The sequence below is a fragment of the Streptomyces sp. NPDC102279 genome (assembly GCF_044766365.1).
Classification (GTDB): domain Bacteria; phylum Actinomycetota; class Actinomycetes; order Streptomycetales; family Streptomycetaceae; genus Streptomyces.
In genome coordinates, this window is the sequence record NZ_JBIWLU010000004.1 from 1 (window position 1) to 56,588 (window position 56,588).

Below are 56,588 nucleotides of genomic sequence, written 5' to 3' on the forward strand. Positions count from 1 at the left end.
CCCGCCCCCGGGACCCCCCCCCCGCCCCCGCCCACGGGGGGGGGCCCCCCCCGGCGGGGGGGGGGGGCCCGCGCCCCGCGCCCCCCGCCCCTCGGCCATGACAGCCCTCAGCGCCGCCGCGCCTCCGGTTCGGGGTGCGCCTGGGTCAGTTCGGGCTCCAGGCCCTCGCTCACGTCGGCATGACCGCGGCCCGCGTCGGCCCGCCAGGCCTCGAAAGCCCAGGCGGTGAGCGCGACCACGGCGAGTCCGAGGAGCCAGCCGCCCACCACGTCGCTGAACCAGTGCACGCCCAGGGCGACGCGGGTGAAGCCGACCCCCACCACCGACAGCCCGGCGACGTACCAGCAGACCATCCGCCAGGAGCGCGGCACCATCGGCAGCAGGACCAGCAGGAAGATGGCGAAGGAGGTGGTGGCGGTCATCGCGTGGCCGGACGGGAAGGAGAAGCCCGGGGCCTGGGCCACCGGATCCTCCAGGGACGGGCGCGCCCGCTCCACGACCGTTTTGACCAGCAGTCCGATGACGCCGCCGGCCACCGCCGTGACGGCGGACCAGGCGGCCAGCCGCCACGCCCGCCGGTACAGCAGCCACACGGTCAGTACGGCGACGGCGGTGCGCAGCGTGGTCGGATCCCATACCCAGTCGGACAGGAACCGCAGGGTGCTCGTCCACGCGGGGTGGTCCAGGGCGGTGGTGTGCAGCGAGTGCGCCGCGCCGGAGTCCAGCCGGCGCAGCGGCTGCCACTGCCCCTCCACGAGCACGAGGAGCAGCCCGAAGGGCACGGCGGCGACGGCGGCGACGGCGGCCGAGGCGAGAAGCCGGGCGCCGAACCTGCGGTCCGCCTCGCGGCGGCGGCGCTCTCGAAGGGTGCGGACGGCGACACGCACGGGCATCAGACTCCCGGGTCGGGGTGGATCGGACCGGGGCGGCGGGCCCGCGAGGCCTCCAGCTGCGCGGCGAAGGACAGTCCGAGGAACAGGGCGATGGACGTCAGATAGGCCCAGAGGGTCAGCGACATGAAGGCACTGAGCGGTCCGTAGATGGTGTCGAACGAGCCACTGATGTCCAGGTAGAGGCTGAGTACCCAGGTGAGCGCGGTCCACAGCACCAGGTACACGGCGGCGCCGAAGGCCAGCCAGGTGTATCCGGGTTGCTTACGACGCGGGGAGCGGCGGAAGATCGCGCTCGCCGAGAGGAGGGCGAGCAGCAGGCCGACCGGCCAGCGCATGACCTCCCAGGCGGTCTTGGCACCTCCGTCGAGGTGGTAGACGGTCACGACGGAGGACGCCAGGTCACCGCCGGCCACCATGATGATGAAGCCGAGGCCGAGCGGTATCCCGGCGCTCACCGACATCACCAGACCCCGCAGGTACTTCTGGTAGAAGACACGGTCGCGTTCGTTGCCGTAGATCCGGTTGGCGCCGCGCTCTATCTGGCACATCGCGGTGGTCACGTTGACCATCGAGAACACCAGGCCGAACCACAGGGCGACCTGCGCGCCGTCGCCCGCCTTGTGCCGGCTGCGGCGCAGCGCGTCGTCGACCACCTCGGCGCTGGGACCCGCGGCGAGCTGGTGGATCGTCAGTTCCGCCACCTTGCCGATGTTCTCGGTGTGCACGGCGCTGGAGAGTCCGACGAAGGCGATGGCGAGGGGAATGACGGCCAGCACCATCTGCAGGGCGAGCGCCCGGGAGTGGCTGAACCCGTCGGCGTAGCGGAACCGGACGAACGAGTCCCGCAGCAGCCGCCAGCTGCCGTAGCGGCGCAGGGACACCAGCGCGTCGTCGGCGGAAAGTTCCTCGCCGGTCATGTCCCGTGTCTCGGGGACCTTGGTGGCCGTACCCATCACTTCTCCCGCGACGGCAGCAGAACGGTCAACGCGCCCGGTCGGACCTCGGCGGTGATGCGCCGGCCGGGGCCCACCGGATCCCCGTCGAGCTCCCGGGACTCCGGGGTGTCGAACGTGATGTCGGCGCGCTTGAACGTGAAGAACTCCACCGGCACCGCCTTGCCCGAGTCGTCGTCGGCCGGAAGGGTCCGCGCGGGGGTCCCGGAGGATGTGCCGGGGCGCCGCATCAGGGTGCGTACGGCGCGAACCCAGCCGCCGGGACCACGCGGGTCGAGGACGAGGAGGTCGAGCAGTCCGTCGTCGGGCAGGGCATCGGGGAGCAGCGTCATCCCACCCTGCACCGTTCCGACGTTGCCGACGAGCACCATGCGGGCCGTACGGCTGAAGGCGGGCGCGTCGTCGAGCCGGACCGTCAGGCGCATCCGGGGCGTCCGCAGCGTGCCGACACCGGCCAGCACGTAGGCGGGCCAGCCCAGGCGGGCCTTGGCGCGCGGGTCGGTGTGTTCCATCATCGCGGCGTCGAGACCGGCTCCGGCCATCGCGGCGAAGTGGGTGGCGTCGAGGTCGTCGCCCTCGATGTGGCCCAGGTCGAGCCGGTGCGGCCGGCCGGTCAGCGCTGCCTTGAGCGCCGCCGTGGCGGCGAGCGGCAGACCCAGGTTGCGGGCCAGCAGGTTGCCCGTGCCGCTGGGGACGATGGCCAGCGGGACGTCGCTGCCGGCCATCGCGTCGGCGACCGCGCGGACGGTTCCGTCGCCGCCGCAGACCACGACGACGGTCGCGCCGTCGCGGATCGCGCGGATGGCCTGTCCGGCGCCCGGATCGTCGGCGGTGGTCTCCAGGAAGACGGGTTCGCGGTGGCCGTGCCGCTCCAAGGTCTCCCGCAGCTCCTCGCGTGCGGCGGCGTCGGTGACGGTGGGATTGACGATCACGGCGGTGGTGCCGGCCGGGCGCTCCTCGTGAACCTCGTCGGCCGTACGCGCGGCCGGGACGGCCGCCTTGGCGGGCGGCGCCGCCACGGACTTGTCGACGAACAGGGCACGGCCGACGATCAGTAGGGAAAGACCGCCGTTGGCCATGCCGCCCAGGACGTCCGTGGGGTGGTGCATGCCCCGGTAGAGCCGGGCGACGGCCACGATCAGCGGCAGGAGCAGCAGGAGTCCGCCCACGACCTTGCGCCAGGGTCCCCGCATGCGGGACAGCGCGAGCACGGCGAGACCCGCGTACAGGGCGGTCGCCGCGCCGGTGTGCCCGGAGGTGTAGCTGGACGTGGGCGGCGAAGCGTCGAGGCGGTCCACCGTCGGCCGGTGGCGGTCCACCGACATGGTGATCGCCAGGAACACCAGCGACTGGAGCGAGACGGCGACGGCGAGGAAGACGGCCTGACGCCACATCGGCAGCCGCGGTATCAGGATCAGGCACAGGCAGGCCAGGAGCGTGCCGATGACCACCGTCAGGGTGTTGCCCGCCTCCGAGGCGATGAACGACAGCGTGTTGAAGGTGCCCGTGCGGACATCCTCGAAGCCCTCGTTGACGTTGTCCTCGACCGTCAGCGGCCACAGGCCCTTGGCGGGGCCGGTGATGAGCAGGCCGATCCCCACCATCAAGGCCGCCTGGCAGACGGTCAGCACACCAATGCGCGCGGCTGTCTTGCCGGTGCCCCGGGGCAGGCTGAACGAGCGGGTGGAGCGCGCGTCCTCCGCTCGGGCGCCGGTGGTTCCGGCGGATCTGTCCGGCACGGTCGTAGGCATCAGGGGCTCCCAGGGTCAGCGCTGAGCGGCTGGCTCCGACCCGGGTCGCGCTTTCTCCCGGGTCCACCGCCGTTTGCCCCGGAACCTCTGGAACAGGCCTGTCACCGCGCGGAAATACGCCAACCCCCAGATTTCGACCGCGGACACACGTCAGGGACGGCCCCGGACGCACCGCTGTGCGGCACACCCGAGGCCGTCCCTGTCGTGGCTTCCCGGAGCCCGGTCCCGTACGCGCACGGGCCGGGGAACTCCGGCGGCCGGCTCAGCCGTGGTACGTGATGTACCCGTTGCCGTCACGGTCGTTGGCCGACGCGCTGTACGCGTGCACGTCGGCGCGGGCACCGGACGGCTTGTACAGGTTGAACGTGTCCTTGTCGTTGTTCCAGAGGAAGTTGCAGTTCTGGCGGTAGACGACGTTGTTCGCGTCCGAGTCGGTGCCGTGCCCGCCGCGGAGCTTGATGTAGTCCCCCGGCTGGAGGTAGTGGTTCGACGGGAACGTGAAGGTGGTGCCCACGGCGTCCTTGACGACGTAGCCCTTCAGGTTCACCGTCGCGCTGGACGAGTAGTTCTTGATCGTCAGGTACTCGTCCCGGGTGTTGCCCGTGGAGCAGCTGTTGGAGTCCCGGCCCGGAGCGTCGTACTGCACGCCCTTGACCTTCAGCGCGGACGAGTACTCGGTGGCGGCCTGCGCCGGAGTGGCGGCGACGGCCGCGAACGCCCCGGCAACGGCGGCGGTGACTGCCAGGGCAGCACGAATACGCATGAGGATTCCCCCCTCAGTGGTGCGGATGAAGCTCCAGGAGCATACCGAGCGTGTGGCCACGAGGTGACAGGAATGTGTGGGCTACGTAAAGGAGATCTCCGGCCCGGTGGGTGCGGCCCGACGTGCCATGCCTCCTGACCTGCTGTGACTTCCCCCACCTCCCCTTGTCCCCACAAGGAAGGCATACCTAAGTTGTGCCCCATGGATCCCCATACCTCCCCCACGCCCCACGATCCCGACGGAACGCTCCCGAGCGGCGCCGGACGGCCGGACGCCCCCGAGCTGGTCGACTTCACCGTCGACCTGACCGCCCACGAGGTCCTGCGCCAGGCCCAGGCGCTGGCCGCGCTCGGCCCCGACTGGGACCCGATCGAGGCGATGCGAGGCGAAGAGGCGGCAACGGCCCTCCTCTACTCCCGTCTCGACGAGGAACAACAGCGCGTGTACGACGACCTCGTCGCGTCCGGAGTGCTGCCGCGGCGCGGAGACGGCAGTGCTGCCGCTTGATCCGCAGGCGGACGTCGGGCGCCGTGCCTGGGTGACCTGCCCGAACTGCGCCGACAGCCGCGGGTGCGCCTCGTGCGAGCAGCGGCGCTCGTGCTCCGTGCACTGGCGCTACCTGCTCTCCACCACCGGAAGCCTGCTCCATCTGCAGTGCCCGTCGTGCACACACGTCTGGGCCCACGAGACCGGCTTCGGCGCCACCCGCTCCTGGCGGGACCGGATCGCGCGCGGCCGGCCGAAGCGCTGACGGCGTCGGGAGATATCCTCCGAAGGCCCCAGGCGGGTCGAACATCTCCGATGTGCCGCTGTGGGAAGATCGCAGCCCCGCACGAGAGAAGTCCGGGCCCCCGCACGCCATCGTTCACATATTCGATGACGTTCGTGGCCCACCGGTGGATGACGGACCGGTCCGCGCGGGTAAAAGAACCTGTGCGCACCTGCGCGAAGACCCTCACTGCCGAAGGACGCCGGTCTTGGACCTCCCACACTCCGAAAGCCCTGCCGCACGCCGTCCGGGACGGACATGGACCGTCCGCATCTCCGGCCACAGTGACCGCACGGCCTCCGTCACCTGCTCCTCTCCCTGCGTCATGCCGCCGCGCTCCCGCGACCTCACCGCCCTGCGCCGCTTCGCCGAGGCTCATGTCGGCGCGCACGCCCGGGCCGCCACCGTGCACCCCGACGCCGCCTGTGCCTGCCGGCAGACTCAGTGCGCCTCCCACGAGGGCAGCCAGGTCCACTGCGCGGGCAGCGTGCTGCTCGTGCTGCGGCACGACCCGGCCGTCGGTCAGGTGTGGACCCTGATGGAGGTCTGCGCCGGCTGCGCCCCCTTGATGAACCACACCCGCGTCCTCGGCCGGGCCCTCCCTCGCACCCGAACCCCCGTCGCGCCGGCCCCGGAGACCCCCGCCGCCGGCACGTCGGCGGCCGTACCCGCGGTCGCCGGTGGCTTCAGCGCCCCGAGCGGCCCCGGCTTCAACAGCAGTGACGCACCCGCGGCGCCGTCACGGTCCCGCTCCGGCGGTCGTGGCCGGCCTCAGCCCCGGCAGGGCCGCAGGGATCAGGGCAGGTCCTCCCGCGGCTGACCACGGCGCGCCGCGGCCACGCGGGGCGCCACCGGTTCTCGTCACGCGGGACCCCGGGTCAGCAGGACCCGCGTGCATGCGTCGGCGCCCGTCGGCGGACGGCCCTCACGCGGCCGGACTGTCCAGCGGGCGCAGTTCGTCGGCGTACGACACGGACACGCGGCGCATCAGTCCGTCCCCGGTGATGTCGTACTGGCCCAGGCGCCACAGAGGCGGCGAGTAGGCGTGCAGCGAGACCGCGTCGTCCGTGGCGCCGGTGAGCCGGTGGATGTGCTCCGGACCGAAGCAGAACGACTCGCCCGCACCGACCCCCACCGACAGATGACGGCCGCCGATCCGGGGGTTGGACTCGTTCAGCACCCCTTGCACGACCCGGACCGCGCCCGCCGAGATGTCGTGGTCGTGCCAGCCGGTGTCGCTCTGCCGGGTCCAGCACAGCAGCCAGACGTCGACGTACTCGTCGCGGTGCAGCGACGCGTAGTGCCGCTCCGCGTGCGAGAAGGCGACCTGGTCGCGCCAGAGTTCGGGCCGGGCTGCCAGGCCGTCGACGAGCCGCTGGAGTTCGTGCTTGTCGAGCGTGCGGTCCGGCAGGGACGAGTACGTCACGGCGGTGTTCCCTTCCAGGATGGGCCCGCCGCACGGATCAGGCGCGGCCGTGCAGCAGGCGGGCGGGGTTGACGGTGCGCAGGGCGTGGACGGCAGCGTCCGCGCCCAGATCGGGGACGACGGGAGGGGCGTAGGGCCGGTCGCTCCCGCTCACGACGACGTCGATGCCGGCGGCCCGGACCAGGGCGTCCACGGCGCGGGTGCCGTAGGAGGAGGTGTCGTAGAAGACGTCGAAGTCGACCTCGCCGCGCCCGCCGCCCCGCGCCGCGAGCCGTTCGCCGTGCAGGGGCGCCAGACCCGCGAGCGCCGCGAAGCAGACCCGCAGCCCCGGATGGCGGGCGCGGCCGAAGGCCCGGAACGCGAACCACGCGCTGTGCAGCTGCTGTTGGTAGGGGACGAGCGCCGCCCACCAGGACGGGGCCCCGGGCGCGGAGGGCGCCGCGCCCGGATGGACGAACAGTGGTCTGTCGAGGCGGCCGAGAAGGTCGAGCAGCGGGGCGCACACGCGCCAGCCCGCCGCGTCGAGCAGTGCGGTGGCCGGGAGTTGCAGTCCCACGCAGCCCTGCCGGAGCGCCTGCTCCACCGCGTCGGGGTCCGGCGCGCTCAGGCAGGCGGAGGCCCAGACGCCGAACGGCGCCGGCAGCGCCAGCGCACCCGCGTGGAAGGCGTCGAGCAGCGGCAGGGACTCGGCCGGCGGCAGGTACTCGATGCCCAGCGGGCTGGACAGTGACACAAGGGCCAGGTCGAGGCCGTCGGCGACGGCCAGCCGCACACGGGCCTCGACGTCGTGGTCGCCCGGATCCACAGCGAAGGGCGGTTCGCCGGCCAGGTGCAGCGTCCAGCCGTCGAGCCGCGGAGGCGCGGTGCGCGCCCTCAGCAGCTCGACGAAGGCGGGCGGCCAGATGTGCTGGTGGACGTCGATGGGCACCCTGAAGTCCTCGGAGGTCCGTGCGGTGTCGCGGGAGCGGTGCTCGGTCGTCGGGCATTGGTTAAGCGCTTCACTGATGCGCTTAACTTAAGCGATTAACAACCCGGCGTGTCAAGCACATGCCCGCGATCCGGACGCGGCCCGGTAGGCTTCCCGGCATGGTCAGGCCCGCGAAGCGCACCACCCTCAGAGAGGTGGCCGAGGCCACCGGCCTCTCCACCGCCGCTGTCTCCTACGCCCTGCGCGGCAAACACGTCTCCAAGGAGACCGAGGAACGCGTGCGCAAGGCGGCGGCCGAACTCGGCTACGAGGCCGACCCCATCGCCCGGGCCCTCGCCAGCGGACGCACCAGCATGGTCGGTGTCCTCGCGGGCGACCTGCAGGACCTGTGGCAGCAGCAGCTGATGGCGGCCATCGGCCGCGAACTCCTCGCCGGCGACCGCTACGCGCTGATCCTCGACGCGGGCGGCGACCCCGACCGGGAGCTCGTCCTCGCCAAGCAACTGCGCGACCAGCGCGTCGACGCCCTCCTCGTGTCCCCAGTCAACCCGGCGGCCGAGGGGTGGGCGGCGATCGCCGACGCCCTGCCCGTCGTCGCGGTCGGGGACTCACTGAGCCGGGCGCGCACGGTCGGGCAGGTCATCTTCGACAACCGGGCCGGCATCGACGCCGTACTGGAGTACCTCCACGGCCTCGGCCACCGGCGGGTGACCGTCCTGACCCCCACCCGCCCGAGCACCCCCGACCGCCCCGCCGACGTGTACGTGCGCGAGGCCGCCGACCGGATAGGGCTGCGCGCCGAACTCGTGCCCTGTCCACAGGAGTTGGGGGCGGCGACCGTCGTCGCCAGAGGCGTCCTCGAAGGGGACCGGCGGGCCACCGCCGTCTTCTGCTTCTCCGACTCCCTCGCCTACGGGGTGTACGCGGCGGCGGCCGAGGCCTCGCTCGTCGTGGGACGGGACGTCTCCGTGGTCGGCTTCGACGACCACCCGGTCTCCCGCGTCCTCACACCCCCGCTGACCACGGTGGGCTGGGGGCTGACGCAGATCGCCGCCGAGGCCGCCCGGCTGACCGCCTCGGCGATCGAGGGGAAGCGGGCGCGCAAGAAGCGGATCCTGTGCGCCCCGATGATGTGCGCCCGCGGCTCCGCCGTAGCCGTCTGACCATCCCGCGGGGTCTGCGGGTCCGGCGGTTCCTGCGCGTCATGGGCAGTGGTAGGTGAGCCGCGTTCCGACGCTGCGCCGCACCGGTGACATCAGGCGCAGCTCGGCGCGCGCCGTGTACCTGCCCTCGCCCTGGAAGGTCCACAAAAGATGCAGGTGCGCTCGCTTCTGACCTTGCGTCACCTCTTCGTGCAGGACCTTCGAGGAGGTGCCGTCGCTGCGCACCCAGCGGTAGGAGAGTTCGCCCGGCCGCCCGTCGGTGGTGACGGTGGCGACGATGTCCGCCGTCGCGTCGCATCCGGGCGAGGACGACGTGGCGGAGACCGCGACGCCGTCGACGCCCACGGAGGGTTCGGAGCGGTGCCAGAGGAGGAAGGCGAGGACTGCCAGGAGGGCCATGGCCGGCAGAACGTGCCGCCGCCAGGTCCGGCGGGGAGCCTGGGCCGGGACGGGCACCGCGGCCGATCGGCGTACGGTGTCGGCGTTCACCCCGGGCCCGAAGCGCAGCAGGGTGCCCTCGACCCGGTCGGGCGGTGTGTCCAGGACCGTGGGCTCCGACAGTGCCCGGGTCGTCGAACTCCCGTCGAGGGCAAGGGTGTCGGAGGCCCCTGAAGCGACTCCCTCGGTGTCGGGGGAGTCGGGCCGCTGGATCCAGTGACTGGCCAGGACGGTCGCACTGTAGTCGTCGTCGGAAGGGGCGCCCGGAGCGCCGGGTTGTTCGTTCATCGGAGGGTGCACCGCCGGGTCAGGAGCTGCTGCGAGGCACCGCCGTCAGCGGAGACGGGCTGCGTCCCGGCCCGGACACCCCAGTAGCAGCCCGCCCCTTGGAAGGTGTGGTCGAGGGCGATGGTGTACTCGGTCGAGCCGCTGCGCCGGTAGCTGTCGGCCGCACCGTCCTGGGCACCGGCCTGCCTGCTGGTGTCACCGGTGGACCATGTGACCGTGATGTCGACGGGCCCGGTTCCGTCCGTGGTGACGGTGACCGACGCCGTGGCGGTCGCCGTGCCGGTCTGCCGGAAGCCGCCGAACACCACCGACTTGACGCCGACTTCGGGCGACGGCGAGGTCGTCGTGGGTGCGGTGGTCGTGGGGGCCGAGGTGGTCGGCGGCGCGACGATGGCGGTCGTGGAGGCCGAGGAAGGCGTCGGTGTCGTGATGTCGTCCGTCGAGGTGGCCGACGCGGACACCGTCGGGACGGCCGAGTCGGACGACGACGCGGACGGTGTCGGAGAATCCGGGTCCGCCGTCACGGGTAGCCCGCCGGTCCCGTCCGGACCGGCACTCGTGGTGGCCAAAGCCTGTGCGGCCTGTCCCGGTGTGCCGAAGCCGGGCGCCTGCCGGTCGATGCCGTACGTCAGGAGGAGGGCCGCGACGATCGCGGCGGCTGCGACGAGCAGCGAACGGCCGCCGGGACGCCACGCGCGCAGGACGTCCGGGGTCCTGCCGAGGACGGTACGCGCCGTGTCCGTGACGCTGTTGCGCGGCTTGGCGGGGGCATGGGGCAGAAGCAGCAGCGAGAGCGCGGCGAGCGCGGCGAGGCGTCCACGTCCGCGCTCCTCCCAGTCCGGTCCGTACGCGGCGCCCGCGGTGGCCTCCAGCTCCGCCACGAAGTCCTCGGCGTCGGCGGGCCGTTGCCCGGGCGCCTTCGCCAGACCGCGACGTACGAGGGCCCGCACGGGCTCGGGCGCCTCGTCGGCGGGGATAGGGCCGTCCACGTGCTGGAGCGCGAGTTCGGCCAGGTTCTCGCCCGTGTAGGGCTTCCGGCCGGTGAGGCACTCGAAGAACGTGGCGGTCGCGGCGTACACGTCGGCGGCCGGGGACGCCGGGGCGCCGGTCCACTGCTCCGGCGCCATGTACGACGGAGTGCCCGCGATGCCCGCGGTGGTGCCGTCGGCGGCGGCGATCCCGAAGTCCACGAGCTTGGAGGTGCCGTCGGGGCGGACGAGGACGTTCTCCGGCTTGTAGTCGCGGTGCACCACGCCGATCCGGTGGGCGTCCGCGAGGCCGAGCAGGGAGCCCTTGAGCAGGACGAGCGCGGCCTCGGGAGCCAGGGGCGCCTCCCTACCGAGCAGGGTCCGCAGACTGACCCCGTCGACCAGTTCCATGACGATCGCCGCGCCGTCCGGGCTCTCCACGTACTCGTACAGCCCCGCCACGTACGCACTGCGCAGGCCGCCGAGCAGCCGGGCCTCCGCCCTGAACTCCCGCACGAACCCCGGGCGGGTGCGCAACGACTCACTCAGGTACTTGACCGCGACAGGCAGCCCCGTCCCCTCGTGCACGGCCAGCGCGACGCGTCCGCTCGCGCCCGACCCGAGTTCCCGTGACTCGGCGTACCCCGGTACCGCCCATGTGCTCATGCCCCCACCCCCCGAGACCTGCGGCGCGTGAGGCGTTCCTGCCCCCACGCGCTCCCAGCCGTGTGCTGTGAGACACGATTCCGGCCGGATCGGTTCCGGCCGTCACGAAGCGGAGCGCCAGGCATGCCACGCCTCCTAGGCGCGGCGTCCCCCACCGGCGGGATGATCCGGGCACGAGCAGATCCGGTCATGACGGTCCACCCTCGAAGTCCTCCTGCTCCATCCGTAGGTGGCGGTACTCGTGCAGTCCTCAGCCCGTGCCGCGTCCTGCGTCCTGCGTCCTGCGTCCTGCGTCCTGCGTCCTGCGTCCTGCGAGGACGGTGTGCCGACCGAGCGGCGCGAGGGCCCGGACCGGCTCGGTCGGGTCTCGGCTTGCTGCCTGTTCAGGGAGAGGGGTGAACCAGGCCGCCCTCGTAGGCGGCGATGACCAGGTGCGCCCTGTCTCTGGCTCCCAGCTTCACCATGGCCCGGTTCACATGTGTCTTGGCCGTGAGGACGGAGATGCCGAGGTGATCCGCGATCTCGTCGTTCGACAGTCCCATGGCCGCCAGCGTCACCACCTCGCGCTCTCGGGCGGTCAGACTCTCCAGCGTCGGCGCGGCCTGCCGTGCGGGGCGCCTGCGGGCGATGAAGCGCTGGATCAGCGATCGTGTCGCTGTGGGCGACAGCAGCGCGTCACCGGCGGCGATCGTCCTGATCGCGTCGATCAGTTCCTGCGGGTTGATGCCTTTGCCGATGAATCCACTGGCTCCCGCCTGCAGGGCACCTGCTACGTGTTCGTCGGTCTCGAACGTGGTCAGGATGAGCACCTTCACCCCGGTCAGAGCCTTGTCACCGGTGATGATCCGTGTCGCCTCGATCCCGTCGAGACCAGGCATGCGAATGTCCATCACCACCACATCCGTCGGCCGGCTCCTGACGTGGTCCACGGCCTCCGAACCGTCGGATGCCTCACCGACCACCTCGATGCCCGACGTGGCCTCCAGCAGGATGCGGAAGGTCCCTCTGAGCAGCGCCTGGTCATCGACCAGAAGGACGCGAATGCTCATTCGCTCTCCCCGGAACTTGCCGACGGAAGGCCGTCGGAACCGATGGGCAGGAGCGCGTGGACGCGGTAACCGCCCGACGTCCGGAGGCCGGCCCGGAGGGTTCCGCCCGCCGCGTGCACGCGTTCAGCGAGGCTGATCAATCCCAGGCCCGTGCCGGAACCGTGACCCGGTCCGGCACCCCCGTCGTCGGTGACGGAGACTTCCAGGTGGGTCCGGTGATCCGCGATGACCACGGTCACATGGGCGTCGGCAACATGCTTTCGCGCGTTGGTCATCGCCTCCTGGACCACCCTGTAGGCGGCCAGGTCCGTCAGGGCCGGAAGAGCGGCGGGTGGCCCGTCGCATCGGACTTCCACGCGGAGGCCGGCATGGCGGAACGAGTCCAGCAACGCCGGCAGATCACCCAGTCCTGGCGCCGGGGCAAGGGGCTGGTCGGAGTCGTCGGCCTGGCGCAGCAGGCCGACGGTGGCGCGCAGCTCGTCAAGCGCTGCCCGGCTGGTGTCGCGGATCTGCCCGAGGGCCAGATGGGCGCGCTCGGCATCCTGGCGAACCAGATGGTGGGCCACTCCCGCCTGCGCGTTGACCAGGGTGAGGTGGTGTGTCACCACGTCGTGCAGTTCCCGGGCGAGACGCATGCGCTCGGCCACGACCTGTCGGCGCGCTTCCTCCTCCCTGGTCGCCTCGGCGTGTTCCGCGCGCTCCTGATAGGAGACCAGCAGTTCGCGCCGGCTCCGTACGGCGGCCCCGACGGCAGTGGGCAGTTGGGTCCATGCCAGCAGCGCGAGGTTCGACTCCACGGCCGACAGTTCGGGGCGTACGACGAACGCGGCAGCAGTCATCACGAGTCCCACGGCCACGCCGGTGCGTACCGCGGTTCGACGGTCCGTCCGGGCCGCGAGGAGGAAGAGCGCCGCGACTGCCGGCGCGGGAGGCGGCGACGCATCGGGAACGAGGGCGAGAAGTACCACGCTGGTGGCGGCCGTTGCCCATGTCGTCGCTTGCGGCCATCGGTGGGCGCCCAGGACCAGCAGACTGCAGAGCGCGGATATCGCCCCGGCCGGACGAAGATCGGCCTGGCCCTGGTGCGACACCAGCATCATGATCGGTCCGGTGATGAGCACACAGCAGACAGCGGCCAGGGCGTCCACGGCGAATGGCCGCCGTGCCGGACGGTCGGCGAGGTTCCGCACCGCCGCCCGGAGGCCTGTGACTGGTGCCATATCCCTTCCTCCGTGGTTTACGCATGAGGCCCCAGCGAGCGCCGGAGTGACCCCGGTGCGACAGCGATCTCCCGTCACCGTGGCTGCCGGCAGTGATGTCGGAGCGGAAGCCCTCGGCGGTCTTCGTCTCGAACTGATCCGGTGCCCGCGGTCTTTCGGGACGAGCCTCTGATGTCACGGTTGCGGTGGGCACAGGATGACACCCACCGCGACGACGGGTTGCGTCAGGGCTCCTGGGCTGCTGCGGACGCCGGGTTCTCCTCCTCCCACAGCGGGTGGTGGTGACGCGCCCAGCCCCGCGGGACCTGCCCGGTGCGCAGCCCACGACGGGACTGCGCGTCGCGGACGGCCATCCGTATGTGGCCGAGTACCAGAGCCGCGATGAGCAGGGCCAGCCAGTCGTGGACGAAGGTCGCTCCCGTACGCCACACGATGGGCGCGAGACGAGGGAACCACAACACCAGCCCGGTGCCGATCATCACGAGCAAGGCTCCGGCCAGGACGTTCGCGTACAGCTTCTGCCCGGCGTTGAACTTTCCGGCCGTTCGGGGCCGCCCGTGAAAGGTGGCACGCACCCAGCCGCGGTCGTGCGGGCCGAAGCGGTTCAGACGGCTCAGGTCGGCACGGAACGCGCGGGAGACCAGGCCTGCCAGAAGGGGGACCGGCATGGCGATGCCAGCCCACTCGTGCACGGTCACCAACAGCCGTCGTCGCCCGACGAGTTCGGCCAGCACCGGCAGGTAGAGGAAGGCGGCGGTGACGAGGGCGGTTCCCACCAGAGCGGCTGTGCCCCGGTGTATCCAGCGTTCGGCGGTGGTGAAGCGCTGGACCAAGTCCGGGTGTTCAGCTGGTCGGGTCATCATCGCGTCCGTTCGACTTGCCGACCCAGCCGTCCACCTCGTAGCCGCGACGCTCCCAGTAGCCCGGCTGGACGCGGTCGGTGACGGTGATGCCGGACAGCCACTTGGCCGACTTGTAGAAGTACATCGGGGCGGCGTACAGACGTACCGGGCCACCATGGGCAGCGCTCAGCGACTCGTCTCGCATCTTGTAGGAGACCAGCATGTCGTGGCGTCGCGCCTGCTCCAGGGTGAGGCTCTCGGTGTAGATCCCGTCGAAGCAGGTGAAGGTCACCGCGGCAGCGTTGGAACGCACTCCGGCGAGGTCGAGGAGATGAGACAGCCGTACGCCGGTGAAGGCGGTCTGGGGAACGCGCCAGCCCGTGACGCACTGTACGTCCCGCACCAGGCGGGTGCTCGGCATGGCCGTCAGTTCGTCCAGTCTGTACGAGGCGGGGCGGTCCACCAGACCGTCTACGGTCAGCCGGTAGTCGTCGGTGGAGAGGTGCGGGACCTTGTCGGCGACGGAGTAGAAGCGGAAGCCGCCGCCACCGGGCAGCAGTGAGACAAGGCCGGTGGGGTCCTTGCTGGCTATCCCGGCGAGTGTGCCGTCAAGCCTGCGTTGCGCGGGCGCGCCCACCGCCACTCCCAGGGCGCCGAGCCCCAGCGCACCGAGGATGATCCGTCGTCCGACGGGCCTGTCCTCGCCGTGCCCTCGGCCGGGGGCGTCGGCACTGTTCGTGCTCACCGTCGATCTGCCCGTAGCTTCCTGACACCGCTGACCAGGAGTGCCACGCCCACGACCGCAACGACCAGGCCGATGCCCAGCCATTGCGATTCGCCTGACATCACTTCGCTGTTGTCGACAACGCCGGCGCCCTGCAGCGACCACACCACGCCTATGAAGAGCAAAAATGCCCCGACGAGTGGCCGTACCCACTTCTTCATCCGCTGCTCCCTGGATTCTGCGTGCGTCACCTGCGACGCGTCACGTCGAACGGGACCAGTCTCCCTGTGCACCGCACTTCAGCAGTCATCCGCAGGAACGGAGTGGGGCTACCACCGCGGCAGTGGACAGCACTGCCGGATACCACGGCCGCGGTACGCGGTGCGTGCGCCCTTGCGAGCACCGGTCCGCCGGGTGGGCTCACGCCGATCCGGTACGTCAAAGCGCCGCGGCGGTTCCCGCGCGAACGCCCCGGCCACGCGCTGAACAACTGACCCCTGCCGGCCGATTGATTTCTTACAAGAGTGACAGCTCACGACACGCTAAAACCAAGGGCCTGCTCTTCCACCGTGCTGGGTAGAAGGTTCGGCCGGTGCCGTCGATGGGCGATCGCGAGACGAAGTGGTCCTGCGAAGGCCTCCATCAGCGGCAGCGTCCGCTGGTACCGTCCCTTCACGGTGATCCCGCGTGCCTCGACGTCGGTGTCCGGGACGCCGTCAGCGCCCGGGTGCAAGCCCACTTCATGGGCAGGGACGTCTGTGCGAGCGATTGGCTGAAGGCCGCGGCCGTGCTGGAGACAGTCGCTCTGCACGAGCCCCTGGAGACGAAGAACGAGTTCTTCGCCCGGCTGGTCGCCGAGACCTTCCCGAGCGCGAACGAGAGTCCATGCGCTACGAACCCGCGGACGCCCTCGCCCTCGTCAAGCGCGCCAGACACAAGGGCGCCGGTCGTACGGGAGATCGCAGCGCAGCTTCGCGCCCGGGCCGCCGCCTGAACCGCGCCCTTTCGTAAGGCAGCGGCACGACCGGGCGTTCTCGCATCCGGGTAGCGCTGCCGTTCCGAAAAGCACTCCTGCGCCCCGAGTCAGCAGTGTCTCTCCGGTGGTGAGAGCCGCGCCCGGCCGTCTCAGGCAGGAATGACGCCACGGCTGTTCCACCGACATGTAGGTGAAGCCGTGCTCGCGCCTCTGATGCGGATCGAGCAGGTTGCGGTCGACGAACACTGCTCCTGGAGACCGACGACGACACAGCCGTCACGAAGCGGAGCACCAGGCCTGCCACGCCTCCTCGGCGCAGCTGTGCCACCGCACACGGCGGTCGCGGGCAAGGAGGGAACGCCAGGGTTCGTCGGCCATGACGTGGAAGACGCGGGGGCCGTCGGGCAGGAACGCGCCGCGTGCCTCCTCGCCGCCGGGCACCTGGGCCTGGCGCAGGTCGAGGAAGACGACGGCCTGCTGCCCGCACCTCTCCCGCAGCACGGCGGAGAGATACGAGGCCGCGGATCGCGGAAGCCGCCCGTCCACCACGATCCAGCTGCGTCTGCCCGTCAGCGCGATGATCCGGGCACGAGCCGATCCCGCCATGACCGTCCTCTCTCGGAGTCCTCCTGCTTCATCCGTAGCCGGAGGCGTCACGGATTGGCCCGAACCGGCAACAGAAGTGGATCAGTTCGCGGACCCTACCCCCGCCGGGCTCCCGGACGAAGCCCTTCAGCCGACACGCGCCAGCCCCCGGGCGTCACGGCGGGACAGGCCGCGGGAGACGCGCAGCGGATCGAAGTCGTCGGCGCGAGGCGCAAGGAGCTGCGGATCGCCGAGGACCGTGCCCGCGTACACCTCGGGCAGCAGGGGCCGGTCCAGAATGCGGCCCACCGTGGTGATCCCGCTGAGGGCCGCACCCAACACCCCCGCTCCGTAACGGGAGTTGTGCCCCACGGTGAAGAGGCCGTCCACCGCGGTACGGCAGTCCGGGCGGCGGCCCGGACCGCCCCAGTCGTGCAGACCGTACGGAGTGCCGCCCGGACTCAGCGTGTAGCGCTGGTTGGTGTGGGCGGTCGCCGTCTCCTGATGCGTGATGTGCTGCCGGAAGGGGCCGACGGCCTCCTCCGCGAGACGGATCAGGGCCTCGCCCACCCGGGCCTTCTCCGCCATGTAGTCCGAGCGCCGCCGGTAGCGGGGATCGGTCCCGGGCAACGGGGGGACCAGTGTCATGATCTGGAAGTTGCTGTGCCCGGGCGGGCAGATCTGACGGTTTCCGGGGTCCTTCAGCGAGGCGAACGACAGGAAGGCGAAGGGTGGTTCGCCGCCGTCACCGCCGAGCGCGGCCGCGTAGGCGCCCTCGATGTCGTCGCCGCGCCACCACCAGATGTTCGCCCGGGGCAGGTCGAGCGGCCGGTCGAGCGCGACGTACACGGTGGCCACCGAGGCCCGCATGATCGCGGCCCGTGTCCGGCGCACCACGTTGTCCTTGAACCCGCGGCCCCGGCACAGCCCGAGGACGGTGTTGGAGTAGTCGGCGTTGGACACCACGAGCGGCGCGTGGACCGTCGTTCCGCCGGCGAGGACGACGCCCTCGCAGCGCAGGTCGTCCGACACCCGGATCTCCGTGACCGGACAGCGCGTGCGCACCTCGCCGCCGTGTGCCTCGATGACCTCGACGAGGGTCGCCGCGAGGGTCTGGCCCCCGCCGTGCGGCACACAGGCGCCGCGCAGATAGTGGTCCAGCATGCTGGCGTGCGTGGTGACCGGGGTCCCGGACGGCGCACTCCCGTAGTTGCCGGACTGGGCGGCCAGCAGGGTCGCCGCGCGGGGCGGGAGCCGGTGATGGGTGAAGAGTTCCCCGAGCGTACGGCCCGCCCAGCGCAACACGACGCCGCTCTGTTCGGGCGTGCGGGCGTCCGGTGTGCCGAGCATCGAGGCCCGTACGGCGTCGGCGACGTGCCGCAGGTCGCGCAGGCAGGCCGTGATGTCCTCGGCGTGGTGGGGAAGCGCAGCCGCCGCGCGGCGCGTGTACGGGTCCCAGCCGAGCGGGACGTCCAGCCGTACACCCGGCAGGACGATGCGGTCGAAGCCGTCCGGGTCCATCGGCTCGAACGTGACGCGGTCACGCGCTCCCAGACCGCCGAGGATGGCGGGGAGGATGCCGTCGGGGCCGCAGTCCCCGAGGTAGTGCACGCCCACGTCGAACTCGTACGCCCGCCGGCGCCGGAACACCTGCGTGTTGCCGCCGGTGACGTCGTGCTGTTCGGCGACGAGGACCCTGCGCCCGGACACCGCGAGGTAGCCGGCGCAGACGAGGCCGCCGATGCCGCCGCCCACGATCACCGCGTCGTAGGAGACGGCGGTGCCGTCACAGGGAGATGCCACCGTGGACCTCCAGGACGCTGCCGGTGATGTACGACGCCCGGTCCGAGACGAGGAAGGCCGTGAGGTCGGCGACCTCCTCGGGCGTGCCGAACCGGCGCATCGGAACGGCCTTGAGCAGCCGGGCCCGTGCCTGGTCCGTGAGCGCGGCGGTCATGTCCGTCTCGATGAGCCCCGGGGCGACCACGTTGGCCCGGATGCCGTGCCCCGCGACCTCCTTGGCGAGCGCCTTGGTGAAGCCGATGATGCCGGCCTTGGCGGCCGAGTAGTTGGCCTGCCCGACGTTGCCGTGGATGCCGGAGACGGAGGACAGCGTCACGATGCGTCCGGCGCCCCGCTTGATCATCGGGAAGGCCGCCGCCCGGCAGAGGTGGAAGACGCCGTCGAGGTTGGTGTCCATGACGTCGTGCCAGGCGTCGTCGGCCATCAGGGCGAGCGGACCGTCCCGGGTGATGCCGGCACAGGCGACCGCGGCGAGCACCGGGCCGAGTGTCTGCTCCGTGTCGTTGACCCACTCCCTGACGTCCTGGGCCACGGAGACGTCGACGCGGGCGCTGAGGGTGCGCGCCCCCAGTTCGACGGCCTCCTTCTCGACACGCCGGGCGGCCTCGTCGTCCGAGCGGTAGCAGAAGCTGACGTCCCACCCGTCCTGGGCGAGGCGGGTGACTACGGCGGCTCCGATGCCTCGGGAACCGCCGCTGACCAGGGCGACCTTGCTCATCGCGACTCCAGGGGGCGGGGGTGGACGGTGAGGAGCGCGGCCGCGGCCAGGCCCTGCGGGTCGGTGGACGTCACCAGCAGATGCCGGTCCCGTTCGGCGCCGGGGCCGGCGAGGGTCAGCGCGGCGGCGATCTGGAGGGATGCGGCAGCCGCGCCGGTGTCGCCGAGGAACGTGCCGACGGCGGGCAGACGTTCCGCGGCCTGACGTGGCAGCAGCGCTGCGACGGCGTTGGCCTCGTCGTCGTCCAGGCCGGACCGGGCGACGCCCCAGACGTCGGAGCTGTCGAGCCCCGCGTCGGCCAGCACCTCCCGGACGACCTCGCTCAGAACCCGCTCGGCGGACGCGGGAGGCGGCACGGCGGTGGACCGGACGGCCCGTACGGTCGCGAGCGGGCGGACCGTCGGCGCGGTGGTGACGCAGACGACGGACGCGCCCTCACCGAGGCGGCCCGTCCTCACGCCGGCCACCCGTGTGGCCGTCCGTGAACCGCCCTCGGTCCCCTCCGCGGTGGGGACGCCGAGGGACCGCTCGTGCAGCCAGGCCCGGTCGGGCGTCCACTCCTCGGCCCCGCCGCACAGGACCGTGCGGGCCCGTCCGGCGCGGAGCAGTCTGCGGGCGTACGCGAGGGCGAGGATTCCGGCGGGACGTCCGGCCGCGAGCGTGGTGTTGGGACCCCGCAGGTCGTGCCAGATCGCGCAGCGGGCGGCGGCACAGTTCATGACGCTGTTCGGGATGACGCTGGGCTCGACGTCGTAGGGCCGGTTCCCGGTCAGGGAGGCGTGGGTGAACTCCATCATCGACTGGACGCTGCCGGTGGTGGTGCCGAGGACCAGTCCCGTCTCGGCCGGGTCGTGCCGCGCGTCGAGGTCCGCCATCGCGGCGCCCACGGCGGACACGGCCAGCGCGGTGACGCGGTTCATGTAACGCGTGCCCTTTTTGCCGAGCAGCAGACGGGCGTCGAAGTCCGGTACGACATGGGCGTGTTCGCTACCGGACAGCGGCGCCGGACGATCGCCTGCCGCGTCCCCGCGTACACCCTGGGCGAAGTCGGCCGCGGTCCGGCCGTAGGCGGAGACCGCCGACCAGGCGATGATGTTCATGGCAGTCCTCATGCTTCGTACCGCCCCAGAATGACGGTGGCGTTGTTGCCGCCGAAGGCGAGTCCGTTGTTCTGCACCACGCGCAGGTCCGCCTCGACGGCGTGGTTGGGCACGCAGTCGATGGCGCACTCGGGGTCGGTGGTGCGGTGGTTGATCGTGGGCGGGATGAAGCGCTGCCGGATCGCGAGGCAGCAGGCGATGGCCCCCAACGCGCTGGCCGCGCCCATGGTGTGGCCCAGCATGGACTTCAGGGAGATGGTGCGGGGCGGCCGGTCGCCGTAGACCTGGCGGATCGCCCGTGCCTCGGTGACGTCGTTGGCCTTGGTGCCGGTGCCGTGCGCGGAGATCAGGTCGACCTCCTCGGGCTTGACCCCGGCGTCCTTGAGGGAGAGCTGGAGACAGCGCACGACGCTGTCCTCCTTGGGGGCGACGGGGTGGGAGGCGTCGCAGTTGAGGCCGTAGCCGAGGACCTCGGCGTAGACGCGGGCGCCCCGGGCGAGCGCGGCGTCGCGCTCCTCCAGGACCAGCACGCCCGATCCCTCGCCGGTGAGGATGCCCTGCCGGTCGGCGTCGAAGGGCCGGCAGACGTCGGGGGCGATGGTTCCCAGGCGGTAGAACGCGCTGAACGTCTTGCGGCAGAAGGCGTCCGCCCCGCCGCACAGCGCGATGTCGGCCTCACCGAGACGGATGGCGTCCAGGCCGTTTCCCAGCGAGTAGTTGCCAGCCGAGCAGGCCGTGCCGATGGTGACGGCGTCCGCGCGGCGCAGATCGAGTTCGCCGGCGACGGCGACGGAAAGGCGTGCGGCGGGGATGCGTCCGGCGAGCCGGCGGTCCACGGCCGACTCGCCCTCGCGCAGGCGCAGTTCCGTGATGCGGTCGAGGTCGTACGACTCCCCGTCGGTGGTGCCGATGGAGATGTGGCAGCGGGCGTCACGCAGTTCGTGCGGAGCCCAGCCGGCGTCCTCGACGGCGAGCCGTGCGGCGGCGGCCGAGAACTGCCCTGCCCGGCCGAAGTCGTCCGGGTCGATGCGGCGCAGGTGTTCCGAGGGGACGAACGTGGAGACCTGGCAGCCGTTGGTGTGGGCGAAGCCGGTGGTGTCGAACGCGGTGATGGCCGAGACCCCGTTGCGGCCCTCGCGCAGCCCCGCGGTGAACGCGGGTACACCGGTCCCGATGCTGGAGATCACGCCGAGGCCGGTGACGACCACCCGGCGCGGCGCAGGTGCGGTGAACATGCCTTACCAGCCGGCCACTTCGGCGAGAACCTCGCGCACGCCACCGAGGGTCGCCATGCGGGGCATGTACGACTCGTCGATGTGGACCTGGAAGTGCCGCTCCAAGGTTGCGAGCAGGCCGATCAGTGCCAGGGAGTCGGCCTCGTGGTCCTCCACGAACCGGCTGTTCTCGCTGATCTCCTCGGGTTCGATCTCCAGTCGGTCGCACACGATCTCGGTGATGGCGGCCTGGTGGACGTCGAGCGTCTGCATGGTGGTGTCTCGCTTCTCAGAGGGCCGTACCGAGACGGCGGGTGGATTTCCAGCTCTTCAGGTCCGCCTCTTCGCGCACGGCGGCGCAGGCGGTGAGGACGCGACTCAGATCGGCGTCGGTGAGTTCGCTGTGCACGGACAGGCGCTGGACGCACCGCCGGGCGGGCACGGCGGGCGGGATGAACGCGGCGCCGAAGACGCCCTCGCGGTCCAGCGCCTCCTGGAGGAGTCGCACGGCCGGTTCCGTCCCCGGCTGGAGCGGGATGATCTGGCTCTCGCTGGGGCGGACGTTATAGCCGAGGGCGGTGAGTCCATCCCGGAGCACCTGCGCGTTGTGCGCGAGCCGCTTGCGGCGGTCGTCGGCCCGGGTGATCACGTCGAGCGTCGCGGCGAGCCCGGCGACATCCTGCGGCAGCAGGGTGGAACTGAACACCGCGCCGAGGGAGTGGTACGGGAGGTAGCCCGCGACCTCTGCCGAACAGGCGACGAGTCCGGCGCGCCCCGCGAACGCCTTGGCCAGACTGGCCGTGCGGTAGGCGACCTGGTCGGTGAGCTGGAGCGAGGGAACCAGACCGGCACCCTCGAAGCCGAGGACGCCCAGCGTGTGGGACTCGTCCGCGACCAGATCACAGCCGGTCCGCTGCGCCAGCCCCACCAGGTCGACGAGCGGGCACAGGTCTCCGGTGACGCTGTACAGGGTGTCGAAGGCGATGAGCCCGGGACCGGACGCGCCGATCGCGCGTTCCAGGTGGTCCAGGTCGTTGTGGGCGAAGGGCCGCACGCGGGCCTGTGCCGCCGCGGCACCCGCCCACAGGGAGGCGTGCGCGAGTTCGTCGACGTAGACCGGATCTCCGGGGCGGACCACCGCCTGGAGCAGTCCGACGTTCGCGGCCCAGCCGGACTGGCAGAGCATCACGGCCGGGGCGGAGAGGAACGCGGCGAGCCGTTCCTCCAGTGCGTGGTGCGGGTCGCAGTCCGCGGAATACACCCCGGACATCAGTGCGCCGTTACCGCGCTCCACGAGAACCTTCACCTGGGCCCGCACCACGTCCGGGTACCGCGCGAGGCACAGGTAGTCGTTCGACATCAGGGTCAAGTCGTGTTCGGTGGGGGCCCGACGCCCCCGGAAGATGGGGCCTCCCCAACCGTCCTGCCTACGCCGCCAGCTCTCCAACTGGCCCTGCAGGTATGTGAGTTCGTGCGCCAACATCCCTCTTCCGGTCTCCGCTCCCGGTTGGAGCCGCGGCGACTATAGGCATGTTCGTGATCTTGGAGGCCAATCAGGACGCATGGGAACGAATGAGCTACACGAGGGGATCCGGCGCATCGCCGCAGATGAGCGGCCTGGCAACAGGAACGTTACGTCTACTGGGCCGAACGTGAGTCACCCCATAGAAGGAACATCGACCCACATGGCGCAAACGCGCTTTCTCGACGCTAGCCGGGAGATCGATCGACCACCAGAGCCGCGAGCCGGGGCGCTGTTGAAACTGTTGAACGCGACCGCCTCGACCCGCCCCCCCATGCCCGTCGACCCGCCCTCCCTGTCCGGCGGGCGGACGCCCACCTCCCGACGCCGGTGGCCGGGCGCCTTGCCGACGGGTGCGTCCGCAACGGGCCGGGCCGAAACCACAGGGCCCGCCGCCCGGTTGACCCGGTGACGCACCTTCCCTGCGCCCGGCCCAGCCACGAGGAGGCGGAACTCCCTATGACGCACCTGAGGCCCAACGAGTCGCTCAAGGCGCTGATCGACGAGGCGGAACTCACCTATGAGGCACTCGCCCGGCGGATCAACGCGCTGGCCCGTGCCCGCGGCAGGCTCATGACGTACGACCGGACCTCCGTCGCCCACTGGATCCGCGGAACCCGTGCCCGCGAGCCCGTTCCGGGCCTGCTCTGCGAGGTGTTCGGCCGCCGCCTCGGCCGGACTGTGCACCGCGGCGAGGTGGGCATGGACCGGGACCGGGACACCACTGGCCGGGGGCTGCCCGCCGCGTGGGCCGGGACGTTCCCGACGGCCTCCGCGGACCCGCGGGTTCCCGGACAGCGGACGCCGCCTGATCCCCGGGCCGCCGTCTCGTCCGCCAGGGAGGTCGCGTTCGGCTGCGCGGAACGCTTCTTCGCGCTCCAGGGGGACGCCCGGGGAGGCCGGGCCACCCGGCCCGTCCTGTCGGCCTATCTCCGCGGCACCGTCCTCGGTCCGGCCGGCGATGTCCGCACCGCCGCGCTCCCCGCCCCTGAACTGGCCCACGCGGCACGCACCCTGGTCCTCCTGGCCCGCTCCTGCACCGACATGCGGCGGTTCTTCGAGGCCCAGCACTTCCTTCGGTGCGCGGCGCTGCTCGCGGCTCGTGCGGGGGACGACGCGGCCGAGGCGGTCGCCTTACGGCTCCAGGGCGAGTACGCCCTGAACCGTGGTCTCACCGCCCTCGCCGCAGTCCAGGTCCAGCACGCCCTGCACGTCTCCCGGAAAGCCCCCGCGGGCGTACGCGCCTATGTCGCCGTCCAAGCCGCCGCGACCAGCGCCGAGTTCGGTGACGAGGCCCAGGCGATGGACTGGCTCGACGTCGCCGGACGCCTGGTGTCCGGACCGCAGGACGAGAACCTCGGCCCGTTCGGCAGCTACCGGCCGGCCGCGCTGCACTTCCGCCGGGCCGGGGTCCTCCGGCGGCTCGGCAGACACGCCGCGGCGAATGCGGCGCTCCATGCCTCGATGGAGGAGCGGGCCGCCCACGAGGAGCGGCCCATCGTGCTGACCTGGGTCGCCCTCGCCCGACTGCATGCCGAGACGGGGCAGCGGGCCGAGGCCGAGGAGGCGCTGCTCCGGGCACGGCGGCTGAACGCGCAGGTCGGCTCCCAGGAGGCGGCCTGGTCCATCACCCGGCTGGATGCGCTGTTCGGCACCTGACCGGCCGACCCGCACGCAAGGATGTGCATATGCATCTGGCAACGCCGAACATGGAGACATGAACGACCCCTTCGCCGTGGCGGCGGTCCTGAACGGCACCCCTTCCGGTGGTGACCCGCGCACGGGCCTTCGCCAGGAACGGCTTGCCTCCTCCGGTCACGACGGCGTCCGGGGGATGTGCGAGGTCCCCCGGTCGGACGAAGCCGCCCCGGAGACCGGCTCAGCGGATGTCGAACGTGACGACTACCCGGGCCGGTGAGCGGAACAGGTCGGAGGCGACGGGGGACCGCTCGACCAGGACGTTCGCTCCAGAACCCGGGCCCCTGGTGACGTAGCTCCAGGCGGGACCCTTGAGGGCCGGGCCGCAGAGCCCCTTGGGGAGTTCGGCCTCGTCCGCCGCGAGCGCGTACGCGCTGCCGTACCGCTCGTCGAACGGCTTCGCGTCCTTCGGCAGGAGTCCCGCGCGGTACAGGTAGTCCGGCATCCGGTCGCTCAGGAAGGAGACCTGCGCGGTGCCTTCGCGGGTGGCGTAGTGGACGTCCGAGGCGTCGGCGGGAAGGGGGACGCCTCCGGCCGAGATCACCTTCGGCAGCTCGGTCGTGCTGCCCTCACAGGCCCGTGCGTCCCCGAACGGCTTGAACAACTCGTCCTGGAACAGCCACACGATCCCGCCCGCGATCAGGGCGAGGACGACGACCGCGATGCCCGTGACCACCGGCCAGCGCCGCGTGCCTCTGGCGCCGTCGTCCGGTATCTCCTCCGGGTTCGGTGCCGCCGTATGTTCGAGCGTCGCTCTGCCACCGCTCATCGGCCGACCTCCAGGTCCGCGAGGTCCTCGGCGGTCAGCTTCAGCGTGCCCGCGTCGATGTTCTCCTCCAGGTGGGCCGGCGAGCCGGTGCCGGGGATGAGGAGGATGTTCGGCGACCGGGCGAGCAGCCAGGCGAGGGCGACCTGCGGGACGGTCGCGCCGTGACGGGCGGCGACGGCGTCCAGCCGCTCGGCGGTGACCGGCTGGAAGCCGCCGACCGGGAAGAAGGGCACGTACGCGATGCCGGCCTCCGCGCAGGCGTCGACGAGGGGTTCGTCGTCCCGCCGGGACAGGTTGTAGAGGTTCTGGACGCAAGCGATCGGAGCGATCGCGCGCGCCGTGTCGAACTCCTCCAGCGTGACGTTGGAGACGCCGAGGTGCCGGATCAGGCCCTCGTCGCGCAACGCGAGGAGAGCTTCCAGGGGCTCCGCCAAGGAGAACTCGGGCCGGTCGACGTCGCCCAGCCGCAGGTTCACCACGTCCAGCCGGTCCACGCCCAGCGAGCGGAGGTTGGCCTCGACCCCGCGTCGCAGGTTGTCGGGGGTGAGGCCGGTCTTCCGGTCGGCGGGCAGCGCGATGTCGGACCCCTCGACCAGCGCGCCCACCTTGGTCACGATCACCAGATCGTCCGGGTACGGGTGAAGCGCCTCCCGGATCAGCTCGTTGGCCGACACCCCGTCCCGGGCGTAGTAGTGCGAGGTGTCGAGGTGGTTCACTCCGCGCTCCACGGCGCGGCGCAGCACGCCGAGCGCGGTCTCCCGGTCCGGCCGGTCGCCCCGCGGCCAGCCGGTCAGTTTCATCGTGCCGTAGCCGATGCGTGCGACGTTCAGGTCGCCGCCCAGTGCCCATCGTTCCGTCGTCACGATCGTCACCCTAGTACGCCGGGCCCAGGTGCGATCTTCGCGACGGGGAATCGGTGGGAGCGTGAACGGGGCTTCATGGAGGGCCGGTTGTGAGGACCTCAGGGCTTGGTCCGTCGATCCTTGCCAAGGGTCGTGCGGCCGTGGCCGCCCGTACAGCGATCATCGGCCCGGCCGTCGGGACGTGCCCGTCAGACCCTTGACCGGGTGCCGCTTCGACGGAGGATGGGGAAGGGAGCGGGTCCGCGTGGTGAAGTGTGGACCTCCGACAACTCCGACAGCAGGGGGCGTTCCCTCCGATGACGGCACAGCCCGCACGCCGTGAGCGCGGCGGTCCCGAGACCGCCTGGGTCACGGATGTCTCGCCGTTCAAGCCTTCCCTCGTCAAAGCGGTGTTCAGCGACGTGACCCCGATGCACGTCTCTCGGCCGGCCGCGTGGGCCGCCGCGTCGGTGACGCGGACAGTGCTGACGGAGATCATCGACGGCGCGAGGAGGGCCGCGGCGGAGGAGGCCCGGAAGAAGCTGATTCCCGGGGACCTCCTCTCGGCCATCGACCGGAACGTCGAGCTGGAGGTGGCGGCCAAGTGGTACGACCACAGCCCGACGTTTCAAGGCCTGACCGGTGTCCTGTACGACGCCGAGGGCGTCATCGTGCCTTCTCGTAAGCGCAGCAGGTCGCGCAAACCGAGTGCTGTGGCCGGCGCCCACAGGTTCGAGGCAGGGGTCAAGAAGCTGTTGCGGGGCCAGGGGGCGACGGCCGTGCCGGCGATGGTCCGCGACCTGGACGGAATCGCGAGCGTGTTCCTGACGGACCTCGCCCGGGACGCGGCCATGGTCGTCCGCGAGGGCGGGGCCAAGCGTTTCGGTACGGTCATCCCCATGATGTCGGGCGAACCGGCCTCACCCGCGCTCCCCAAGGATTCCTTCCGGGCCCTGTCCGCCCGCAAGGGGGACGGGCGGACCATCGGCAGGGATGACATCCTGGCCGCCACCGCGATCCAGTTGTTCGGCGGCAACCTCAGGCAGCGAGCCCTCACCGAAGCACGCGAGGCGACTCAGAGCGCTTCGGCCGGCTGAGCTTTGACGGCCGTTACAAACCCCGCGCCCCGGGGCCGATGTCGTGGGCGAAGCCCAAGGCCCCTGCGTCTGGGCGCGTTTACGGTTGCCGGCTGAGAGGCCCTGAAGGGCGCCTCTCAGCCGGCGTTCCTCGCGGGTCAGGACCCGGACAGCTCCGCGCGGACCGTGCGGGCCGCGCTGACCAGGTTCTCCAGGGAGGCGCGGGTCTCGGGCCAGCCGCGGGTCTTCAGGCCGCAGTCGGGGTTGACCCACAGGCGCTCGGCCGGGATGGCCTCAAGTCCCTTGCGCAGCAAGGCGGATGCCTCGTCCGCGCTCGGCACGCGCGGCGAGTGGATGTCGTAGACACCCGGACCGGCCTCGCGTGGATAGCCGTGCTCGGCGAGTTCGCCGGCCACCTGCATATGGGAGCGTGCGGCCTCCAGGCTGATCACGTCGGCGTCGAGATCGTCGATCGCCTGGACGATGTCCCCGAACTCGGCATAGCACATGTGGGTGTGGATCTGGGTGTCCGGCCGGACACCCGCGGTGGTGAGGCGGAACGCCTCGGTCGCCCAGCGCAGGTACGCGGGACGGTCGGCCACGCGCAGCGGGAGGGTCTCGCGCAGCGCGGGCTCGTCGACCTGGATCACCGAAGTACCGGCCGCCTCCAGGTCGTTCACCTCGTCGCGCAGGGCGAGAGCGACCTGCCGGGCGGTGTCGCCGAGCGGCTGGTCGTCGCGGACGAAGGACCAGGCGAGCATGGTGACCGGCCCGGTCAGCATGCCCTTGACGGGCCGGTCGGTGAGGGACTGGGCGTACGTCGTCCAGCGCACCGTCATCGGCTCCGGCCGGGAGATGTCGCCGGCCAGGACCGGCGGACGCACGTACCGGGTGCCGTACGACTGGACCCAGCCGTGCCGCGTGGCGAGGTAGCCGGTGAGCTGCTCGGCGAAGTACTGGACCATGTCGTTGCGTTCGGGCTCGCCGTGCACGAGGACGTCGAGACCGGCCTTCTCCTGGAAGGCGATTACCTCCCCGATCTCTGTCCTGATGCGCTGCTCGTACCCGGCGACGTCGGTGCGTCCGGCACGCAGGTCGGCCCGTGCGGCACGCAGTTCGGCGGTCTGCGGGAAGGAGCCGATCGTGGTGGTCGGCAGCAGCGGGAGGCCGAGGTGGGCGCGCTGGGCGGCGGCCCGCTCGGCGTAGGGCCGCGAGCGGCGGGCGTCGCTGTCGGTCACGGCGGTGGCGCGGGCGCGCACGGCCGGGTCATGGGTGAGCGCCGAGCCCGACCGGGCGGCGAGATCGGCCCGGTTGGCGGCGAGTTCGCCGGTGATGGTGTCCGTGCCGTGCGACAGCCCCTTGGCGAGCGTCACGATCTCGGCGGTCTTCTGGCGGGCGAAGGCGAGCCAGCGCAGGACCTGCGGTTCGATGTCGCGCTCGACGGCGGCGTCCAGCGGCACGTGCAGCAGCGAGCAGGACGCGGACACGTCGACCTGACCGGCCAGACCCAGCAGGGTGCCCAGTGTGGCGAGGGACTTCTCCAGGTCGTTGGCCCAGATGTTGCGGCCGTCGACGACACCGGCGACGAGCCGTTTGCCCTGCAGACCGCCGACGGCCGCGAGCGCGTCCAGGTTGGCGGCGGCCGCGTCGGTGAAGTCGAGGGCGAGTCCGTCCACCGGGGCCTTGGCGAGAACGGGCAGAGCCTCCCCGAGCCGGTCGAAGTACGACGCGACGAGCAGCTTGGGACGGTCGGTGGGAGTGCCGAGGACGCGGTAGGCGCGCTCGGCGGCGTTCAGTTCGGCGTTCGTGCGGTCCTGGACGAGAGCCGGTTCGTCGAGCTGGACCCACTGGGCACCCGCGGCGCGCAGGTCGGCGAGCACCTCGGTGTAGACCGGCAGCAGCCGGTCGAGGAGGGTCAGCGGGTCGAAGTCCGCGGACACACCGGGGGCGGGCTTGGCCAGGAGGAGATAGGTGACGGGGCCGACCAGGACCGGACGGGCCGACAGGCCGAGCGCCAGGGCCTCCTTGAGTTCGGCGACCTGCTTGGAGGAGTCGGCGGTGAAGACGGTGTCCGGGCCCAACTCGGGGACGAGATAGTGGTAGTTCGTGTCGAACCACTTGGTCATCTCCAGCGGCGCCACGTCCTGGGTACCGCGGGCCATGGCGAAGAAGCCGTCGAGGGCGTCGGCGGCGACGGCGTCCCGGTGGCGCTCGGGGACGGCGCCGACCATGACGCTGGTGTCAAGGACGTGGTCGTAGTACGAGAAATCGCCGGTCGGCACGTCGTCGATGCCGGCCTCGGCCAGCTGCCGCCAGGTGGACCTGCGCAGTTCGGCGGCGGTGGCGCGGAGGGCGTCGGCGCTGACGCGGCCCTTCCAGTAGCCCTCGATCGCCTTCTTCAGTTCCCGGTTCGGACCCTGGCGGGGGTAGCCGTACACGGTGGCCCGTGCTGCCGCGGCTGCGGTCTTGGCTGTCACGGAAATCTCCTTCGCGAGATGTCTCCTTGGATCCCGATGGGACACGTGAGCGCGAAGGGTGACGCACCGGGCGGGAGGAGGTGGCGCGCCGGAGCGCGGAGGTCCTGCCAGGTATGTACGCCGACCCGCCCACGAGGTCACCGGGATGTCCGCGCGCGATGGGTCGCGCACGGGCAGCGGGCAGGTCTTCGGACTCGCGGGCACGCCCTCCGGACGGAGGTCACCTACTGGCCGTCGCTTCCCAGACCCGGCCGGGCCCAGTGCGTATGACGGCGGTCGTTCCCGCTCACCGCTGCGGGGCAGTCCCGGATTCTCACCGGGTTCCCTCTTACGACGCATCCCGTCTGGCGGACGGGGCGAACCAGCTGCGGACGTCAGCCTATGCGGACGAGCACCGTGCTGGGGACAACGCCCACATCCCGGACCGTCGTTCGAGAGGTCCGGGCGTGTATCGGCGCACGTCACCCGGCACACGGAGGGCGGCCGACGGCCCGGGTGACACGCGGCCGGATTCCCTCGTCGGGCGCCGGCTTCAGGCGGAGGGGCCGGGGAAGCCCCGGGTGCCGCCGAAGGCGAGCTTCGCGAACCGTTCGCCGATACGCCGGTGGGTCGCGGCGTCCGGGTGGAGCGCGTCGGGCAGCGGCAGCTCGGCGGCGTCCGTCTGCCCGTACAGCTCCCGCCCGTCGAGGTAGTACAGGTTCGGGTCCTCGGCGGCCCGCTGTTCCACGATCCCGGCGAGTTCGGCACGGATGATCGTGAGCGTCAGTTTCCCGCTCGCGCGCTCGGCCGGGTCGCCGGCGGCGCGGAACCGCAGGCGTCCGCTGCTGAGCGCCGCGAGGTCCGGGAGGCTCGGGCCGGGAGTGTCCTCGTGGATGGGGCACAGGATCGGGGAGACGACGAGCAGCGGTGCGGTGGGATGACCTTCGCGGACGGTGTCCAGGAAGCCGTGCACGGCGGGAGTGAAGGCCCGCAGCCGCATCAGGTCGGTGTTGACGACGTTGATGCCCAGCTTGACGCTGATGAGGTCGGCGGGGGTGTCGCGCAGGGTGCGGGCGGTGAACGGGTCCAGCAGAGCGCTGCCGGCCAGTCCCAGGTTGATCAGCTCCACCCCGGCCAGCGAGGCGGCCAGCGCGGGCCAGGTGGTGCTGGGACTCGCCGCGTCGGAGCCCTGACTGATCGAACTGCCGTGGTGCAGCCACACCTTGCGGCCCCGGTCCGGTGCGGGCTCCACGGGGGCGTCGGTGCGCAGGGCCACGAGTTCCGCGCTCTCGTTGTGCGGCAGCCAGATCTCGACGTCCTTCGTCCCGGTGGGCAGATCCGTGAAACGGACGGTGCCGACCGGGCCGGGCGTGGTCGTCGCCGATCCCGTGGTCATGTCGAGGGTGAGGGTGTTGCCGCCGGGAGCGGCCGACCGGCCCAGAAGGTGCCCGTCGACCACGAGGTCGTACAGCCCGTCGGGCCGCGGCGGGGCGCCCACGTAGACCCGCTTGGTCGGCAGGGTGTCCAGCTCGACGGTCGTGGCGCGCGTGCTGAAGACCAGCCGTACGCCCGAGGGCTGGGCCTCCGCCATGGCCAGCTGACCGTCGGCGCACTGGGCACGCGCCCGTGCGGGGAGCCGGTGGGGCAGTACACCGAGGGCGGTGCGCTGCAGCTCGATGGCGCCCCGCACCAGGTCGGCGGTGATGGGTGTGGTGATCCGGGCGTGCTCGCTCTGCATGATGATCTCGGCCTGTCGTTCGGGGAAGGCGTACGGTGCGCAGGCTGCGGGGCGTCGACGGCTGTGGGCCTCGCCGGTACGACCGCGTCGGTCAGGTCGCGGGCCAGTTCCGCAGCAGGGAGTCCAGGGCGTCCAGGACGCGTGACCAGCTCTCCTGCGAGTCCGGGGCACTGTGACTGAACCCGCCGGCCATCTCCAGACTCACATAGCCGTGGAACACGCTGCCCAGCATGCGGACCGCATGGGTCTGGTCGGGTTCCACCAGGTCGTAGCCCCGCAGGATCGCCCGAGTCATCTGGGCGTGCCGGACGCCCGCGCTGGCGGCGGCCGTCTCCGGGTCGAGCCGGAGCTGCGCCGCGGCATAGCGGCCGGGGTGCTCCCGCGCGTAGTCGCGGTAGACGTTCGCGAAGGCGGTCAGCGCGTCCTTGCCGGCCCGTCCGGCGAGTGCTGTCGCACCCCGGTCGGCGAGTTCGTCGAGGGCGAGCAGGGCGATCCGCGTCTTGAGGTCGTGTGAGCTCTTCACATGCGAGTAGAGACTCGCGACCTTGACGTCGAACTGCCTGGCCAGCGCCGAGACCGTCACCTGGTCGAAGCCGACCTCGTCGGCCAGCTCGGCTCCCGCCCTCGTCAGACGTTCCGTGGTCAGTCCTGCGCGAACCATAGCGATCCTCTCTTCTGGCAGAACTGATTATGCATTTGCCTAATAGGTTTAGGCAAATTAGCGTAGGTGTCATGAAGTCGTTGACCGAGCAAGAGATCCGTGCCGCGTTCGTGAACTGCACGAAGGGCGAGGCGAAGCGCCTCTCCGTCCCCCGCGACCTGGCCGACCGGCCCTGGGAAGACCTCGACTACCTCGGCTGGCGCGACCCCCAGTCACCTGAACGCGCCTACATCGTGGCCGAGTTCGACGGCCGCCTCCGAGCACTGGTCCTGCGCTGCCCCGCCCAGGCCTCAGGGCACATGCGCCGCAGCATGTGCTCGATGTGTGTCACCACCCACACGGGAGGGGTGTCACTGATGGTCGCGCCCAAGGCGGGCAGGCCGGGGCAGCAGGGCAACTCGGTCGGCGCCTACATCTGCAGCGACCTCGCCTGCTCGCTGTATGTGCGCGGCAAGCGGGACGCGGGAGTCGGCGGACGCATGCACGAGTCGCTGACCCTGGAAGAGAAGATCCAGCGCACCGTGGCGAACCTCGCGGCGTTCATCGCCAAGGTGACGGCATGAGCGAGGCCCTGCTGCCCTCGGACCGCCGATCAGGAGGGCGCCGGAGGCGGGGAGACGGAGAGCTGAGGCGCGACTCCGCACCCGTCCGGGCGCGGCGAGGCGGAACGGTTCCCCGTTCCTCGCGGACCGGGCACCTGGTGTCGGACGGTCAGCCGGCGCTGGCCTCCACCGGCTGCTCGGTGCTCGGCGCGGTCGCCGCCGACTTGTGGCCGTCGGTCGCCGTGTAGAAGACGGACGCACCCTGCTTGGCACGGTGGGCGTGGCTCTTCGCCACGAGGTTCTCCAGGGTGGTGCGCACGACGTTCGTCTGGATGCGGCGGTCGGGATGGGTCTTGCCCAGTGCCGTGGAAACCTCCGCGGCCGAACGGGGCTCACCCTGAGCGGTGAGGTAGCCGCGGATCAGCTCGACGAGGGTGGGCTGACCCGAGACGGCCTTGACCGCGGGCTTCTTGGCCGCAGGGGCCTTGCTGCCGGAGGCCTTGGCATCCCCGGTCTTCGCGTCGGACGCCTTGGTGGCGACCGCCTTGGACACGACATCCTTCGCCCCGCCGGCCGTCTTGGCCCGCGACCGCGTGCCCTTGGCGTCAGCGGCCTTCGTGGCCTTGGCCGCCTTGGCCGGGCTCGCCGCCTTGGTCGCCTTGCCCGCGGACTTCTGCTGGGGCACGGACGGCGCCACGGGCTGAACCGGCTTGGTGGCGACAGCCTTGTCCGTGACACCGAGGGCCTGGTGGAGGCTCGTCAGGACGGCGTGGTCGTGGCGCAGCGCGTTCAACTGCTCCTGGAGAGCGTCGATCTCCGCGTCGATGCGCTCCTGCTCCTTGGTGTTGCGGTCCAGGTCACCGATGACCTGGGCGGTGTACTGCGATGTCAGTTCGGTGGAGGATGTGGTCTCGGGCATGGTGAGGACCTTTCGTCGGTGCACGGCCGCCACATGAACACACCATGAAACGACCGGAGGGCGAGGCGCGTCCTGTCGACCGCGCTGGAGGGCCGGGGCGTGCAGCCGCACTTGCTGCGTCGTGTCCCGGCCTACCGATAGTACGGACAGGGGACACCTGTTGTTCCCGTCGCGCGATGGTTGGCCCCCAAGAGAGGGTGACTTGTGGCGCGGGATTGACTTCCTCGCAGCTGATCCGGAGGCCACCGCCGCCCCTGCCCGAGTGTGTGGGCGTCTTTCGGGTACCCGAACCTCCACGGCACGGTACGGATGAAGAAACCGGAAGCGAGGACAGTCAATGGCGGTCAAGGCGATGGGCTGGGCGCACTCGTTCCCGGTCTCCGGCGGCGTGAGGGCCGGACGGCAGTGGACCCGCAGGCACCTGGAGTCCCTGCCCTGGACGGCCCAGGAACCCGACACGGTCGACTCCGTCGTCCTGACGGTGTCCGAACTCCTCACCAACGCACACATCCACGCGCGCAGCGACGCGGCTCTCGTCCTGACCTGGGACGGGGAGTGCCTGCATGTGAGCGTCCACGACGAGGACCCGACCCTGCCCCGCCAGCGCGATCCGGAACCCGGCGCGGTCTCCGGCCGGGGGGTGGGCATCGTGCAGATGCTCGCGGACGACTGGGGCATGAAGTGCCAACGCCACGGGAAGACGGTGACGGCCTGCTTCCGCCCCAAGAGCGCGCACCATCAGGGCGACAACGGATGAGTGCTCACCCCCCCTGCCTGGAGGGGAGCCCGCTCGAAGCGTCGGTGTGAACAGGCCGGCCGGAGCGACGCGAACACATGGATCCGCCCGGTGGGGGACCGACTCGTCGTCGGTCCCCCACCGGCCCGCTCTCACGTGCGCCGTGCGACCGTGAAGCTGTGGGTGCCCGCTCCGAGGCCGGAGACGGTGACCCGGTTGTCGGCGACCTGGACCGTACGGTCCGACTGCCTGTGGCCGTCCCAGAGGGTGCGCCGGCCCGCTCGTACCGTCACGTCGTGAGCGTCCATCGGGAAGGTGAGCGCTCCGTGGGTGCCGCCGGGCACATGGACGGTCAGCTCGAACGCCGTGTGTGTCGCCTCCCAGCTGACCTGCAACGGCCCGTGTGGTGTGGGTAGTTGGCCCTGTGCCCAGCTGATGCCGGCGGGCTGGGGGCGTACCTCCCAGGTGGCGTAACCGGGGGAGGTCGGGCGGGCGCCGAGCAGTTGGTGGGTCAGGGCGGGCAGGACGCCGGTGGACCAGCCGTGCGCCATGCTCGTGTAGGCGCCCTCGTACAGCGATCCGCCCGGACCGATCCCCTCCCAGTTGGTGATGCCGGGGTCGTGGCTGTCCATCCAGCCGTACGTACGCCGGATCTGGTCGACCGCCGACTCCGCCCGGCCGCTCTCGAAGCGCGCCACGATCTCGGGGTACGAGGTGAACGCGTACACGCGCTGCGAGGCGTCGCCGAAGATGGTGTCGTTGTCCATGAACGCGTTGCCGTACGGCCGTTGTGTGGTGGCGTCCAGGTGGGCGAGGGCCGAGGCGGCGCGCTCGGCGTCGGCGACGCCCGCCGTGATCGCGATCGAGTTGCCGTCCTGCGCGTGCCGCACCGCACCGGTCGCGGAGTCGAGGTAGGCGCCGGCGTCCTCGTCCCACAGGTGCGCGTTGACGGCGTCCTTCACCTCACCTGCGCGCCGTTCCCAGCGCTGCGCGTCCGCGTCATGACCGAGCCAACGTGCCATCTGTGACGCGTCGTTGAGAGCCTGGACGTAGTTGGCGTTGTAGTAGGTGATGCGACCGGTGCGGTCCAGGAAGGCGTAGTCCCCGTACCCGCCGGTGTTGTTGAGCCCCTTGCTGAGAAGTCCCGCACTGTCGGTGACACTCGGGTACCAGGTGTCGAGCACCTTGAGCAGGTTCGAGTAGTAGCGGCTCGCGTAGGAGCGGTCTCCCGTGTAGAGGACGTAGTCCCAGCTGCACGTCACCCACCACAACGGATAGTCGAACAGGGGCAGGGCGTAGTTCGAGATGGAGGCCGGCGGGATCCATCCGTCGGCCCGCTGATGCTCGGCGAGGTCGGCCAGGACGTTGCGTGCTGCGGCGGCCGCGTCGTCGTGGGTCAGATACAGGGTCCGAGCCGACACGGCCAGGTCACCGACGTACGGGTCCCGGTCACGCTTCGGCCCGTCGTGCAGCACGAGCTTGCCTTCGAGCGAAGGGCTCCAGGCGTTGCGCGGATCGACGTCGTCCTGGCGAAAGGTGTCCGTGACCAGCTCGTTGGTGTACGACGCGCCGTACCAGTACCGGTTGAGGTCGTCGTCGGAGCAGAGGAACCAGCCGCGGTACGTGCTCGGGGTGCCGAGGTACGCGGTGAAGTCGAGGCTGACGGAGTCGATCTCGACGGTTCCCCACGACTGTGCGACGGGTGCGTCACCGGGCAGCGCGTCGAGGGTGATCTTGAGGTATCGGAAGCCGTGCAGACCGTCGGCGTAGACCTTGCCGTCGGACTGGAACCCCTTGTGGTCTGTCCAGTCGGCGCCCTTGGCCGGCACGGCGAACTGGTCCGTCCCCTGGCCGGCCCCGCCGGACTGGTCGGAGCGGGTGAAGTCGGAACGGTCGGTCAGGAACTGCTTCGTCTCGGAGAACGCGAGCCGCACACCGGGTGAGTTGTCCGACGCGGAGGTGAACCTGACCCGCGGGAACCCCACGACGACCTTTCCGAAGTCCACCGTGACGCTGGGCGCCGCCACCGGGGCGACGGGCTCCGGCCACACCTCGTTGACCCGGGTGAAGGCGCCTTTCGAGGTGTCCTGGACGCCCGTGACGGTGATGCGGATCCGGGTGGTCGTCACGTTGGACGCGAACGGCACCGCCCGCTGGATGACATCGTTGTCTTTCACCGTGGCGACGGTCTGCCAGACGTCGTCCTTCCAGGCGTCGACCGTGAAGCCGGTCGGAACGCCGTCACTGTTGGAGATCAGCGTGATGCCGGACATCTCCCGTGCCGCGGCCACCGTGATGGTGAGGGTGTCCGGGAACGCGCCGAGCGTGTCGTCGTTCCAGAAGGTCCCCGGATCGCCGTCGATCGCGTTCTTGGCGTCGTAGGTGCGCGGCTGCCCGTCGTTGCCGTTGTTCCCCGCATGTGCCGACGAGGCCTCGGCCACGGTGCCCTCGGGCCAGCGCGGGGCGGGGGAGGGCTGGGGCCGCCGCAGGACGGTCCTCGCACCGCCCGGCTTCAACAGGCCCTCGGTGCCGGTCACGTCACCGGTGGAGGCGAGGACCCGTACGGGCTGCACGGTCCGGGAGGCCGGGGCCTGCACGTAGTGCTGCCAGCCCTTTCCCGCGCGGGGTACGGACCCTGACGGCGTACCGGGACCGCCCGTTCTCCCGGCGGCGGACGCGGCCCCCGCGAACGGGACCCCGGCGGTCGTCACGGCCAGGGCGCCGGCCCCGGCAACGACGACCGCCCGCCGGGAGGGACCGGTCCCCGGGGTGCTGTCTGGAGTGCTGTTCGACGACATAGCGCCTCATTCCTCATTGACTGAAACGATTCAATCGTGGCGGGCGAGGCGACGTTATCCCAGGAGGTGGGCGGCGTACAGGTGTTGTGCAAGGGGGATGTTCGCGGGCTGTGGGTGGAGTGAGGCCCGAGGGGTGGGCCGAGTCGGTGCGCACCGCCGGGACGTAGTCGGGTCTTTGGGCCGCACTCCCGGATCCCGCCTACGGCTTGAAGTACTCCGACATCAGGCTGCTGACCCATTCCGGCTGATGGGTGCGCGGTGGGCGGAACTCCGTCATCGTCGGCTTCAGGTCGATGACCGGGGTGCCCGACACCGCGTCGAGGCCCACCACCGTGAGTTCGCGGGCCCGGACGGACTCGATGACGCAGCAGGTCACCCCGATGCGGTTCGGTCTGCGGGGGCCGCGGCCGGCGAAGACGCCGACGGGCGGGAGGTCGGAGCGGCCGCGGTAGGGGCGGGGTTCGCGGTAGTCGTCGAGTTCCGGGAGCTGGTCGAAGACGAAGAGGACCTCCACGTGGGAGAAGCCCTCCAGGCCCTGCAGGCATGCCTCGCCGAAGCGTTCGTCGAGGGTGATGGTGCTGCGGACGGCACCCCAGTTGTCCGTGTGTCGGACGTCCGTCCGGTCGTTCCGGATCGTGCCAATGGGCGTGATCTCGAAGCTCGGCATGGCCCAGAGGCTAGCGCCAACGCGCCGGGGCCGGTGGGGAGATGATCGGTACCGGCGTGCCCCGGGGTCGGCTGATCGGTCGCCCGACTGTCACGCCCTCGCCGCTGTGCCCACCTTCCTCCAAGCCGGACGGGGGTGAGCTCCCAATGGCGGAACGCATGACGCTCACCCGTTCGGTTGCCGGGTATCCGGCCCGCCGCTGCCTACCCTGTGACCGGATCGGCGAGGGTCGAAAACGGGTGAAACCGCCCACCCTCGTTCAGGGTCGGCACATCCGTCGCGGTCGTCACCATCGGAGATCAAGCATGAATGAGGAAAAGAACGCGCACACTCTGCCCCGGCGTCAATTCATCGCGCTCTCGGGCGCGGTCGGTGCCGCCACAATCGTGACGGGCGCGGGTGCGACGGGCAAGGCGGTCGCGGCCGACGACCCAGGGTATGGGGAAGACCCCTGTACGTGCCCCACTCCTCCCACCTCCCCGCCCGGGGCGGGCCAGAGTCCCTGCCCCCCGTCTCAGATGCAGGCTCTCTGCGGCAGGCTCACCGACAACGATCCGCTCTGGCATGACGTCCAGTACTGCACTCGCGGCATCGTCCCGCCCGCGCCGCAGCCCAAGCCCAACTGTCTGAAGACGACACCGAACTACGTCGTGCTGCACGGAAAGCCCGAGAACCAGCACAACTACCTCCTGCTCCCCAGCTGCCGGGTCACGGGTATCGAGTGTCCGTTTCTCGTCACGTCCTCGGTGGCGAACTACTGGATGGACGCCTGGGAGAACGCGAGGAGCCTTCCCGTTCACTACGCCGACATCGGACTGGGGATCAACTCCAAGGGTGCCCGGCGCTTCGACCAGATGCACATTCACCTGGCCGGAGTCCGGCCCAGTACAGTGCGGCGTCTTCAGGACCTCGACACGATGGGCCGCATGGCCACCCATCCCGCGCAGTGGGCTGCCACGGCCAGCCAGGCACCCATCACGGGCACCCCGGGTTCGGGAGATCGCACCTATCGCATTCTCAAGCTGACCGACCTCAGGCAGAACCTCTTCATGCTGCTGAACCAGCATGTGGTCAGGCCGAACGGGCTCAGCATGGCGGATCAGACGCTGATCGTGGTGCCGAGCACGACAGCCGCCGGATTGGTCTTCTACGTCCTCAACAGCGACACGTCCCTGCACGGCGGCACCAGCACGTGTGACTACTTGCTCGTCTACGCCTGACGGGTCCTTGGCCCCCGGTGTGGAAGGTCGACTCAACCTGCCTGCCAGGAGGGTGAGTTGACCTTCCCTCGATCCTCGTCCGCAGTGCGGTGCTCACCGCCCCGTGGGCAAGGCGGAAGACGGCTCCTCCCACCGCACCCGATCACTCTCCCCGTCGGAAAGGAAGACCGTCAGTTCTCGCCCCTCCTCCGCCACGGCGTCGCGTGCCCACCGGGACAGTGTGCGCAGGGGTGTGACGGTGACCGTGGCGTCGGTGGCGTGCCAGGTCGCGGCCACGCGGCCGTCGACCAGGACCACGCGTTCGCCGGCCACCGAGAGGCCGCGGTGGGTGTCGTCGATGATCCGGCCGCGATCCTGGTAGCCGAGGATCGCGTTGTCGAACGCCGGCAGGAACCGCACCGGAGCGGGGGTGTCGGGATCGGGGCGCGGCGCGTCGGGAAGGTCCAGGAGTTCCCGGCCCCGGACGTCTCGGAACGAGACCAGCTCCTCCCGTACGGCGGCCACGGCGGCCGGCAGTCCGGCGAGCCCGCACCAGGCGCGTAGATCCGCCGACGAGGCAGGGCCGAACGCGGCCAGGTAGCGCCGCACCAGTGCCCGGCCGACGGGATCCGTGCCGGCGAGTGCCGGAGGATCCACTTCCCTGCCCAGCCATGAGGCCAGCGGAACGTTCCGCACGCCCGCCTTCGTGCGCCACAGTCCCCGCGGCGGGGCCTGTGCCACCGGCACGAGCGCGGCCATCACCATTTCCCCCAGGGCCCGCCTCCCGGGATCCGGCCAGCGGGCGGCCAATACGCGCACCACTTCGGACGTCGGGCGGGGCTCGCCGTCCGCCATCAACGCCTGTGCCGCCGTTGCGAGTTCGTCGAGGTCGACTCCGTCGAGTTCACGGCGGTAGACCCCGAGCACCCGTTGGCGCAGCATGGCGTCGTGCCGGGACCGCCAGACGAGGACGTCCTCCGCTGTCAGCAGGTGCACGGTGCGCCGCATGAGATGCGCCCGCACCACACTCCGCCCGGTCAACAGGACCGACAGCGCTGCCGGTTGGAACGCCCGCAACCGGGACCAGAGTCCGGTGTACGGCTCCTGGGGTTCCTGCGCCTGGAGGCCGCAGAGGTGCGCGACCGCCTCGTGCACCGGCATGTCGGCGCGGTCGAGCAGCAACTGGCGGGCGAGCGTCGCACGGTTGAGCGACCGGTTGTCGAGGACGGTCGTCATCGTCGCGCCACCCGGCTGCGGTTCTCCGCCGCCGCACGGTCTGATGCCGTCGCGTGTTCGGTGCGTTTCATGGGCACGCTCCTCCCTTTCAGTGCCGCTCAGGCTCGTCAGCAGTCAGCAGTCAGCAGTCAGCAGTCAGCAGTCAGCAGTCAGCAGTCAGCAGTCAGCAGTCAGCAGTCAGCAGTCAGTGGTCAGCAGTCAGCAGGTGGCAGTCGGTCGTCGGTCAGCTCGATGTCTGTCCGTCGAGGCTCTCGCGCAGGATGTCCGCGTGCCCGGCGTGCTGTGCCGTCTCGGCGATGACGTGCATCAGAACCCTGCGTACGCTCTGCACGGCGCCGGGCTCGTGCCAGGGCGCCTCGGGGAGCGGGTGCGTCGCCGAGAGGTCGGGGACGGTCGCGACGACCTCCTCGGTGCGGGCCGCCACCTCCTCGTAGCGCTTGACGATGTCCGCGAGCGTCTCGCCGGGCAGCATCCGGAAGTTGTTCCGGTGGTCGATCGCCCACTGCGGGAACTCGCTTGCCGTGCCGGCCGCCATGTCCGCCCAGGTGACTCCGCCGGGCAGGTCGTATCGCAGCGCGGACGGGCCCTCCAGGGCGAAGCGCAGCCAGCCCTCCTCGATGGAGGCGACGTGTTTGATCAGACCGCCCAGGCACAGGGTGCTGACCGTCGGGTTCTCGCCGGCCTGCTCGTCGCCGAGTCCGCGCACCGTGCCGGTGAGGGCGGACCGGGCGGTCGCCAGCTCCGCGAGGAGGTCGGCCCGCTCGCCGTCGAGCGACGAAGGGGCCGAGGAGGACGAGGAGGAGGCAGGGGTCGTGTTCACGGTGATCAGATCCTTCGGGTCGGTCCGGTGGTGGCGAACGAGACCACCGTCTCAGGAGTAGCGGACAGGATGTGTCCGCTACTCGGGGGACCATCGGTGTCATGCCGAAGACATCCGCGCGACTGCTGTCCCTGCTCTCGCTCCTGCAGGCCCGCCGGGACTGGCCGGGGCAGCTGCTGGCCGAGCGTCTGGAGGTCAGCCCGCGCACCGTGCGGCGGGACATCGACCGCCTGCGGGACCTCGGCTATCCGATCCGGACCGCGAAGGGCCCCGACGGGGGCTACCGTCTCGGCGCCGGTTCCGAGCTTCCGCCGCTCCTGTTCGACGATGAGCAGGCCGTGGCCCTCGCCGTGGCCCTGCGGACCGCGTCCGTCACGGGTGCGGGCATCGAGGAAGGGGCGGTCCGTGCCCTCACCACCGTCCGGCAGGTGATGCCCGCACGGCTCCGCCATCGCGTCGACGCCCTCCAGGTCACCCCCGTGGAACGAGCGGGGACGGCGCAGAGGCCGCAGGCCGACCCAGGTGTCCTCCTGACACTCAGTGCGGCCGTCCGCGCCCGCGAGGTCCTGCGCTTCGCCTACACCCCGGCCTGGCCCCCCGCCCCGGTCGCGGATACCGCGTCGCCGCGGCCGGACGGCGGCCCCGACCCGGACCCTCCGCGCCGCGTGCAACCGCACCACCTCGTCACCTGGGGCGGACTCTGGTACCTCGTCGCCTGGGACCTCGACCGCGACGACTGGCGCACCTTCCGGGTCGACCGGATCGACCCGCGCACGCCGACAGGCCCCCGCTTCACGCCACGCGAGGTGCCCGGAGGAGACGTCCCCGCGTTCGTCGCCGGCAGGTTCCGGGGCTCGGAACCCCGGGCGGATACGGGCACGGGCGGTTCGAACGGGTCCTGCAGCTTCCCGGACCCCTATGGCTCGAACGGTTCCGGCGCCCAGGTCCGGTCCGTCGACTGGCCCTGTCGCGGCGAGGTGATCCTCGATCTGCCCGCCGCCGTCGTCTCCGGGTACGCGAGTGACGGCGTCGTCGAAGAAGTGGGCCCCCACCGTTGCCGCCTCGTCCTCGGTTCGTGGTCGTGGGCCGGTCTGGCCGCGACCGTCGCCAGGTTCGACACCGAGATCCGGGTCGTGGGGCCGCCCGAGCTCGCCGACGCCTTCGCCCGGCTGGCCCGCCGCTGCGCCCGCGCCGCCTCCCTCACCGGGACCGACGAACCCGCCGCTACGAACGAGCAGCCGGTGAGTTCCTGAGGCCGGCCGGGGAGACCGGCCCCGAGGCCCGCTGCGGGTCGAGATCCGCACGCCCGCCCTCGGCGCGCTCGTAGGCCGTCGCGCTCGTCGGGCAGCGCCGGAGCCCCGGCCATATCTTGAGAGAGTGAGCCACTCCAGTGTCCCGCCCGAGGGTGGGGACCGTACCGAGTCGTCGACGCCGCCGGCGACGTCGACAAGTGGACGAACCGACTACGCGGGCGCCATCTACGGTTCGATCCTGGCCGCCTCCGTGGTGGCCACGGCGGGAACGGGTGGGGCGCACCCACGTCTGGAGATCATTCTCCTGCTCGTCGTGACCGGCCTCGTCTTCTGGGCCACGCACGTCTACGCCCATCTGGCCGGGGAGAGGATCGTCGGCCAGCCCTGGTCCTGGCGGGAGATCCGCCGGAGCGGCCTGCACGAGTGGGCCATCGTCGAGGCCGCCGCCCTTCCCGCCGCGGCCGTCGCCGTCAGCTGGTTGGGGATGAGCGTCAACACGGGGCTGTGGATCGCCCTGGGAGTGGCGGTCGTCCAGCAGGTCGTGTGGGCGTGTCTGGGCGCCGTCCGCGCCGGGGCCTCCCGGGGACAGGTCTTCGCCGAGGGCTTCGTCAATCTGGCGCTCGGCCTGATCATCGTCGCCGCCAAGGTCGTCCTCAAGGACTGACCGCGAGGCTGTGGCGAAGGACCACCGGCACCACACGGTCCGCAACCTCTAGGGAGGCCGGCATGGCGGACGAGACTCCTGGAGCCCGGGCGGGAGGCCGCGCGCGGAACGGGCCCGGCGGCCGTCACGATGACGCGCCCCGATACCTGCCCATCGCGGAACACGGACTCATCGGCGACCTGCGCAGCGCCGCCCTGGTCGGCACGGACGGCACCATCGACTGGTACTGCTGCGGGCGCTTCGACGCGCCCAGTGTCTTCGCGTCGATCCTGGACGCGGACCGGGGCGGAAGCTTCGAGCTCGCCGCGGACGTCCCGGCGCGGACGAAGCAGTTCTACTTTCCCGACACCAACGTCCTGATCACCCGGTTCTTCGCGGACGGCGGGGTCGGCGAGATCCAGGACTTCATGCCGGTCGTGGACGGCTCGCGCGAGGCCGACCGGCACCGGCTGATCCGCCGCGTGGTGTGCGTCCGCGGCACCCTGCCCTTCCGCGCCCGGATCGCCCCCCGCTTCGAGTACGGGACGGTCCCGCACACCCTGCACCTGGACGACGGCCAGGCGGTCTTCGACTCGGCCGCGCTCAAGCTCGCGCTCACCGCCACCGTGCCCCTGGAGGCCGACGGGCAGGACGTGTGGTCGCTGTTCAAACTGGGCGAGGGGGACTCCGCGGTCTTCGCGATCGACCGGATCGGCGACGACGTGCCGCCGCGCTTCTGTGCCGTGGCCGAGGCCGAGCGGGAGTTCAACGCGACCGTGGCCTACTGGCGGCACTGGCTGTCCCGGTCGCGGTACAAGGGACGCTGGCGGGAGATGGTGCACCGGTCGGCCCTCACCCTGAAACTGCTCACGTACGCACCCACCGGCGCCATCATCGCCGCCCCCACCACCAGCCTGCCCGAACAGATCGGCGGCGAGCGCAACTGGGACTACCGCTACGTGTGGATCCGCGACGCCGCCTTCTGCGTGTACGCCATGCTGCGCCTCGGCTTCACCGAGGAGGCCGAGGCGTTCATGACCTTCCTCACCGAGCATGTACGGCTCGACGATCCCGACACCACGGCGCCGGGCGGCCCGCTGCAGATCATGTACGGCATCGACGGGCGCCGTGACCTGCCCGAGCGTGAACTACCGCACCTGGAGGGCTATCGGGGGTCCGCCCCGGTGCGCGTCGGCAACGACGCCGTCGGCCAGCTCCAACTCGACATCTACGGGGCCCTGGTCGACTCCCTCTACCTCTACGACAAGTGGGGCCAGCCGCTCTCCAGCGCCCACTGGGACGGCATCAGCGCGCTCGTCGACTGGGTGTGCGACAACTGGGACCAGCCGGACGAGGGGGTGTGGGAGACCCGTGGCGGCCGCAAGGCGTTCCTCTACTCCCGGCTGATGTGCTGGGTGGCCATCGAACGGGCCATGCGGCTGGCCCAGCACCGCGGTCTGCCCGCCGACACCCTCCGCTGGGGCACCGCCCGCGACGACATCTACCGGCGCATCATGAGCCGCGGCTGGTCCGGAGCACGCCGGGCCTTCACCCAGTACGAGGACAGCGACATCCTCGACGCGTCCCTGTTGATGATGCCGCTCGCCAAGTTCGTCTCGCCGACCGACCCGAAGTGGCTGGCCACCCTCGACGCGCTGGGCGAGGACCTGGTCTCCGACTCGCTCGTCTACCGTTACGACCCGCAGGCGAGCCCCGACGGCCTCCAGGGCGAGGAGGGCACCTTCTCGATCTGCTCCTTCTGGTACGTCGAGGCACTCACCCGTGCCGGCCGCGTCGACGAGGCTCGGCTCGCTTTCGAGAAGATGCTCACGTACGCCAACCACCTCGGCCTGTACGCGGAGGAGATCGGCCACACCGGGGAGCAGAGCGGGAACTTCCCCCAGGCCTTCACACACCTCGCCCTGATCAGCGCCGCCTTCAACCTGGACCGCAAGCTGGGCTGATCGCGGGAGCCACGGCCGGGCGGGCGCTCAGGGCGCGGTGAACAGACCGGGGAAGCGGGGAGCGAGCCATGGCCTGCGGCCCCGGACGAGGATGCGGCCTCGCGCGAGGGAGCCGGCCTGCCCCTGGCGGCCCAGCGCCATCAGGAGGAAGGTGACCGGCTCGATGTGGATCGTGCAGTCCGGCCGGGCCGAGGGCCTTTCCTCGACGGACAGCTCGCCGTCGGCGACGGCCACGCCGAACCGTCCGCCGCCCCAGAGGCGTACGTCGTAGCGGGCGTTCATCCCGGCGGTGCGGGAGGTGTTGGCAACCCGCGGCATCACCCGGAGCATGAACGGCATGGTCAGGCCGGCCCGGACGCGGTCGACCATGTGCGGCCGGCCGAGGGCGCGGGCGAGGTCGTAGCCGTGCCCGAGCATGTGCGTGAGCAGGTACGACCCCAGCTCCCGCGGACTCATCGGACCGAGGGGGGTGAGCAGAGGTCCTTCGACGGCCCCTTCCTCCAACGCCCGCAGGCAGGCGTCCGCCTGCTCGACGATCATGGCGGCCAGCGGTCCGGGCTCCCGCTCCCCGAAGTCCGTGAGGGAGCGCTCGTTGGCCTCCGCGAGGCTCTGCGGCGTGCCGTCCCCGTAGGGGCGCTGATGCCCTGCCGCGAGGTCCGCCATCAACGCGTTGGCCAGCGCCAAGTGTGCGGCGGCCTCGCCGACGTTCCACTCCGCCCCGGGTATCCGCCGCCCCATGTCCGCGCCAGGACCCAGCAGTGCGGCGATCTCCTGGGCGGTCCCGCGTATCGCCGAGCCGAGCCCGTCGGGCAGCGGCCTCCGCACGCCCTGCCCCGCCGCCGAGTCCATGTCGCCGCCCTTCCTGTCGCCGTCGCCCCCTCCCGGCCGGGAACAGCCGAGAGGAAGGCGACACGTTGCCGATCACCGGGCGTACAGAAGACCAGCCAACCGCCGTGACGACAACCCCCTGAGCGGCGACGACGCACGTCGAGGCAGCCGTGGGGCGGGCAAAGCGGACATACGGATCAGGAGCGGGCCAGGATCGGATCGCTGTTGTACGCCTCCACCTGCAGGGACGGGCGGCCGGACGCCAGCGCTGACGCCGGCCAGGACAGGGTCACCTCCCGGGACTCTCCCGGCAGGAGCCACAGGTAGTTGTCGCTGTACAACGTGGGCAGGACGCGCTCCCGGCCGGTCCGGTCCAGCAGCGAGAGCCGGACCATCGCGGCGACGGCCGTGCCCCGGTTGCGGACGGTGGCGGTCAGCTCGTGGCGCGCCCCGGCCTGTGACAGACGGGAGACCGAAGCGGACAGCTTGACCTGCCGTGCCGAGTTGAGTGCCTTCAGAGCTGCCGGGGTCCGCTGGCGCCAGTAGGTGTTGCGGGACAGCGGACGGCCCGCGGAGTCCTCCAGGGTCAGACGCAGCAGATGCAGGTCCGGCAGGTCGTCGCTCCAGCCGAGCGTCAGGGCCCGGGTGGTGGTGGCGGCGGCCACCTCGACGCCCGCGGTGCGGGTGGCGCCGTGCTGCCGGCCCGACAGGTCGTACAGGCGGGCGGTGACCTTCGCCCCCTTGAGCGCCCGACTGGTGTGATTGACCGCGATCACCTGCCCGGTCCTCGGATCCGCCTGCACGTGCAGGGGTTCGCAGGCCGAACGGGCACCGTAGTAGGTCCCGTTGACGTCGAAGTCGTAGTCGTACGTCTGCCACACGGTGCTGTGCCACGCCGGGTGGGACATCCACAGCATGAGACCACTGGCGTCGTCCCACAGGTGGGCGTTCCACGCCTCGAACATGGCGCGCGTGTTCTCGTAGTTGACGAACTGGGCCTTGCGCGCGAAGTCGTCGAGGCCGGTCACCGCCCCGAGCCGGGCCTCGATGGCCGCCTTGTAGTTCTGCGGCGCCTGGTTACCGCGCTCGCTCCAGTCGTGGTAGTACCACGCGCCGCGGATCGGCCACTCCGGCTCGTCGCCCGTCATGTCGCGCAGGCTCGCCGCGGTGGAGACGACCGGCATGCCGATCTCGGTGTGGAAGCCGAAACTGTTGCTGCCGTACGTCGACGGCTCGTAGTACTTCTCCGGCTCCACCCAGCCGTAGGGGCCACCGCCCGTGATGATGCCGCCGGCCGAGTTGTTCTGGTACAGGATGCCGGGCGCCTGCTGCTCGACGGCCTCACGCATGCCCTTGTCGATGGCGGCCGGGGGATTGCCCTCGTTGGCCCCGCACCAGACCACCACACTGGGGTGGACGCGGTAGCGCAGCACGGTGTCCCGCGCCGTCGAGTTGAAGGCGTCGTGGTCCGGCGGGTCCATGCCCCAGGCGTTGGGGAAGTCGTTCCACACCAGGATCCCGTGCTCGTCACAGCTGGCGAAGAACTCCTCGCGGTTGCTGCTCCCCACCCAGTTGCGGATCATGGTGAAGTTCATGTCGCGGTGCATCCGCACCGCCGCGTCCATCCGCTCGGCGGGCATCCTGCGCAGCAGTTCGTCCCAGCCCCAGTTGCCGCCGCGCACCAGAACCCGTACGCCGTTCACGCTGATCTTCAGCGGTTCGGGGGTGTTGGTCACCGCCGTGACATCGGTCCACGCCTCACCGTCGTCCGACGCCTGGATCGTGTACGTCTTCGGGTAGGCCGCCTCCCACACGATGGCCACCCGGTCGAAACGCCGTGCGCTGCCGAGGTCGACCCGGAGCCACTGGTGGTCCGCGTACTCCGAGGACCAGCGGGTTCCGGCGTCGCCGTCCGTGGCGGCGGAGGCGGGGTGATCGGACTCCTGGGTCGAGGCGGTGGCCGTCCTGCGCAACGCGAGGTCGGTTCCCGGCTCGGCGCTGTCGATGACCGAGAGGGACCACAGCGAGTTGCCCCAACTCGTGTTACGCAGACCGCAGTTGATGCGGACATAGCGTGCCGTGCGCGCGCTGAAGTCCTCCACCTGGAGGCTGGCGTCGCCGCTGTTGAAGGGCAGTGGCACGGCGGTGTTGTCGACGGACTTCACGTCCCGCCAGTCGTCGCCGTCTGCGGACACCTGCACCACATAGGTGCGGGCGTACGCCTGCTCCCACACCAGGTCGATCCGGTCGAAGGACTGGGTGGAGCCCAGGTCGACCCGGATCCACTGGTCGTCCTGGTACGCCGAGGACCATCGGGTGGCCGGGTCGCCGTCCGTGACGTTGCCGGCCGCGTGGCCGTCCTCGTCGGTCGTCGACGCGGTGGCGTCGCCGTGCAGGGCGAGGTCGTTGCCCGGACGGGCGCCGTCGAACACGGACAGGGCCCACAGCGAACTGCCCCAGTCGGTGGCCCGGGTCAGGCAGCGGACGCGGACGTGCCGGGCCTGCTGCGCATCCAGGTCCACGGACTGGGTGTACGCGTCACCGGAGGCGACGAAGGGGAGCGGCACGTCGTACTCGTAGCCGAACTGGCGTATCCCGAAGCGGGTTTCGCGCCGGTCGCTCTCGGTACCGTCGACCTGGGCGTCCAGCGTCAGGTCGTGCAGACGCGCGCTGCCGAGCCCGTTGGGCCACCACAGCTCGGGGTCGCGCAGCCGCAGCTTGCTGAAGGTGCCGGGGGCGAACACGACGTCGACACTCCGGCCGGCCGGAACCGTGACCTTGCGGGAGACGCGCACATCGCCGAACGCCGCCGTGACGGTCGCCTTGTGGTCCGCGGAGTCGGCGTTGCGGACCGGGACGACGATGGTCAGTTCGGCCGTCGAGGTGTCGGGGAGATCGGGCAGGACGGTGTCCACCCGGGGATCGCCGATGACGACCTGCCCGGTGGATCTCAGGCGCACGTGGTTCCAGATGCCGGCAACCCGGTCACGCACGGCCGGCATCCAGTCCCAGCCCGAAGAGGCCAGGTACGTGGGGGAGTTGAGGTTCATCTGATTGGCGCCGGCGTCGACCCAGGACTCACCGGCGGGGCCCTTGTCGCCGGGGCTGCCGGGCACGGGCATCGGCGTGATCTTCACCGCCAGCGCGTTCTCGCCCCGGGCGTCGAGGAGCTTCGTCACGTCGTGCGCCGACCGGGCGAACGGATACAACAGGTCGCCCACCTGCTTGCCGTTGAGCCAGATGTCGGCCCGGTGGTTGATGCCGTCGAACTCCAGCCAGACCCGGCGTCCGGCACCCGTCCGCAGACCGCGCGGCAGCTCGAAGTCCCGCTTGTACCACCAGGAGTGGCGGGAGAGCGCCTCAGGGATGTGCAGGTTGTTCAGACCGGAGACCGGGTCCGGCAGCTTGCCCTGGTCGACGAGGGAGGCGAGGACGGTGCCGGGCACCGTGGCGGGCAGCCAGGTCCGGGTGTCCACGCCGGTGCTCGAGAGCGCCGCTCCGTCGCCCTCGGCCCAGTCGTCCATGGTCAGCGTCCAGCCGGACTCCAGCGGCACCGTGCCGTCGCCGGCCACCTTCAGTGCCGGGGTGTGCCCGTCGTGCGTGCCCCAGTCGGTCCACCCGGTGGCCGAGGGGCGGCGTCCCTGTGCGGAGCCGAACACCTCGAAGCCGTTGACGCCCAGGGGGTTGGGGCTGGACCGCTTGCGCGAGGTCAGCCGCACCCAGCGCGCCGTGGTCGGCTTCGGCAACTGGATGTCGACGACGCCGCCGGTGCCGGCCGTCGTGCGGTACACGCTCGTCCATGACGTGTGATCGCGGGACGTCTCGACCACGAAGTCGACCGCGTAGCTGGAGAGGATCTCCTTGCCCGTGGTGCCGTCGGCCCAGTTCCCGGTCGCCGGAGGCGTGAACACCGGGTCGCTCGCGTCCGCTTCGAAGGTGAGCCGGATCCAGGTGACGCGGCAGTCCGCCTGGAGATCGACCGAGATCCACTGCGGATCGCCGCCCCCCGCGCGCCATCCGGTGCCCCGCACACCGGGGGAGGCGACCCGGTCGACCACGAACTCCGCCGGCGTGGGGGCGTAGTCGGTGGAGGAGACGGTCACCGGCCGGTAGACGGCGAGTTCGTCCTCGGACCCCTGGGCGACGACAGGGCTCCGACGCTCGGCAGCCACGGCGGAACCGGGCAACGCGGTGCCCAGACCGAATCCGGCCAGAAGCGTCGAGCCGGTGAGGACGATCGATCGTCGGGAGGGGGAGTGCGGCGGATTCGGCTGAGCCATCAGCGGGACGTCCAATCACACGGGTGGTGCTTGAGGAGCACAGGGAGGGGCGGCCTGGAAGGTATGGCAACGTTGTCAGGGCGAATGACAACGTTGCCAAAGACTGTGACGCGCGGAGGTTTCTGTCAAGAGCCGTGACGCCGACTGCCCCCGCTGCGGATGGACTTGCAGGTGGGGGCGTGGGGTGGTGAGGGTGGAGTGCGGCGGGGCTGGTGCATTTTTCGGCCAGGCCAGGCCCAGCCGCGCGGGCGGGTGGGCGAGGCGATCGGTCCGGCACTGTTCCGCCGCCGATTACCTCGCGGGTAATCGACCCTGTGCCGTGCGGCTGGCAACGTCGTTCCCGACGGAGCCCGATCGGCCGGAAGGACATCATGACCGCCTACGCCATAGCCCACCTGCGCGAAGCCACTCCGCACCCCGAGATCGCCTCGTACATCGAGCGGATCGGCGCCACCTTCGAGCCCTTCGGAGGCCGCTTCCTCGTGCACGGCGCGCAGCACGAGGTCCTGGAGGGCGGCTGGCCGGGCCACGTCGTGGTGATCGGCTTCCCCGGCATCGCCGAGGCGCGCGCCTGGTGGGAGTCCCCGGCCTACCGGGAGATCGCTCCGCTGCGCTCGCGGCACATCGCCGGGGACATCATTCTGGTCCCCGGCGTCCCCGAGGGTTACGACCCGGTGGTCACGGCGAAGGCGATGCGGGAGGCCCTCCCCGCCGACTAGGCCTGTCGTCTGGGGCAATGCGGCGGGTCGCGGCAACTCCATTCGCGTTCCGCCGGGCGAGGCCGAGGTCTCGCCGGAGCCGGTACGGCGGAAGGGACGGCGCCCCCCGAACCACGGGTGACGTCGTCCCTTCCGCTGTGCCGCGTCGGTGCGCTCAGGCGGGGAGGCCTGGGCCGGGCGGCTCCGGACGCGGGGCGGCCCGATGGAGACGGGCACCCTGTCCGGAGCCGGACCGGACGTGACGGGTCAGCAGGCGCCCTCGTCCTGCCACGGACCCCAGTCGGAGGCACTCGGTGTCTCGTTCTGGGTCCACCACTTGGCTTTCCAGTTGTGATGGTTGTACGAGGCCTCGTTGCCGGCGGTGTACACCGCGGACGAACTCCACGCCGTCTTGCATGCGCCGTTCGGCGGCGTCGGAGTCGGGGTCGGGGTGGGTGTCGGGGTGGGCGTGCCGGTGGGCGGCGTCGCTCCCGCGAACTTCACCGAGTACTTGGCGAAGTCCCAGGAGTTCTGGGCCACGCTGGAGCAGGTGCCCGACGTGCGGCCGCCGTTGTCGGCGGGCGTGCACTGGCGGTCGCGGTTGAGGGACCAGAAGGTGAAGCGGTCCATGTTGTGGCTGGTGGCGAAGTCCAGCACGGTCTGGAAGTCGGCCTGCGAGAAGTACTCGCCGGTGTCGCTGCGGCCGTTCATGCCCGAGAAGCCCTCGTGGGCGTACGCGGTCGCCTGGTCCCAGCCGAAGGTGGACTGGAGGATGGTGTTGAAGTTGGCGAGCGCGCTGGTCTGCGACGCGGCGCCGTTGAAGCCGCCGTCGAAGGGCATGATGGAGAAGTTGTTCGGGGTGAAGCCCTGCGACTTCGCCTCCAGCAGCATCTGCTTGCCGAACCAGCCGGTGCCGTCCGCCGTGCCGGCCGTGGTGACGGAGACGTACAGGCCGGGGTTGTTCTGCTGGAGGATCTTGGCGGCGCCGATCTCGTTCTTGATGGCCGCCGTGTTCTCGTACTCCGGCTCCTCCAGGTCGAAGTCGATCGCGTGCAGGCCGTACTTGGTGATGACCTGCTGGTAGGCCGCCGCGGTGGAGGCCGCGTCCGAGCATGCCTGGCCGAGCTTGGTGCCGCCGTATCCGCCGATGGAGACGGAGACGTCACCACCCTTGGCGCGGATGCCGTTGATGACCGACTGGACGGCGGTGTCCGAGGAGACCGCCGACGTGCCGCCCCAAGTGGGCGAGCAGCCGCCGCCGTTGGGGGCGAGGATGAAGGCGAGCTGGAACGCCTTGAGGCCTGTGGCGTCCATGATGGCGCCCGCGTCCGGCGGCTCGTTGTCCGTCGGCATCAGGTAGGGCGCGGCGGCGTACCAGCGGTTGCTGAGCGCGCTGGTCGCGCCCGAGGCGTTGCCCGCGACCAGCGCGGTCGTGCCGACTGCGGCCAGGCTGACGGCTGCTGCCGCGCCCAGACATGCGCGAAGACGTCTCACGGTGCCTCCAGAGGGGTGGGGGAGTGGCCATAGCTTCCGGCCAGTGTCGCGATCACGTCAATGAGTTGGACTAGACCAGATAGGTCTTTGGACTAGACCATGCAATCTCTTTACTCAAAGCCCGCTCGGGCTGTGCCCTTTGCTGCGCGCGTGGGTCGATGCGGTTACAGGTGGGTCGAGTTGAGGGCGTTCGACTCGCGAGGTGGGCGCCGCTGGGGGCGTCAGGCGGGAGGGTGCCCCGTGAGGGATGGCGAGTGGGGCGCGCTCGCGTCGGCGCCGACCCGAGGTCGCGTGCGCCGCTCGGAAATGCCGTACGCAGACATCTTGTCACTGAGTGACATCCACTCCTACTCTCCTGATGTGACTCGGGAGTAACTAACGGGCTTCGCACGGGACTTCGACGTCCGTCACCCCCGCTCACAGGCATCCGAACAGCGCACGACCGGACCACGAGGCACAGCACGGACGGCGCAGCCGCAGCCACGAGCACCGGGGCTCCGCCGTGCACAGCACCCCCGTCACCTGTCTCGCCCGGCGCCGCACCATGTGCGGGCGGGCGCTCCCGTAGGCGTCGCCCGGCCGACGACGCGTGCGCGGTGGCGCGCGTCCCGTCTCAGGCCGCCCCACGCCCGGGTCCAGGGCGTACGCGGTCCTCCTTCACCACCCGACGCCGTCCCCGTGATGGGGGCTGCCTTGTGACACCCCGACCGGAGCCGCACGCCGTATCCCCGCGGCGGCGGCCCGGCCGACTCCCCCAACCGGGCCCGTGCGTCGAGCCGTTGACGCCGGGCGCCCGCACCACCGACCCCCTTCGAGGATGCAGGGAGTGAGCCGCATGGAACGACCCCACCGACCCCACGGCCCCGAGAACGCACCGCACCCCCCGACCGCCCGACGGCCCGCCGCAGAGCGGCCGTTGCCCGAGGACCGTCCCGGATCCACCGCACCCCGGGGCGGCCGGCTCCTCGCGACGGCCCTCGCGGTCTGCGCCTGCCTCGCCGTCCAGGCACTGCCCGCCACGGCCGCCACCGGCGCGGACGGCACGGTGTCCCGCGGAGTGACGATCCCCGCGTTCTACGACCCGCCCACGACCCTCCCGTCCGCCGACGGCGCGATCATCCGCAGCGAACCCCTCCCGCTCGCCCTCAGCCTGCCCGGCCTCAACGGCCCGCTGCCCGGCACGGCGACCCGCCTGATGTACAGGTCCACCGACTCGAACGGCGAGCCCGTCGCGGTGACCGGCGCCTACATCGAACCCTCGGCAGCCTGGAAGGGCGGCGGCCCACGACCGGTGGTCGCCGTCGCACCCGGCACCATGGGACAGGGCGACCAGTGCGCCGCCTCCCTGGGCCTCCAGCACCCGATCACCCTCAACGGCGAGACAGTGTCGGTCGGTTACGAGGACCTGGCGATCTACCGGCTCCTCGCCTCCGGCACGGCGGTGGTCGTCACCGACTACGTCGGACTCGGCGCGACCGACCGGCTCCACACGTACGTCAACCGCCTCGACGGCGGTCACGCGCTGCTCGACGCCGTCCGCGCCGCACGCAACCTGACCGGGGCGTCCGTCACCCCCGCCTCACCCGTCGGCCTCTTCGGCTACAGCCAGGGCGGCGGCGCCAGCGCCTCGGCCGCCGAACTCCAACCCTCCTACGCCCCGGACATCACCCTCGCCGGCACCTACTCGGGGGCGCCGCCCGCCAACCTCACCGAGGTGATCAAAGGCATCGACGGCAGCGCCCTCGCCGGCGCCCTGGGCTGGTCCCTCAACGGCTTCCTGCAGTCCGACCCCGAACTGCGGGCCATCGCCGACGCCCACCTCAACACCGCGGGCAAGGCGGCGCTCTCCGACCTGTCCACCATGTGCGTCGCCGACTCGATCTTCGGGTACGCGTTCAAGAAGAGCACGTCGTGGACGACCGACGGGAAGTCCATCAGCGACATCGTCGCCGAGACCCCGACGCTCCAGAAGGTCCTCGACGACCAGCGCATCGGCACCCTGAAGCCGACCAGCCCGGTGCGCCTGGCCACCGGCATCCAGGACGACATCGTGCCCCACGCCCAGGCCCGCCAACTCGCCGTCGACTGGTGCCGCAAGGGCGCCACCATCACGTACGACGCCGTGAACCTGCCCAACCTCGGCGACGGACTCCTCACCAACCACCTCGTCCCGCTCCTCACCGACCAGGGCGGCGCCATCTCCTGGCTCACCGACCGCCTGTCCGGAAAGCGCGCCACCTCCAACTGCTGGTCGATGCCCCTGCAACCCTGACCGGTACGGCCCTGGACCCCGGCGAGCGTCCCGGCCGCCGGGGCCCTCGGGCTGTCCGCACCCGCCACCTGCGACCGCCGTGGCGGAGCGTGGACATCCGCATCGCGGGCGGTCCACGGGGTGGTGCCGCCCCCGCCCTGAGGCGAGGATGCTCCTTCGCGTGGCGCTCGCAGCGGTCCGTGCCCGAAGTCGCCCTCGTGGACGACGGCCCGGGACGATGGCGCCCGCACGCCGAGGAGTGAAGGGGAACAGTGATGGGTTCACACGCGGCGCCCGGCCGGCGCAGGCGCGCCCTGCTGATGCCCCTCGGTCTGGTCCTCCTGGCCGGCGCGCTCTTCTGGGTCCCGAGCGCCGACGGCGCGCCCCGACCGGCGGACGCCTGCCGCAGCACCGGCAACGCCCTGCCGCGCGGCGACTGCGGCCCGTTCTGGCAGGTCCTCGCGGAGGACTTCAACGGTGACCGCGTGCCGCTGGGATCCTTCAGCGACTGCGACCACCACGCCGACACCTCCGCCGCGTACTGCGCTGGACTCAAGGGCGCGTACCGCGACAACTGGTGGGCCTACCCCACCGGTTGGCAGGACACGGCGAACGACCGGGACAGGAAGGTCGTCGGCACCTACCACCCGGAGGACACGGTGAGCGTGGGTCCCGGCGAACACGGTGACGGGATGATGCACATCCGCATGTGGCGCCCCGAGGACGGCGGCCCCGTACACGCTGCGGCGCTCGTGCCGCGCGCCGTGATGCAGATGGCGTACGGCAAGTACAGCGCCCGCATCAAGGTGACGAAGGTGGCTCCCGGATTCAAGTCGGCCTGGCTGCATTACGGCGACGGCTGCGAAATGGACCACCCCGAGGGGGAGTGGACGGGCGGCATCACCGCATTCCACCATCCCTGCGGCGGGGGAGAGCAGGGCTACTTCCCGAGCGACGCCGACTGGACCGAGTGGCACACCGTGTCGACGGAGTGGACTCCCGGACACGTGCGCTTCTTCGTCGACGGCCGCCTGACCGGCGAGGACACCCGAGGAGTGCCCTCCGCCCCCCTCTCCTGGGTGCTGCAGAACGAGAGCGCCCTCGAAGGCCCCGGCGCCGCCCCCGGCAGCAGCGCGGAACTCGACGTGACCTGGGTCGCCGCCTACGCGTACGGATGGAAATGACCGCCCTCGGGTGTACGGCGACCGCTTGCAGGTGCCTCGAAAGCCCCGCCGACCGCGCTCTGCCCCTCCGCCCGGTGCGCCTGATCCGAAAGGCAAGCGGACGTATTCGCTCAATGCGTGGCCATTTAGGGAAAAGCGCCTTTAATTCGGCCGGCTATTTCTAGGCTCGCCTCCTGTTTCTCAGGAACGGGGAGGCCCCACGTGCCGCAATCCCACCGGACGGACGAGCATGATCTCGTCCTTCCCAGCGGTTTCGACGACATCGTCCGTGTGATCGACCGCCATGTCGCCGACCGGCGGGCCGGGACACCGACCGGGCGGCGCACGGCGAAACACCGCTTCCCCGCCCTGCTTCTCGTACGCGAAGCGGCGGCCGACCCGGGCACCGCGGGGACGACCGCGGCCTCCGCCACGGCCGACGACACCGGCCGCGGCGCCCCCGACCCGGCGCTGTCGGCCCTGGTCCACGTCTACCACCACCGCCTGGTACGCCTCGGCACGGGCGAGACGGGCCACCTCGCGAGCCTCGCCCCGCACGCTCTGGTCGACGAGGAACTGCTCGCCTGCGAACGTCCCGGAGAGGACGACGCGGGCAGCGACGGCCCCCACGTACGCCTGCTGGACCGGGTGACGCGACAGTTCCGCGCCACCATGCCCGACGGCTCCGGCACCCTTCGGCTCCCCGAGTTCGACGCCTGTCTGTCGGTCCTGCGCGCCGACATCGCCCCCGGCGACGTGACGGACGAACGACGGGCACTGCGGGACCGGATCTACGACAAGTACGCGTGGAAGTTCGGGTTCGCCGCCGAGGTCACACGCCTCGGCGAGGAAATCGGACCACGGCAGTGGTCCGCGATCACCAAGCTGGTGACGACACCGCTGGCCTGGCTGTGGCGGTGGTCGTACGGCCTGCGCGTCGACCGTGGAGCCCGCTTCCGCTGGGTGGGAGCGATGCTCGACGAACCGGGGCGCAGCTTCCTCAACTCCGCGATGTCCCTGCGCGACGCCCATCTGCGGTCCAGGGCACAGGAACGGGCCGGCCGGGAGACACCGGGCGACGCCGCCCCGGCCGCGGCC

General features: G+C 71.2%; 49 protein-coding genes and 1 riboswitch (1 of these 50 running past the window's edge). Of the genes, 16 read left to right on the top strand and 33 right to left on the bottom strand.

Annotated elements, in window-relative coordinates:
• Positions 1-107: 107 nt before the first annotated feature.
• The 4 genes from ACIRQH_RS09805 to ACIRQH_RS09820 form a co-directional block, all read right to left on the bottom strand.
• The gene (locus tag ACIRQH_RS09805) at positions 108-893 is read right to left on the bottom strand and encodes a phosphatase PAP2 family protein (RefSeq protein WP_404225037.1); all 786 of its coding nucleotides are present in this window, start codon (positions 891-893) and stop codon (positions 108-110) included.
• Positions 893-1,846: a YihY/virulence factor BrkB family protein gene (locus tag ACIRQH_RS09810; RefSeq protein ID WP_388872238.1), complete on the bottom strand. Its 954-nt coding sequence runs from the start codon at positions 1,844-1,846 to the stop codon at positions 893-895. The genes ACIRQH_RS09805 and ACIRQH_RS09810 overlap by 1 nt, the downstream gene beginning before the upstream one ends.
• Complete coding sequence (locus ACIRQH_RS09815) at positions 1,846-3,597, bottom strand: diacylglycerol kinase family protein (RefSeq protein WP_388872235.1); 1,752 nt, start codon at positions 3,595-3,597, stop codon at positions 1,846-1,848. The genes ACIRQH_RS09810 and ACIRQH_RS09815 overlap by 1 nt, the downstream gene beginning before the upstream one ends.
• Before the next feature lie 262 nt (positions 3,598-3,859).
• Positions 3,860-4,360, bottom strand: a complete 501-nt coding sequence (locus tag ACIRQH_RS09820; protein WP_404225040.1) for a lamin tail domain-containing protein — start codon at positions 4,358-4,360, stop codon at positions 3,860-3,862.
• A 201-nt stretch (positions 4,361-4,561) separates the two neighbouring features.
• Here ACIRQH_RS09820 and ACIRQH_RS09825 point away from each other — a divergent pair, with 201 nt between their 5' ends.
• The 3 genes from ACIRQH_RS09825 to ACIRQH_RS09835 all read left to right on the top strand — a co-directional run bounded on the left by ACIRQH_RS09825 (position 4,562) and on the right by ACIRQH_RS09835 (position 5,949).
• A complete protein-coding gene (locus ACIRQH_RS09825) occupies positions 4,562-4,867 on the top strand; it encodes a DUF6400 family protein (RefSeq protein WP_404225042.1) in 306 nt (101 codons plus the stop codon).
• Positions 4,854-5,111: a hypothetical protein gene (locus ACIRQH_RS09830; RefSeq protein ID WP_388872226.1), complete on the top strand. Its 258-nt coding sequence runs from the start codon at positions 4,854-4,856 to the stop codon at positions 5,109-5,111. Before ACIRQH_RS09825 ends, ACIRQH_RS09830 begins: the two co-directional genes overlap by 14 nt.
• Before the next feature lie 343 nt (positions 5,112-5,454).
• Positions 5,455-5,949 carry a hypothetical protein gene (locus tag ACIRQH_RS09835; protein ID WP_388872223.1) on the top strand — a complete coding sequence of 165 codons (495 nt, stop codon included), beginning with the start codon at positions 5,455-5,457 and terminating at the stop codon, positions 5,947-5,949.
• A 105-nt stretch (positions 5,950-6,054) separates the two neighbouring features.
• Here ACIRQH_RS09835 and ACIRQH_RS09840 read toward each other — a convergent pair whose 3' ends face one another.
• Positions 6,055-6,555 carry a cysteine dioxygenase gene (locus ACIRQH_RS09840; RefSeq protein WP_404225044.1) on the bottom strand — a complete coding sequence of 167 codons (501 nt, stop codon included), beginning with the start codon at positions 6,553-6,555 and terminating at the stop codon, positions 6,055-6,057.
• Positions 6,556-6,592: 37 nt separating this feature from the next.
• On the bottom strand, positions 6,593-7,483 hold the full coding sequence (locus ACIRQH_RS09845) for an amidohydrolase (RefSeq protein ID WP_404225046.1): 891 nt from the start codon (positions 7,481-7,483) through the stop codon (positions 6,593-6,595).
• Between the two features lie 158 nt (positions 7,484-7,641).
• On the opposite strand from ACIRQH_RS09845, the gene ACIRQH_RS09850 reads away from it, so the two are divergent.
• Entirely contained in the window at positions 7,642-8,646 is a 1,005-nt protein-coding gene (locus tag ACIRQH_RS09850) for a LacI family DNA-binding transcriptional regulator (RefSeq protein ID WP_358822169.1), read from the top strand.
• 39 nt (positions 8,647-8,685) lie between these two features.
• Here the strand turns inward: ACIRQH_RS09850 and ACIRQH_RS09855 are convergent, their stop codons facing one another.
• The 14 genes from ACIRQH_RS09855 to cqsA form a co-directional block, all read right to left on the bottom strand.
• Positions 8,686-9,372, bottom strand: a complete 687-nt coding sequence (locus tag ACIRQH_RS09855) for a hypothetical protein (RefSeq protein WP_404225048.1) — start codon at positions 9,370-9,372, stop codon at positions 8,686-8,688.
• Positions 9,369-11,006, bottom strand: coding sequence for a protein kinase (locus ACIRQH_RS09860; protein WP_404225050.1), 1,638 nt, complete (start codon positions 11,004-11,006; stop codon positions 9,369-9,371). Before ACIRQH_RS09860 ends, ACIRQH_RS09855 begins: the two co-directional genes overlap by 4 nt.
• 383 nt (positions 11,007-11,389) lie before the next feature.
• Positions 11,390-12,055: a response regulator gene (locus tag ACIRQH_RS09865; RefSeq protein WP_404225052.1), complete on the bottom strand. Its 666-nt coding sequence runs from the start codon at positions 12,053-12,055 to the stop codon at positions 11,390-11,392.
• The gene (locus tag ACIRQH_RS09870) at positions 12,052-13,275 is read right to left on the bottom strand and encodes a sensor histidine kinase (RefSeq protein WP_404225054.1); all 1,224 of its coding nucleotides are present in this window, start codon (positions 13,273-13,275) and stop codon (positions 12,052-12,054) included. Before ACIRQH_RS09870 ends, ACIRQH_RS09865 begins: the two co-directional genes overlap by 4 nt.
• Before the next feature lie 224 nt (positions 13,276-13,499).
• A complete protein-coding gene (locus tag ACIRQH_RS09875) occupies positions 13,500-14,135 on the bottom strand; it encodes a cytochrome b/b6 domain-containing protein (RefSeq protein ID WP_404225056.1) in 636 nt (211 codons plus the stop codon).
• Positions 14,119-14,862 (bottom strand): molybdopterin-dependent oxidoreductase, encoded by a 744-nt coding sequence (locus ACIRQH_RS09880; RefSeq protein ID WP_404225058.1) that lies wholly within the window; start codon positions 14,860-14,862, stop codon positions 14,119-14,121. The genes ACIRQH_RS09875 and ACIRQH_RS09880 overlap by 17 nt, the downstream gene beginning before the upstream one ends.
• The gene (locus ACIRQH_RS09885; RefSeq protein ID WP_404225060.1) at positions 14,859-15,062 is read right to left on the bottom strand and encodes a hypothetical protein; all 204 of its coding nucleotides are present in this window, start codon (positions 15,060-15,062) and stop codon (positions 14,859-14,861) included. Before ACIRQH_RS09885 ends, ACIRQH_RS09880 begins: the two co-directional genes overlap by 4 nt.
• 1,031 nt (positions 15,063-16,093) lie before the next feature.
• Positions 16,094-16,423 (bottom strand): hypothetical protein, encoded by a 330-nt coding sequence (locus ACIRQH_RS09890; protein ID WP_388872194.1) that lies wholly within the window; start codon positions 16,421-16,423, stop codon positions 16,094-16,096.
• Between the two features lie 126 nt (positions 16,424-16,549).
• Entirely contained in the window at positions 16,550-18,205 is a 1,656-nt protein-coding gene (locus ACIRQH_RS09895) for a phytoene desaturase family protein (RefSeq protein ID WP_404225062.1), read from the bottom strand.
• Positions 18,189-18,923, bottom strand: coding sequence for a 3-oxoacyl-ACP reductase FabG (fabG, locus tag ACIRQH_RS09900; protein WP_388872189.1), 735 nt, complete (start codon positions 18,921-18,923; stop codon positions 18,189-18,191). The genes ACIRQH_RS09895 and fabG overlap by 17 nt, the downstream gene beginning before the upstream one ends.
• A complete protein-coding gene (locus tag ACIRQH_RS09905) occupies positions 18,920-20,023 on the bottom strand; it encodes a beta-ketoacyl synthase N-terminal-like domain-containing protein (protein ID WP_404225064.1) in 1,104 nt (367 codons plus the stop codon). The genes fabG and ACIRQH_RS09905 overlap by 4 nt, the downstream gene beginning before the upstream one ends.
• An 8-nt stretch (positions 20,024-20,031) precedes the next feature.
• On the bottom strand, positions 20,032-21,258 hold the full coding sequence (locus tag ACIRQH_RS09910) for a beta-ketoacyl-[acyl-carrier-protein] synthase family protein (RefSeq protein ID WP_404225066.1): 1,227 nt from the start codon (positions 21,256-21,258) through the stop codon (positions 20,032-20,034).
• A 3-nt stretch (positions 21,259-21,261) separates the two neighbouring features.
• Positions 21,262-21,510 carry an acyl carrier protein gene (locus ACIRQH_RS09915; RefSeq protein ID WP_388872183.1) on the bottom strand — a complete coding sequence of 83 codons (249 nt, stop codon included), beginning with the start codon at positions 21,508-21,510 and terminating at the stop codon, positions 21,262-21,264.
• 16 nt (positions 21,511-21,526) lie between these two features.
• The gene (cqsA, locus tag ACIRQH_RS09920) at positions 21,527-22,720 is read right to left on the bottom strand and encodes an alpha-hydroxyketone-type quorum-sensing autoinducer synthase (protein ID WP_404225068.1); all 1,194 of its coding nucleotides are present in this window, start codon (positions 22,718-22,720) and stop codon (positions 21,527-21,529) included.
• Between the two features lie 498 nt (positions 22,721-23,218).
• Between cqsA and ACIRQH_RS09925 the strand changes: the two genes are divergently transcribed.
• Complete coding sequence (locus ACIRQH_RS09925; protein ID WP_404225070.1) at positions 23,219-24,418, top strand: hypothetical protein; 1,200 nt, start codon at positions 23,219-23,221, stop codon at positions 24,416-24,418.
• Positions 24,419-24,638: 220 nt separating this feature from the next.
• On the opposite strand, the gene ACIRQH_RS09930 is transcribed toward ACIRQH_RS09925, so the two are convergent.
• Positions 24,639-25,226, bottom strand: a complete 588-nt coding sequence (locus ACIRQH_RS09930) for a hypothetical protein (RefSeq protein ID WP_388872174.1) — start codon at positions 25,224-25,226, stop codon at positions 24,639-24,641.
• Positions 25,223-26,089, bottom strand: a complete 867-nt coding sequence (locus tag ACIRQH_RS09935; RefSeq protein WP_404225072.1) for an oxidoreductase — start codon at positions 26,087-26,089, stop codon at positions 25,223-25,225. The genes ACIRQH_RS09930 and ACIRQH_RS09935 overlap by 4 nt, the downstream gene beginning before the upstream one ends.
• 296 nt (positions 26,090-26,385) lie before the next feature.
• Between ACIRQH_RS09935 and ACIRQH_RS09940 the strand changes: the two genes are divergently transcribed.
• Positions 26,386-27,165 carry a hypothetical protein gene (locus ACIRQH_RS09940; protein ID WP_404225074.1) on the top strand — a complete coding sequence of 260 codons (780 nt, stop codon included), beginning with the start codon at positions 26,386-26,388 and terminating at the stop codon, positions 27,163-27,165.
• 137 nt (positions 27,166-27,302) lie between these two features.
• Here the strand turns inward: ACIRQH_RS09940 and metE are convergent, their stop codons facing one another.
• The 3 genes from metE to ACIRQH_RS09955 form a co-directional block, all read right to left on the bottom strand.
• Positions 27,303-29,621: a 5-methyltetrahydropteroyltriglutamate--homocysteine S-methyltransferase gene (metE, locus tag ACIRQH_RS09945; RefSeq protein ID WP_404225076.1), complete on the bottom strand. Its 2,319-nt coding sequence runs from the start codon at positions 29,619-29,621 to the stop codon at positions 27,303-27,305.
• Positions 29,622-29,782: 161 nt separating this feature from the next.
• Positions 29,783-30,002: riboswitch (cobalamin riboswitch) on the bottom strand.
• A gap of 151 nt (positions 30,003-30,153) precedes the next feature.
• A complete protein-coding gene (locus ACIRQH_RS09950) occupies positions 30,154-31,338 on the bottom strand; it encodes a GDSL-type esterase/lipase family protein (RefSeq protein WP_404225078.1) in 1,185 nt (394 codons plus the stop codon).
• A 91-nt stretch (positions 31,339-31,429) separates the two neighbouring features.
• Positions 31,430-31,999, bottom strand: a complete 570-nt coding sequence (locus tag ACIRQH_RS09955) for a TetR/AcrR family transcriptional regulator (RefSeq protein ID WP_388872159.1) — start codon at positions 31,997-31,999, stop codon at positions 31,430-31,432.
• A 71-nt stretch (positions 32,000-32,070) separates the two neighbouring features.
• Between ACIRQH_RS09955 and ACIRQH_RS09960 the strand changes: the two genes are divergently transcribed.
• A complete protein-coding gene (locus tag ACIRQH_RS09960; protein WP_388872156.1) occupies positions 32,071-32,562 on the top strand; it encodes an FBP domain-containing protein in 492 nt (163 codons plus the stop codon).
• A 148-nt stretch (positions 32,563-32,710) separates the two neighbouring features.
• On the opposite strand, the gene ACIRQH_RS09965 is transcribed toward ACIRQH_RS09960, so the two are convergent.
• Positions 32,711-33,460 (bottom strand): hypothetical protein, encoded by a 750-nt coding sequence (locus ACIRQH_RS09965; RefSeq protein ID WP_388872154.1) that lies wholly within the window; start codon positions 33,458-33,460, stop codon positions 32,711-32,713.
• A gap of 337 nt (positions 33,461-33,797) precedes the next feature.
• Here ACIRQH_RS09965 and ACIRQH_RS09970 point away from each other — a divergent pair, with 337 nt between their 5' ends.
• Positions 33,798-34,217, top strand: a complete 420-nt coding sequence (locus ACIRQH_RS09970; protein ID WP_388872152.1) for an ATP-binding protein — start codon at positions 33,798-33,800, stop codon at positions 34,215-34,217.
• A gap of 131 nt (positions 34,218-34,348) precedes the next feature.
• Here the strand turns inward: ACIRQH_RS09970 and ACIRQH_RS09975 are convergent, their stop codons facing one another.
• Both ACIRQH_RS09975 and ACIRQH_RS09980 read right to left on the bottom strand, forming a co-directional pair.
• Positions 34,349-36,994 (bottom strand): alpha-L-rhamnosidase C-terminal domain-containing protein, encoded by a 2,646-nt coding sequence (locus ACIRQH_RS09975; protein WP_404225081.1) that lies wholly within the window; start codon positions 36,992-36,994, stop codon positions 34,349-34,351.
• Positions 36,995-37,193: 199 nt separating this feature from the next.
• Positions 37,194-37,661 carry an SAM-dependent methyltransferase gene (locus ACIRQH_RS09980; RefSeq protein WP_404225083.1) on the bottom strand — a complete coding sequence of 156 codons (468 nt, stop codon included), beginning with the start codon at positions 37,659-37,661 and terminating at the stop codon, positions 37,194-37,196.
• A gap of 518 nt (positions 37,662-38,179) precedes the next feature.
• Between ACIRQH_RS09980 and ACIRQH_RS09985 the strand changes: the two genes are divergently transcribed.
• Entirely contained in the window at positions 38,180-38,881 is a 702-nt protein-coding gene (locus ACIRQH_RS09985; protein WP_388872145.1) for a CDP-diacylglycerol diphosphatase, read from the top strand.
• A 93-nt stretch (positions 38,882-38,974) separates the two neighbouring features.
• On the opposite strand, the gene ACIRQH_RS09990 is transcribed toward ACIRQH_RS09985, so the two are convergent.
• Positions 38,975-40,096, bottom strand: a complete 1,122-nt coding sequence (locus ACIRQH_RS09990) for a winged helix DNA-binding domain-containing protein (protein ID WP_404225085.1) — start codon at positions 40,094-40,096, stop codon at positions 38,975-38,977.
• A gap of 223 nt (positions 40,097-40,319) precedes the next feature.
• Complete coding sequence (locus ACIRQH_RS09995; RefSeq protein ID WP_404225087.1) at positions 40,320-40,916, bottom strand: DinB family protein; 597 nt, start codon at positions 40,914-40,916, stop codon at positions 40,320-40,322.
• Between the two features lie 101 nt (positions 40,917-41,017).
• Between ACIRQH_RS09995 and ACIRQH_RS10000 the strand changes: the two genes are divergently transcribed.
• From ACIRQH_RS10000 to ACIRQH_RS10010, 3 genes are all read left to right on the top strand, one after another.
• Positions 41,018-42,169 carry a helix-turn-helix transcriptional regulator gene (locus ACIRQH_RS10000; protein WP_404225089.1) on the top strand — a complete coding sequence of 384 codons (1,152 nt, stop codon included), beginning with the start codon at positions 41,018-41,020 and terminating at the stop codon, positions 42,167-42,169.
• 124 nt (positions 42,170-42,293) lie between these two features.
• Positions 42,294-42,833, top strand: a complete 540-nt coding sequence (locus ACIRQH_RS10005; RefSeq protein ID WP_388872133.1) for a hypothetical protein — start codon at positions 42,294-42,296, stop codon at positions 42,831-42,833.
• Between the two features lie 62 nt (positions 42,834-42,895).
• A complete protein-coding gene (locus ACIRQH_RS10010) occupies positions 42,896-44,776 on the top strand; it encodes a glycoside hydrolase family 15 protein (protein ID WP_388872130.1) in 1,881 nt (626 codons plus the stop codon).
• 27 nt (positions 44,777-44,803) lie between these two features.
• Here the strand turns inward: ACIRQH_RS10010 and ACIRQH_RS10015 are convergent, their stop codons facing one another.
• Positions 44,804-45,625 carry a maleylpyruvate isomerase family mycothiol-dependent enzyme gene (locus ACIRQH_RS10015; RefSeq protein ID WP_388872128.1) on the bottom strand — a complete coding sequence of 274 codons (822 nt, stop codon included), beginning with the start codon at positions 45,623-45,625 and terminating at the stop codon, positions 44,804-44,806.
• 176 nt (positions 45,626-45,801) lie between these two features.
• Positions 45,802-49,884 carry a discoidin domain-containing protein gene (locus ACIRQH_RS10020; protein WP_404225092.1) on the bottom strand — a complete coding sequence of 1,361 codons (4,083 nt, stop codon included), beginning with the start codon at positions 49,882-49,884 and terminating at the stop codon, positions 45,802-45,804.
• Between the two features lie 371 nt (positions 49,885-50,255).
• Between ACIRQH_RS10020 and ACIRQH_RS10025 the strand changes: the two genes are divergently transcribed.
• Complete coding sequence (locus ACIRQH_RS10025) at positions 50,256-50,603, top strand: DUF1330 domain-containing protein (protein ID WP_388872122.1); 348 nt, start codon at positions 50,256-50,258, stop codon at positions 50,601-50,603.
• A gap of 246 nt (positions 50,604-50,849) precedes the next feature.
• On the opposite strand, the gene ACIRQH_RS10030 is transcribed toward ACIRQH_RS10025, so the two are convergent.
• Positions 50,850-52,076, bottom strand: a complete 1,227-nt coding sequence (locus ACIRQH_RS10030; protein WP_388872120.1) for a chitinase — start codon at positions 52,074-52,076, stop codon at positions 50,850-50,852.
• 835 nt (positions 52,077-52,911) lie between these two features.
• Between ACIRQH_RS10030 and ACIRQH_RS10035 the strand changes: the two genes are divergently transcribed.
• The 3 genes from ACIRQH_RS10035 to ACIRQH_RS10045 all read left to right on the top strand — a co-directional run.
• Positions 52,912-54,348 carry a lipase family protein gene (locus ACIRQH_RS10035; protein ID WP_388872117.1) on the top strand — a complete coding sequence of 479 codons (1,437 nt, stop codon included), beginning with the start codon at positions 52,912-52,914 and terminating at the stop codon, positions 54,346-54,348.
• A gap of 254 nt (positions 54,349-54,602) precedes the next feature.
• On the top strand, positions 54,603-55,511 hold the full coding sequence (locus ACIRQH_RS10040) for a glycoside hydrolase family 16 protein (RefSeq protein ID WP_404225094.1): 909 nt from the start codon (positions 54,603-54,605) through the stop codon (positions 55,509-55,511).
• 201 nt (positions 55,512-55,712) lie between these two features.
• Positions 55,713-56,588: the beginning of a hypothetical protein gene (locus ACIRQH_RS10045; protein ID WP_404225096.1), read on the top strand. 2,058 nt of this gene lie beyond the right edge of the window; 876 of the gene's 2,934 nt are visible here — the first part of the coding sequence; its start codon is at positions 55,713-55,715; its stop codon lies off the right edge, out of view.

Excerpts from the sequence above, each read along its gene's own strand:
- ACIRQH_RS10000 (WP_404225089.1), top strand. The coding sequence starts at position 41,018 with ATGCCGAAGACATCCGCGCGACTGCTGTCCCTGCTCTCGCTCCTGCAG.
- ACIRQH_RS10010 (WP_388872130.1), top strand. The coding sequence starts at position 42,896 with ATGGCGGACGAGACTCCTGGAGCCCGGGCGGGAGGCCGCGCGCGGAAC.
- ACIRQH_RS09885 (WP_404225060.1), bottom strand. The coding sequence starts at position 15,062 with ATGAAGAAGTGGGTACGGCCACTCGTCGGGGCATTTTTGCTCTTCATA.
- ACIRQH_RS09890 (WP_388872194.1), bottom strand. The coding sequence starts at position 16,423 with ATGGCGGGATCGGCTCGTGCCCGGATCATCGCGCTGACGGGCAGACGC.
- ACIRQH_RS10025 (WP_388872122.1), top strand. The coding sequence starts at position 50,256 with ATGACCGCCTACGCCATAGCCCACCTGCGCGAAGCCACTCCGCACCCC.
- ACIRQH_RS09810 (WP_388872238.1), bottom strand. The coding sequence starts at position 1,846 with ATGGGTACGGCCACCAAGGTCCCCGAGACACGGGACATGACCGGCGAG.
- ACIRQH_RS10020 (WP_404225092.1), bottom strand. The coding sequence starts at position 49,884 with ATGGCTCAGCCGAATCCGCCGCACTCCCCCTCCCGACGATCGATCGTC.
- ACIRQH_RS09940 (WP_404225074.1), top strand. The coding sequence starts at position 26,386 with ATGACGGCACAGCCCGCACGCCGTGAGCGCGGCGGTCCCGAGACCGCC.
- ACIRQH_RS09825 (WP_404225042.1), top strand. The coding sequence starts at position 4,562 with ATGGATCCCCATACCTCCCCCACGCCCCACGATCCCGACGGAACGCTC.
- ACIRQH_RS09850 (WP_358822169.1), top strand. The coding sequence starts at position 7,642 with ATGGTCAGGCCCGCGAAGCGCACCACCCTCAGAGAGGTGGCCGAGGCC.
- fabG (WP_388872189.1), bottom strand. The coding sequence starts at position 18,923 with ATGAGCAAGGTCGCCCTGGTCAGCGGCGGTTCCCGAGGCATCGGAGCC.
- ACIRQH_RS09835 (WP_388872223.1), top strand. The coding sequence starts at position 5,455 with ATGCCGCCGCGCTCCCGCGACCTCACCGCCCTGCGCCGCTTCGCCGAG.
- ACIRQH_RS09915 (WP_388872183.1), bottom strand. The coding sequence starts at position 21,510 with ATGCAGACGCTCGACGTCCACCAGGCCGCCATCACCGAGATCGTGTGC.
- ACIRQH_RS09955 (WP_388872159.1), bottom strand. The coding sequence starts at position 31,999 with ATGGTTCGCGCAGGACTGACCACGGAACGTCTGACGAGGGCGGGAGCC.
- ACIRQH_RS09975 (WP_404225081.1), bottom strand. The coding sequence starts at position 36,994 with ATGTCGTCGAACAGCACTCCAGACAGCACCCCGGGGACCGGTCCCTCC.
- cqsA (WP_404225068.1), bottom strand. The coding sequence starts at position 22,720 with ATGTTGGCGCACGAACTCACATACCTGCAGGGCCAGTTGGAGAGCTGG.
- ACIRQH_RS09860 (WP_404225050.1), bottom strand. The coding sequence starts at position 11,006 with ATGAGCACATGGGCGGTACCGGGGTACGCCGAGTCACGGGAACTCGGG.
- ACIRQH_RS09925 (WP_404225070.1), top strand. The coding sequence starts at position 23,219 with ATGACGCACCTGAGGCCCAACGAGTCGCTCAAGGCGCTGATCGACGAG.
- ACIRQH_RS10035 (WP_388872117.1), top strand. The coding sequence starts at position 52,912 with ATGGAACGACCCCACCGACCCCACGGCCCCGAGAACGCACCGCACCCC.
- ACIRQH_RS09855 (WP_404225048.1), bottom strand. The coding sequence starts at position 9,372 with ATGAACGAACAACCCGGCGCTCCGGGCGCCCCTTCCGACGACGACTAC.
- ACIRQH_RS10015 (WP_388872128.1), bottom strand. The coding sequence starts at position 45,625 with ATGGACTCGGCGGCGGGGCAGGGCGTGCGGAGGCCGCTGCCCGACGGG.
- ACIRQH_RS09875 (WP_404225056.1), bottom strand. The coding sequence starts at position 14,135 with ATGACCCGACCAGCTGAACACCCGGACTTGGTCCAGCGCTTCACCACC.
- ACIRQH_RS09905 (WP_404225064.1), bottom strand. The coding sequence starts at position 20,023 with ATGAACATCATCGCCTGGTCGGCGGTCTCCGCCTACGGCCGGACCGCG.
- ACIRQH_RS09870 (WP_404225054.1), bottom strand. The coding sequence starts at position 13,275 with ATGGCACCAGTCACAGGCCTCCGGGCGGCGGTGCGGAACCTCGCCGAC.
- ACIRQH_RS09980 (WP_404225083.1), bottom strand. The coding sequence starts at position 37,661 with ATGCCGAGCTTCGAGATCACGCCCATTGGCACGATCCGGAACGACCGG.
- ACIRQH_RS09820 (WP_404225040.1), bottom strand. The coding sequence starts at position 4,360 with ATGCGTATTCGTGCTGCCCTGGCAGTCACCGCCGCCGTTGCCGGGGCG.
- ACIRQH_RS10040 (WP_404225094.1), top strand. The coding sequence starts at position 54,603 with ATGGGTTCACACGCGGCGCCCGGCCGGCGCAGGCGCGCCCTGCTGATG.
- ACIRQH_RS09865 (WP_404225052.1), bottom strand. The coding sequence starts at position 12,055 with ATGAGCATTCGCGTCCTTCTGGTCGATGACCAGGCGCTGCTCAGAGGG.
- ACIRQH_RS09990 (WP_404225085.1), bottom strand. The coding sequence starts at position 40,096 with ATGACGACCGTCCTCGACAACCGGTCGCTCAACCGTGCGACGCTCGCC.
- ACIRQH_RS09805 (WP_404225037.1), bottom strand. The coding sequence starts at position 893 with ATGCCCGTGCGTGTCGCCGTCCGCACCCTTCGAGAGCGCCGCCGCCGC.
- ACIRQH_RS09985 (WP_388872145.1), top strand. The coding sequence starts at position 38,180 with ATGCAGGCTCTCTGCGGCAGGCTCACCGACAACGATCCGCTCTGGCAT.
- ACIRQH_RS09970 (WP_388872152.1), top strand. The coding sequence starts at position 33,798 with ATGGCGGTCAAGGCGATGGGCTGGGCGCACTCGTTCCCGGTCTCCGGC.
- ACIRQH_RS09910 (WP_404225066.1), bottom strand. The coding sequence starts at position 21,258 with ATGTTCACCGCACCTGCGCCGCGCCGGGTGGTCGTCACCGGCCTCGGC.
- ACIRQH_RS09930 (WP_388872174.1), bottom strand. The coding sequence starts at position 25,226 with ATGAGCGGTGGCAGAGCGACGCTCGAACATACGGCGGCACCGAACCCG.
- ACIRQH_RS09950 (WP_404225078.1), bottom strand. The coding sequence starts at position 31,338 with ATGCAGAGCGAGCACGCCCGGATCACCACACCCATCACCGCCGACCTG.
- ACIRQH_RS09965 (WP_388872154.1), bottom strand. The coding sequence starts at position 33,460 with ATGCCCGAGACCACATCCTCCACCGAACTGACATCGCAGTACACCGCC.
- ACIRQH_RS09960 (WP_388872156.1), top strand. The coding sequence starts at position 32,071 with ATGAAGTCGTTGACCGAGCAAGAGATCCGTGCCGCGTTCGTGAACTGC.
- ACIRQH_RS09815 (WP_388872235.1), bottom strand. The coding sequence starts at position 3,597 with ATGCCTACGACCGTGCCGGACAGATCCGCCGGAACCACCGGCGCCCGA.